Consider the following 51,866-nt stretch of genomic DNA (forward strand, 5'->3'; position numbering starts at 1 on the left):
GAAAAGCCCGATTCGAAAGAGTCGGGCTTTTTGTTGTTTAAAATAGTTCCATGAACTCCATATCTATTATCCTAGTAATCTTTTATTGCTGAAATAGCTTTCTAATATTGATATAGATCGATAAATAAAAAATTATTCGTTAATTTAGCTATTAATGTCTTTGTATATTAACCATATTTTTCTTAGGATAATGGCTAAGTTGTTGCAGAGTTATTTTGTTCAAAGTAGCAAATATTTCTTCTGATTAATAAATGAGAATAATAATGAATATAGATGGAAAATTAACAGCGAAGAACCTACGTGAAGAATTAACTGTTGAAGTATCGAAGCTAAAATCTAGTTACAGCATTCAGCCAAAACTTACCGTAATTCTTGTTGGAGAAGATCCTGCAAGCCAAGTTTACGTAAAAAATAAAGTTAAGCAGACGCAGGAAATAGGAATGATTTCAGATGAAATTAAGCTGCCTGCAGATACTGAACAAGCTGAATTATTAAAATATTTGGAACATTTAAATAACGACCGAAATATTCATGGAATATTGGTTCAACTACCATTACCAAAGCATATAGATGAAAGTGTCATTATTGCTGCAATTAACCCTGAAAAGGACGTTGATGGTTTCCATGCCATGAATTCTGGACGTTTATTTAATGGTGAGGCTGACGCATTAGTGCCTTGTACCCCGCAAGGTTGTATTATGTTAGCAAAGCAACATTTAGGGGGAGATCTATCAGGAAAGCATGCTGTTGTAATCGGTCGTTCCAATATAGTTGGCAAGCCAGTGGCAATGTTATTACTGCAAGAAAATTGTACAGTAACTATTGCACATTCTAGGACCAAGAATTTACCTGAAGTTTGTCAACAAGCTGATATATTAGTTGCGGCTGTTGGTATCGCAGAATTTGTTAAATCCGATTGGGTAAAAGAGGGGGCAACTGTAATTGATGTTGGCATTAACCGGATAACTACAAATGAAGGTAAAACCAAGCTTGTTGGCGATGTAGATTATGATGCGGTTGCTGATAAATGTGGTGCCATTACACCTGTACCTGGAGGTGTCGGGCCAATGACAATAGCCTGCTTATTGAAAAACACCATAACAGCGGCGAAACAGTCTGCGGGCATTAATTAATTTAGTTGAATTAATATTAAGGAGGTTGATTATAACCTTCTTAATGAACTATTACTCTCTCGATAATAATTTCATTCAAACTTACTTTGTTATTCAAAGAAATATTTCAAACTATGTCTGAGCATTGCAAACAATGTCGACTTCGTTGTTTGACTTGAATTACTTACCATTAATCGTATGCATACTTTCTAAATTGTTATCTACTGTTATTTTTTAGTTATGACATTCACTACCAATATATCGTTATTGGTTAATGATAAATAACTGGAAAATGCAATGAAGCTAACGTCAAACGCTCTTACTAGCCCAGCAGCAGTCTCTGTCGGAGTAGCGCTTATTCTACTTGTTGGTATGCTCAGTCTGTTTAAATTACCAGTACAGTTATTCCCAGATATTGAACGACCTCGTATAGCTATCCAAACTTTTTGGCGGGCAGCTTCACCACAAGAAGTCGAATCAGAGTTAATTGAGCCACAAGAACAAGTGTTACGTGGAATTCCTGGTCTAAGTTCAATGAATGCGTTTGCAAATAGAGGCAGCTCGTTTATAAATTTAGAGTTTGGTGTTGACACGAATATGGAACAAACTTTAATTGAAGTGATCAGTCGAATGACTCGTGTTCCTAATTTGCCACGTGATGCAAGGCCTCCGAGAATAATGTTAGGTGGATTTGGAGGCGGCACTCCGGCTTTAACATTCTTTTTCTTACAAGCCTTGCCGGGTAATGATAAGCCTATTTCAGATTACATCGATTTTGCCAACGATACGATAAGACCTCGAATCGAGTCAATAGAAGGGGTATCAAGTGTTCAAACCTTCACCCAGCAAAATAGAGAAGAGTTACAAATTCGTTTTGATCCTGTCAAAGCTGCAGAATATGGTATTCAAATCCCAGCATTAATAGCATTGGTATCTGAATCGAATGATGTATCTGGTGGTTTTGTTGATGTTGGACGCAGACAATATACGCTACGTTTTAATGGAAAATATCGAGTAGATGAGCTTTCAGACTTAATACTTGAATCTCGAAATGGCAGCAATATTAAACTGAGCGATGTTGCGACCGTAGAAGTTCGAAGAAACGATCGGCAAAACGTAGCGGTGCAAAATGGTAACCCTGCCTTCTCTATGCGAATCAACCGCGCTAATGGTGCCAATGTTTTAGAAACGCTAAATCGAGTTAAAAGTGAGGTTGAGTTAATTAACTCTGAAATCCTGGCTGAACGACAGCTTGTGATGGTGCAATCATTCGATGCTTCAGTATTTATTTACAGAGCGATAAACCTTGTTACAGGGAATTTATTTGCCGGTGTCATTCTCTCTCTGTCTGTGTTGTGGTTCTTCATTAGGCGAATGCGCGCAACCTTAATTATCGCTACAGCTATTCCTGTCAGTTTATTGAGTACCTTTATCGTTCTAGAAATTACGGGTCGTTCACTTAATGTTATTTCATTAGCCGGCTTAGCTTTTGCCGTAGGTATGGTGTTAGATGCCGCCATTGTTGTACTTGAAAATATACTACGAATGCGAGACAAAGGTCTTGATCATCACCAGAGTGCTGAAAAAGGTGCTGAGCAAGTGTGGGGGGCGTTATTAGCTTCTACAGCAACAACTGTAGCAATTTTTTTACCTGTTTTTTTCTTAAAAGATATCGAAGGGCAACTCTTTGGAGACTTAGCACTAACCATAGCTATCGCAGTCTCGGTTTCATTAATTGTTGCTGTAGTGCTATTGCCTGTACTAGCAAAATATTTTTTGAAGCAACAATCAGCAGAAGATCCTAATGAAAAACTTTGGCAACGCATTACCGCATTTGTTATGCGCATTACATCATCATCTAAAAAACGTTTGATGGTTTCAGGTGTGTTGCTAGCGGTGCCAATTGCAATTACCTATTTTGCTATGCCGACATTAGATTACTTACCGCCGGTGAAGCGTGATGCCGTTGATGCTAACCTGCGCTTCCCACCGGGCGCTAATGTCAATACCGTTGAAAAGGAAGTGGTTGATCCAATCGTCGCAAGATTAAAGCCTTATATGGATGGAACAAAAGAGCCAGCACTTAAAAATTACTATTTATTCTCTGGTCCGTTTGGTGGCAGTTTAGGTGTGCGCGCTAAGGACCAATCAAAAGTAAATGAATTACTTGATGTTGTTAGAAATGAAATTTTGGTTGATTTACCCGATACACAGGCATTTGCTTATCAAGGTAATTTGTTCGGTGGCTTTGGTGGTGGTCGTCAGGTCAGTGTTCATTTGCAATCAAAAGATACGAGAGCTCTGCAAAATACTGCAAGGCAAGGTATTGAGTGGATAAAAACGGCAATTCCTGATGCAAGGGTACAGGCTAATCCAGGAACTGAAATGGCTGAGCCAGAATTACGTCTAACACCTAATGATAGGAGTATCCTTGAGCAAGGCTGGAATAGACGAGATCTTGGTCGAGTGGTTAGAACCATGGGAGATGGCTTGTTTGTTGGTGAATACTTCAATGGTAGCAAACGCTTGAATATGATTTTACGTGCCGAAGGTTGGGATGATCCCGATAATTTAGGGGATGTACCCGTAGTAACTGGTACAGGCACTATTACTCAATTATCTGAACTTGTTGATATTCAGCGTACTGTTGGTCCAACTCGACTAACGCGTATTGATGGTAATAGGACTATCACTTTAAATGTTAATCCGCCGGAAGGTTGGTCGTTAGAGCAAACCATAGCAACATTAAAATCGGAAGTAGAACCTCAGTTAAAAGCGAGTTTGCCAAATGACGCTAATATTCTATATGGTGGCAGTGCTGATCAATTGGAAAAAGCGATTAGTGTTATGGCAGAGAATTTTGCCTTTGCTTTAGTCATTTTATTTTTGTTAATGGCGGCTTTATTTCGTTCGGTTAAAGATAGCGCTTTAGTATTGATAACGATTCCTCTAGCTACTGTTGGAGGGATCTTAGCTTTACAACTACTCAATACCTTTATCTTTCAGCCGTTAGACTTATTAACCATGATAGGTTTTGTTATTTTACTTGGTTTAGTGGTAAATAACGCCATTTTACTCGTTCACCAAACTCGCATTGCTCAACAAAGTGGTATGTCACGTGTTGATGCCGTACAACAAGCATTAACACTTAGGTTACGTCCTATCTTTATGAGTACAGCAACGAGTTTCTTCGGAATGTTGCCATTACTACTAATGCCCGGTGCTGGCAGTGTTATTTATCGCGGTTTATCCGCGGTAATTGTTGGTGGTCTTGCGGTTAGTACTCTATTTACTATTGTGCTACTACCTTGTTTATTAAGGTTACAACGTAGTGACTTCTTAATTGGTGTTACAGCCACCCCCCATCTTGAAAAGCCAGCTCACATTAAGTTAATTGCTGACAAGTAATCAATAATTTTTGGAGATTATAATGAATAAGTTTTGTAATTATTTAAGCATGATAACACTGACGTCTAGCTTAATTATTAGTAATCATGTGTTTGCCGAAGAGACAGAAAATCCAGGGCAATTAGTCAGTGTTGAAAAGGTTAAAAATGAGCAGGTTAACCCAACATTGTGGCTACCAGGCAATGTTATAAGCAGGATGAATGCACAATTATCAGCAGAGCAAACAGGGCAATTATTATGGATTGAAGATGTCGGTGCACAAGTGGAAAAAGGTCAAATAATTGCCAAAATTGATAATCGACATTTAATACTGCAACTTTCTAGTCAACAAGCACGAATTAAACGCTTTCAAGCTGATGTAGTGTACCTAACTAGTCAGAAAAAACGGATGTCGGCATTGAGTCAAAAAAATAATACCGCTATTAGTGAACTGGAACGTATTACCAAAGACTTAGCTGTCGCTAAAAGCGAGGTACTTGCGCTAACTATGCAGATTAAACAAACTGAACTGTCTATAGAAAAAACCACTATTGTTGCACCATTTTCAGGCAATATCAGTCAACGCTTTGCACATGTTGGAGAATTGATCACGATAGGGCGTTCATTAGTACAATTAGTTGATACCAATAATTTAGACATTATGGTGGCGGCACCGATTTCTATCGCACCTTTTTTAAAGAAAGACGCGAAAGTATTAGTGAAGTGGCAGAATAAATTAGTAGAACTTCCGGTCAGAACATGGAGTAAAGCAGGGGTTCAGTCTTCACGTACTTTCGATGTTAGGTTATCGGCTAAGAATTTAGCGCTACTAGCGGGGTCAGCTGTGACGGTTTCTTTGCCAAAAGAGCAAGTTCGTCAAGCAACACTGGTGCCAAGAGATGCCTTAGTACTTAGAGAAAAAGAGACTTTTGTATTGACAGTTGATGAAGATAATAATGCTAAGAAAGTCAATGTTCTTGTTGGTCAAGGCAGTGGCAGCTGGATATCAGTTTCCGGTGCAATTTGGGCTGGTGATGAAGTGATTATTCGAGGCGGTGAGCGCTTGCAGGAAGGTCAAAAAGTTAGAAGGGGGGTAAGCTTAGTCGCTCAGCGATAATATTCCCTCCAAGGTAAATTTGTGTTGCTAAGAATAATAGAATTTGAGGATGTTTATGAATTACTTTCGTATCGGACTAGTAACAATAAGTTTAATTTTAATGCTGGGTTTTTTAAGTAGTTGTTCTAGTAATCAGAAAGTAACTAGTGGCCTATTAGCACCGCAACCTAAGAATTATCAAGGTGGTGTTATTCAAGTTTACTCGGCGCGTACATGGGGCGCTAAGCAAGCTGTAGCTGTGCATACTTGGGTCAGCGTTAAACGCAGTGGTGATGATCATTATACTAGTTATGAAATTATTGGTTGGCGTTTACGCCGCAGTGATACTGCCCTCGTGGTTAGAAATAATAATCCAGATAGAGATTGGTGGGGACATCAACCTGAATTGTTACTTGATTATCGCGCTGCTGATGCCGATATGCTTATTCATCGTATTGAACAAGTGGTAGAAAGCTATCCTTATAAAAGTGAATATCAAGCCTACCCGGGACCCAATAGTAATACGTTTACTGCTAGTATTGGCCGAGCTATACCTGAATTGGGTTTAGATCTGCCTTCCACCGCAATCGGAAAGGATTATAAACCTTTGAATGAAATGTTTGGCCGCTCATCTTCAGGCAGTGGTGTGCAAGCTTCGCTATTTGGTTTGCTTGGAGTAACTCTTGGTATTGAAGAAGGGTTGGAAGTTAATATTCTAGGCTTAAATTTTGAGTTGGATTTATTTGACCTTGCCATAGAATTACCAGGCGTAGGGCGCATAGGCTCCGATGTTGTTGAAGACAAGGCACATTCAATTGAAACTTTGAAAAATTCGAAAACGTCAAAGTCTGTAATAACAGATAAGCCAGCAAAGGATGCGGCCAATTAGATCGCTAATTATTCTACTTGGTGATACTGATTAATCGTTTACAAAACGGCAGAAACAACTAAGTGTAGGCTGTTTCTTTTGATAACTTTCCAAGCGCTGTCGGAACTCTTCAGGTAGCGTGGCAATATCACTTTCTGAATTAAATATCTGGAATTGATTAGCAAGGTAAAATGAAGTTAATTCATCTTCGGCATAACAGATAAGCTTTTTGTATTTATTTGTATTATCTTGATTTTTCTCGGTTAAAATTAGCTGTAATATTTTACTAGCAAAACCTTTACCTTGAGAGTTCTTGTCGGTAACTAATGCATGTAATAACCAATACTCAGAAGGCTCTTTACCTGCTGAGACGATAGCACTGGCGATAATATGATTATTAATCTTTATTAAATATGTTTGGTCATAGCCAATAAAGGCAGCGGAATAATGTTGTGCTTTATAAAATCGTAAAATATCTTTTTTATCAGCTTTACTCGCTTTTACAACATTGACAGACGTAGAGGAGATTTCAGGACTCATCAAGGTAAGTATTAAATCAAAGTAAATGGTGTTGCGAGTTTATAACAGTGCTCTTATTTTAGTAAGTCGTTGCGTACCAAACCACGGCGAATATTTTTGCAAAGCTTTCCTAGTCGGCTAATATCACCAAGCAATGGTTGCTCGTTATTAGCCAAGCGAACTTCCCAGTCACTTAGTTCAGTATCTGCTAGTTCAAGCAACTTTTTCGGACAACCAACACATTTTCCTGCACATATTTGTGCTTCTGGTAATGTAAATGGAAACTCAAGTCGTACTTGCTCGATGAGCTGATGCATAGCTGCAGATGCTTTAGGTTTCATTTTATATCTTCACTAACTCTAATCAATTGTAGTTTAAGCAATTACTCGAAAGCTTGTTTTGCGTTAGCGCAAACTAAGCTTGAATTACAGTATTAAGTGGAGAATAGTGATTAGTAAATTGATAACACAAAAAGTATTTTAACTTTTTCACTAAATAGCATAGCTAAATGTCGGCATTTACAGGTTATAATAGCGTTATACATTTGTCGTTTAGTAACGATTAGCATTAAGTTTAATAAATAACTTAGCAATAGCAGTGGAGATTAAGTTTGCAGTTTAGTGATTTTGGATTAGATAGAAAGATAATGTCAACAGTGGAACATTTAGGTTTTACTGAGCCAACTGAAATTCAGCAACAGGCTATTCCTGCTGCCATGACAGGGCAGGACTTAATCGCGTCTTCTAAAACAGGCTCAGGTAAAACTCTTGCATTTCTTATTCCTGCAATGCAGCGTTTGTCAAAGAATCGAGCGTTGAGCAAACGAGATCCTCGTGTGGTTATTTTAACGCCGACTCGTGAACTAGCTAAGCAAGTATTTTCACAATTGCGTATGTTTACCTCTGGTTCAGCATTTAAAGCCGTGTTGATTCTTGGTGGTGAAAACTTTAATGATCAGGTTAAGGTTTTAGAAAAAGATCCACACTTTATTGTGGCAACACCTGGTCGTTTGGCGGATCACTTAAGCCAAGGTCATTTCTATTTGAATGGTCTAGAATTGCTTATTCTTGATGAAGCTGACCGTATGTTAGATTTAGGCTTTGCTGAGCAATTAGCGCAAATTAATAAAGCTGCAGATCACCGTAAGCGCCAAACCTTAATGTTTTCAGCAACGTTAGATCACGCACAAGTTAACGACTTTGCCTTAGCGTTATTAAAAAAACCTAAGCGTATTGCAATTGGTAGTGCCCATACCGAGCATAAAGACATTACTAAGCGTTTTTACCTTTGCGATAACTTAACGCACAAAGAAGCATTACTTCAGCACTTCATTGCAGCTGAAGAACATCAGCAAATGATTATATTTACGGCTACTCGTGCTGATACTGATAGGCTAGCAAAACTATTAACAGAACAAGGTTTAAGTACTGTTGCTTTGAGCGGCGAATTAAATCAAAGCCAACGTAATCAAATAATGGACGGTTTCAGTAAAGGCCAGCAAAAGATATTGATCACCACTGATTTAGCCTCGCGCGGTTTAGATTTAGTGAATGTATCACACGTTATTAACTTTGATATGCCGAAACATACTGAAGAGTTTGTTCATCGAATTGGTCGTACCGGCCGTGCCGGCAGCACCGGTGATGCTATTTCATTTGTTGGGCCCAAAGACTGGCTAAGTTTTAAAAATGTTGAAGGCTTTTTACAGCAAAAATTAACTTTTGATGTGGTTGATGGCCTAAAAGCTAAGTTTAAAGGGTTGAAACCAAAGAAAGCGAAAGCAACGAATAAAGTTAAAGCTAGTAAACAAGCAGAAGCGACAGTTAAAAAAACAAAAGCGAAGAAAATAGTTAAGAAGAGCTTTTTAGCGCAAGATGCCGGTGACTTACCCGTATTAAAGCGTAAGCAAACAGTTGCTCCAAAAGATATTGAAAATAGTGACTTAGAAGAGATAGATTAGCTCAACCTTGCTGCTTAGTAGTCTTCCCAATAGCAAGCACATCGCACGCAATAAGTATTTAAACAGCTTCAATTTAATGGTTAAATAATTGAAGCTGTTGGTTCACTTACAAACTTATTTACGTTTACCTTCTATGTGTAAGTCAAATTCAACGGCACCGTAATTATTATCAATACCAAAATCTGGCATTAATATTTGTGTCTTACCTGAAAAACCCGCACGGTAGCCGCCCCACGGATCTTTACCTTCACCAATTTTCTCGGCATCAATAGTGATAGATTTTGTTACGCCATGTAGGGTTAAATCACCAATAACAGTAAGTTTATTATCGCCGAGATCAATCACTTTGGTACTAACAAATTTAGCAGTAGTAAATTTATTGCTATCAAGATAATCATTGGTACGGATATGCTTATCACGACGTGCATGGTTGGTATTAACACTAGCAGCGTCAATTTCTAATGATATCTTGGCATTATTAATGTCATTTTCATCATAACTAAATTCGCCAGAGAACTTATCGAATCGTCCGGTTAACCAACTATAATTTAGGTGCTTAACTTTGAAGTTGATAGACGCATGAGCGCCATTGGTATCAATAACGTAGTCTGCAGCTTGCGTTGAAGATAATGTTGCAGCGCATAAAAGTGCTGTTGCTAAAAGGTGTTTTTTCATTTCGTTCCCTTACGATTCGTTAATTATATTTGCTGTTGTAACTTGTTCGTTGGTGCAGGCGCTTTCATTAAACTGACTAATAAAGCCGGTAAGAATGTTAGCGTTAATAAAGTTGAAAAAATAATGCCGGAAAGTACGATGATACCAACTCCGCGGTATAATTCTGTTCCATCACCAGGAATGAGCACTAGTGGAGCTAAACCAAACACGGTAGTTGATGTTGACATTAATATTGGCATTAAGCGTTTTTCAACGGCAAACTTTACTGCTGCTCTGACATCAATATTACCTTGCTGCATATTTTTTCTTGTTTGATCAACAATTAGTATTGGATTATTAACCACAGTACCTAGCAGTATTAAGAAACCCAGCATAGTGATCATATCTAATGGTTGATGAAAAGCCGTTAACCCTGTTGTTGCTAGTAATGAATTTATGCCATTCACACTAATAAGCCCTAATAAACCACCTGCCATACCCAATGGAATAGTGGTTAAAATAAACAATGGGTAGCGCCAATGGGTAAAAATTGCGACCAATAACAAATAACTTAATACGATAGAAATAATAAAGTTAGCCGATAACGAGGTTTTCGTTGCTTCAAGTTGATCTGCCGCACCGCTAATGGTTAAGTTGATACCTTGCGCTATTTTTCCTTGTTGGCGTAACTGAGTTATTAGCTCGCTTCTTACCATTCGCTCAGCATTTTCTAACGCAACGTTACGTGGCGGTATAATATAAACGGACACTGTTCTATTGCCGTCAACACGACGCAAACTGTCGCTACTATAGCTAGCCTGCATGTCGGCAAGTGCATTTAATGGCATTACTTGTCCTGCTGGCGTGATAATAGGAGAGTTTTCTAGCTGGGAGATATTTTGCTTATTCCCAGCATTGCTAAAGATAAAAATATCGACTTTATCGTCATCTAAAATGAACTCGTCAACATAAGCGCCGTCACTTAATGCTGAAATGGCGTAACCTAACTCACTGTTACTTAGCCCCAATTCAGCAAGCCGATGCCAACGCGGCATAACTTCTATTAATGGTTGGTTTAAGCTTAATGAGCTTGGTTGTGAGTTAATTTGTGGGTTGTCAAAAACCACTTTAGCTTGCTCGTAAACGGCTTCAGCTGCTTGATATAGTTCCACAAGATTTGGACCTGAAATGTCGACAGCAACAGCACGTGTACCGCCATCGTTACTTGAAATAATTGAACCGCGAGATGAAAATGCTCGCATATTATCGTAGCTACGAAACTTTTTAGTGATAGTGTCCATCATATTTTGGATATTTTCAGCATCAACAGGCCTACTTAGTACCCATATGCGACCTGCAGAAACGGACATTGAATAGTAGCTAAGTGGTGGCATTTCAGTTGCACCACTTTCAAATGCTTCGTTAGAAACATTAATATATTGATCAAAATAGCTGCGTAACTCTTCACCAATACGCTGCATTTCACTAAGGTTATAACTTGGCGGCGCAATCATCATTGAGAATGCTTTTGGCTCTTCACCTTCCGGTAAGTATTCTGCCGCAGGCATAAACAGGGTAGCTGAGCCTAAGGTTAATATTGAAAAAGTTAACACAGTAGTGATTGCACGTGCTTTGCTTTTAATAAATATATCGACAAAAGCTAACCATTTTTTAGAGAGTGTTAGTTGTTTTGTGCTACTCGTTGTATTTTTAGTTACATTAGCAATAGTAACTGGTACGACAAAAATTGCGACTAACATTGAAGCGATAATGGCACCTGAAATGGCAATAGCAATGTCAGAATAAAGCTGCCCAGCTTCTTGTTCAACAAACAGAATCGGTGCAAATACCAGTATTGTTGTTGCTGTAGAAGCCAGTACGGCAGGCCAAACATCCTTTACGCCTTCAATGGCAGCCTCAAAACTATTTTTTGTGCGTTTACGGGCCTGCATTATGCTTTCAAGAACAACGATGGTGTTGTCTACTGTCATGCCGATTGCAAATGCTACACCCGCTAGTGAAATAACATTTATGGTACGACCAAATAGCATTAAGCCAATAAAAGCGGCAATGGTACACATTGGAATACCAATAATACCGATAGTGGTAACTTTTACTGAGCGCAAGAAATAGAACATAACAATGGTGGCAAGTAAACCACCTAGAAATAAGTTAAACCAAACATTTCCAAGTGAGCTTTTAACGTATTCGACATCGTCACTGACCAGTAAAAGCTCAAGGCCGTTGTAGTGGAGTAAGTCGTTGTTGATACGCTCAACAACCGTTAGCATTTTATCTTTGATATCAAGCACATTTGAGCCGCTTTCACGACGCACCGACAAGCTAATGGTTCGCTCACCATCAAGGAAAGACAAACTACGGGTTTCGTAATGATCGAGAATAACTTCCGCGACATCTTTTAGATAAATATTCACCTGGTTATTACGTTGAATAATGATATTTTCAAGTTCAGTTATATTGCTAAAACGGCCAATAACACGAATTAAATAACGCTCTTTTTCAGTTTCAATATCACCTGCTGATGCATCTTTATTGCGATTACGTATCGCATTTCTGACCGAACTGATGCTAATTCCACGTTGAGCGAGACGAGCTGGGTCAACTTTTATTTGTATCTGTCTTGCTGCTCCGCCATTTACTCTCACTTCAGAAACACCGGCAACACTTTCCATGCGCGGCCGAATAAAGTCTTCAGCATAATCGCGAATTAAGTCCATATCTAAACCTAGCGGATTACCACGCTCAGGTTTTAATGAGAAATACATAAAGGCATTACTGGAAAATGAACTGGAAATTAAACGAGGTTGGTCAACATTTTCAGGATATGACGATACTTGACTTAAGGCATTATTGACATTGATCATGGCGTCATTAACTTCTACACCAAATGGGAATTCAAGCTCTATTGTTGCTCGGCCCATAGCAGCATAAGAGGTCATGCGTTTTAAGTTAGGTAAGCTTCTTAAATACCTTTCCTGTTCAATTAGAATTTCTTTCTCAACATCTTGTGGAGTCGCACCAGCCCAGCCTGTGCGTACGGTGATGGTTCTTACTTCTAAATCTGGGATCATTTGTACCGGTATATTGAGCGAGCCTACTATGCCGAGAATACAGGTAATGGCAACAATAACGGCAACTAACGTACCTTTGTTGATAACGGCCTTAAACACTACTTCGCTCCTTGAACTTTATTAATGCTAACCGTAGCGCCTTCAACGAGTAACTCGTTGCCAGAAGTAACTACAGCAATGTTATCGCCAATACCCTGTACAACAACATTATCAAGACCACTACGTAATAGTGTAATAGCAACTCTCTTTACTTGGTTATTAACAACAGAATAAACGCTGTAGCTTCCATCCGGATGACGTTTTAAAGCTGATTTTGGTAAGCTCACTTGAGTTTGATTTTCGTTAGGTAACAATAAATGAACTTTTGCTGACATTCCTGAAATTAACTGCTGGTTATTAGGTAAATCTATTCGAGCAGAAAATGTTCTGCTTAAAGGATCTGATACTGCGGTATATGTTGTTAATGGCAAATGCAAAGGTTGTTGCTTTTTAGCATCGGGACTCACAATTGTTTTTATCGCTTTACTTTCGGTGACGTCACTAAAATATTGCTGTGGAATATCAATAAATATGCGTAACTTATTGTCGGATACCAACTGAAAAACATGGCTTTGTGGGGTTACCCATTCACCAATATCGACTGAACGCTGGGCAATAGTTCCTGAGAATGGTGCAATAAGTGTATGGCGATTGACGACTTCTTGTGCGCGGGCAACCGTGGCTTCGGCTTGCGTACGCATAGCCTTACTATGTGCAACATTTGACTTTCGCTCTGCCAAAAGTGTTTTAGCTATGACTTTGTTTTTAGCTAGTTCAGTTATTTCATTGTATAAACGCAAATTTTCTTGGTATGTGACTTGTGCTGACGCTAATGCCGCTTGAGCTTGTGTTAACTCTATTTCAGCCAAAGAGCTGTCTAAAGTCATTAATGATTGGCCTTTAGTTACGTGGTCGCCAATATCAACTTTAATGGCCCTAACAACACCAGACTCTAAGCTTGCTAACTTTGCATCATTAAGCGCGGTGATGTTCCCTGTTAAAACAAGCTCTTGGCTATTTGCTTCTTGTTTACTATAAACAACTTGCACATTGGTTGTTTCAGCCCAAGTATTGAAATAGATACAAAGAGGCAATAAAGATATTGATTTGAAAAATAAGTGACGCATTGAGTTTTTTCCTTTTTATGCGATACCAAAATAACCGTAATAAATTTACTTTACAGATCTTTATGTGAACAGAACGTGACAAGAGTTCACGTTCTAATCACATACAGTTAGTTTATAATAAACTCGATATTTTTCTGGGAGCACATATGCGGATTTTACTTGTTGAAGACAATACCGATTTAGCGGCAAGTATTGCTGATTATCTTGAGATGAAAGGACATGTTTGCGATCTTGCTGATAATGGAAAGTCAGGGTTACAGGCGACGTTAAATAACACTTATGACATGTATGTTTTTGATATTGCGATGCCAAAAATGGACGGATTAAGTTTATGTCAGTTATTACGTGAACAATATCATGATGACACCCCTGTGCTATTTTTAACCGCTCGCGATACCTTAGCGGATAAACAAGCAGGCTTTTCCGCTGGCGCTGATGACTATTTAGTAAAACCTTTTGATCTTAGTGAGTTACTAATGCGTCTTCAGGCTATTTATAATCGTTATCTTGGCGTGAAGAAAACATTGCAGCTGGAAGATTTATGTATAGATTTAAAAACTGAATCGGTAAGCCGAGCAAACGACATTATATCGTTGTCTCCCAACACCTATAAGTTATTAGTAGTGTTAATGCAGCGTTCACCTGAAGTTGTGCTCAGGCAAGAGTTAGAGCATTTAGTTTGGGGGGACGATTTGCCTGATAGTGATTCTCTACGTAGTCATATTTACAAACTGCGCAATAAAATTGATAAACCATATGGGCAAGCATTAATTAAAACAGCTAAAGGGCGAGGGTTTAGTATTTCATGAGATTATTACAAAGTATTCGCTTTCGTATTGTTATCGCATGTGTCATTTTTTCAATTGTTGTAACCTTAGGTTATGGCTGGGTCACATTCTACGGTGTTAAGTATAATTCTGATGAAATATTTAATTGGTATATTTCCCAAGAAGCAGGGCAATTAATTGCAGAATACGAAAAAAATCCTACGCTTGTTTTTAACCAAGTAACTACAGCTAAGGTATTTGTAAGTGATGAAAAAAAGGCGCTTAAAACAGCAGCCAATTATTTTATTAGTGACAATACCCGAAACCAGTTTACACAAGTTAGCAATTTTGAAGAGGTGCGGGTTCCGGGACCAAAATTTTCTACAGAACAAGGTTACATTATTTATGAATTTATTGCTGATCATAAAACCATTCACATTTTAAAATCATCGCTAGCGCAGGAAAATAGTAAGTACTTTTACTATATGGTTGATGTAAGTGATTTTGTAAATTACGACAATCATTCAGAAGAATATATTGCAGAATTATTCTTAAAAATATTGGTCATTATTATGGTTCTTGCCTTAGTGATTGGTTTTGTTTTGGCAAGAATGGTTGTGTCGCCACTGACACGTTTAGCAAATTCTGTTGATGGTGTTGATCATCAACATTATCTAGAAAGTAACGAAAAATATTTTGATGATGAAATTGGTTTTCTTGCCAAGCGAATTGACTCATTCGTAATGAGAACACAAAATTTTGTTGAGCGAGAAAAAGTTTTTTCTCGTGATGTTAGCCATGAATTGCGAACTCCTGTGGCTAGCAGTCGAGCGGCAGTTGAGCTTGCATTGTCTACACCTGAAGGGCAATCAGGTAAATTAAACCAATTTCTATTAAGAATCAGTCGTGCAAACAAGGATATGACTCATCTTATCGAAACATTTTTAATTTTAGGGCGCGAACAACACCAAGAGCTTAAAAATGTTGGTTTCAGCTTGCATGCTCTCGTCGATAGTTGCTTTGCTAAGCATGATTACTTGAAACGAAACCAAGCTATATTGTGCTTAAATAAAATTGATACATCTTTGGAAATTTCATGTGCTAAAGAATCTCTAGCTATTGTTATTGATAACCTTGTTCGTAACGCCTTACAGCATACCAGTGAAGGTAGTGTATCTGTTTTAATTGAGAACAAATGCATAGTTGTTCGTGATACTGGAGATGGCATGAGTGAACATAATAAAGCACCAGAAAATACTAACGTATTAGAGAAATCAGGTGTTGGTTTAAATATTGTTCGCCGTTTAAGTGAAAAACAAGGTTGGCGAGTTCACGTTGAAAGTAAAGTGTGCCAAGGCACGAGTGTATTTATTGATATTTCTAACATCGAATAGTTATATAGTTAGTAAATTTAATAAAAAGAAACTTAAGTTATGACAAGTAATATCAAAATCAGGGCTGCAACCAGCTCAGATCGTGAGTTCATTTTCAGTTTATCAGCTAATTTGGCAGACGTTGCTGATTTAAATTGGCATAGTCGCGAAGCAGTACAAACCATGCAAGATGATTATATTGCCGATATGTTTGCAAGCATGTTTGACGGCTCGACCACACCAAAAACATTTTTGATTGCTGAGCGAACTGATGAACTCAATGAAGTCCACACTGCGCAACCTTTAGGTTATATCCATGCGTGCGAACGTAAAGATGATATTTCCAGTGAGAAGTGCGCTACGGTAACCTTATTGGCGGTTTCTGAAATTGCACAAGGAAACGGAATAGGGAAACTATTACTGCAAGCCGCAGAAGACTGGGCACAACGACAAGGTTATCGATTGTTGCATTTAGAGGTTTTTGCCAATAATAGTAAAGCCCAAGTCTTTTATAAAAACCTAGGTTTTAATCCAGAAATGATGACGATGATTAAAAAATTTTAAAGGCGAAAGAGCTTGAAGAGGCGATCAATTGAGTAATACTCCTGAGCAGAAAAATATAAATAAAGGCAGTTGCTTATGTGGCAAGGTAGCCTTTTCAGTTGAACAATTTGAACCATTAGTGGGGCATTGCCATTGTCAAATGTGTCGTAAGTTTCACGGTACGGCATTTTCTACTTTTGTTGAAGTGAAACTTAAGCACTTAACTTGGATACATGGTGAAAGTGAATTAAAAACCTATCAAGCTGAGAATGAGTTATTAAGAAAGTTTTGCCAGCATTGTGGTTCAAGCCTCATGTTCATTTCTAGCTTTAATCAACAAGCTAAAACCGTGGAATTAGCGTTAGCTTGTTTTGATACTGAGCCAAAAGTTAAGCCAGATGCTCATATTTATTTATCAAGCAAAGTGGGCTGGTATAGCCCACAAGATGATTTAGCTAAATTTCAGCATTACCGCAGCAATAAATGTGATGAAATTTAATTAAGCGGGTTTGAAGCTGCCATGTAATCCTAACGGTAAATGGTAGGGGAGCCAAGCACGACAAACGGGTCCAGCACTGAGTTGATTCGCTTTAAATATATTTAAACAACTACGTTTGCTCGGTATATGTAATGCGGTTCCTACTAAATAACCTGAGCCTTCTTTTGCGTTACGTGAAACAATAATGTGCTCTTCAGCAATAAAGTCTTCGCCATAAACAAATTTATCTTTGTTGCCGTTATCGGTATTTAGGCAGCAAACGGTATCGCGCCAGTAATTACTTTCAGTATGCGAAAGGGTATATAGCTTGCTGTAACGCTGCCCTACAACATGGTCATATACGCGAGGAAATTCACTGTCTCCTGCAATTACAGATTTAGATGCTGCGCCGTTTGGATGTAATGTAAATAATACTGTGTTGGGTGAGTTGTCTAGGCTACGTAATTTACCTGACATTAATTCAGATAGTTCATTCATAATATTGAAATTATCATTGATGCTGGCGTCAAAATGTATGGTGCCGTCGTTTTCCTCCCAAGCATTACCAAAGTGAAAGGCAAACCCTGCATCTAGTTCAAATTGCTTTTTCAGCGTTAAGGATTGCTTGTCGATAACTAATACTTGCATAGCTAAACCTTTGTCGTATTGGATGCTATTAAAAAGACCTGTAGCGCTAGGGTCGTTTGACGGTTTAGATGTTAACGATGGCAATATAAGTAAAATATGTTTGTGCGTGATCAGAAAGTCATGCAGCATTTTTCCCTGATAACGAGCGTTGATCATACCGACATTTTTAACTTGCCCCTTTGCGGATAGCTGATATAAAGCAATATGACCTGACAGGCTCAAACCAAAATTCCAAATATCACCGTTGGCTTCTATTTTCGGGTGTGCTGAAAATGCTAATCCTTTAAGTTTGTTACCGTACTGGCTTTTCTCACCCAAATTGACGCGGCGTTTAGTCGCGAGCGTTTTAGCATCTAACGCAGTCGCTGAGCCAGACTCCCACAATGCCCATACTTCATCATTAACCGGAATAACATTTATGTTGGCAGTGTTCACGGCGTCAGCATGTGACACACTTTGGCTATTTTCTAGCTGGCTCTGAGGGCCTGAATATAAAAACTTACCGCTGTTTTGCTCTTTAATAAATTTTGTTGTTTCTACAAACTTACCTTGATGATAAATATTACCGTCTGAAAATGTAAAACTATTGACCATACCGTCACCTTCAAACTGATGTAGGTAACGTTGTTCATTTCGCTCAAATTTTGCTGGGCCATTACGGTAAAGTACGCCACTAATATTTTTAGGTAGCTCTCCCTCAATCATCAGCTGCTGTTTAGGAAAGTTGCCTACAGTGTTCTTTAAACCGAGCAATGTCGGGCTAGTTTTTAACGCACAGTTAAAAGCTTGCTTAGCATTGATCAGTAAATCCGTTTTACTTTTTGCATTTTTGTTGGCATGGGCCAGCGCAGCGATAGGATTACTCATTACTAAGTTACTAGCGCCTATGCCAGCTATACCAACAAGATTTTTTAATAATTGACGACGTTGCATATCATTAGTCCTAATAAACAATAGTAGAAGTGTTCACTTGGGTTTCATTAGTTATATGAAATTTTATTTGTGAATAATCAACAGGACCATAGTTTGCTTTGGCATTATTTGAGTAACCATAACCTTCAAGCGGCATACCAAATAAATTAGTTTCCATGCTGGCGTTGTCATTTTCGTCGTGATAGTAACGAATACCATAGTCGTTTAAGGTATTTTCATCTAAGTTATCTAAGTCTAGGTCGTTGAACGTTATCGTTACTTGCCCTTGCTTAGCGTTGGTAATACTAGAAAGGTAGGCTTTGTTATTTTGATAGTTCTCAGACCCTTTAAACAGTTGTACGTATATTTTTCCTTTGCTAGATTTAACTCCGTCAATTTTAAACTCCAGAGTTTTTGCTGATATAAATGGCGTAGTAAATAACATTGCGATAGCACAAACGGTTGTTGTTATTGAATTCATTTTATTTTCCTTTCTATTATTTTATTGCGGTTTATATAAGTAGTTACCATTGCTTCGATGAGGAAAGAGGATAAAATGGCAAAATTAAAAAGAAAATTAACAGTTCGTGAAGTAGCACAAATTCTTCGTAAAAATAACCAAAAAGGCCGATGTACCGTTGACGAATCGTGAATTAACCATTGAAAATAAAGATAAAACTATAAAATGGGACCGCAATAAAATTAAAAATGATTCTGTACTAATTGTTGCCATTGCAAGTGTTTTGGCATTGTTAACGCCATTTGGCATGGACCAAGTAGGTATGTTACCCGGATGGTTTTTTTGGTTGGTACTTTGCTTTAGTGGCTATTTTATTTATTCACCACTTATCTATTTTGGTAACGAATACTTACAAAGGCGAGCAGCAGGTGTGTTCTCAAAATACTGGTTTCGCATTGCATTTTTAGCGGCAATTGCCAGTATTATTATGAGTTTTGTTGTACCGTTTGTCGTTATTCTGTTCTTTGATATTCCAGCACCTTACTTGTCTTTGGTACCGCAAATGATGTTGAGAACTTTTATCATGGGTGGGCTAATTTCATTTATTCATACTTTAAAAAATCATTTTCAGCTACAAAAGCAGCAATTATTACAACAAGAAAAGCAGCTAGTAAAGCAAGAACAAAGTAGCGAAGAACGCTCGAATAAAAAATTTAACGACTTTATGGCAAAGCTGCCGATAGATAAACGTGGTCAGCTATTGTGTTTAGAAATGGATGACCACTATTTGAAGGTTCATACCGATAAAGGGCATCATTTATTACTCATGCGTTTTAAAGATGCTTTGGCATGTTTAGAAGAATATCCGGGCGTGCAAACACATAGATCGTGGTGGGTTGCAAAAGAAGCAATAGTGGCGGAAGAAAAAGATGGGCGAAAGTTGCTGCTTAAACTTGTTAACCAACAACTTGTACCTGTTTCTCGAAGTTTTTTAGCGCAAGTTAAGTCAGTGCTATAAAAAAGTTTTATCTCGTATTTTAGGCGCTAAGTATTTTCGTTAAATTGTTATTTTTCGGTAACTTTTCACCAATATTTTCCCCAGTATCACTATGATATGCCAAACCAGTCATGAGCTTTTTAAATACAGACTTCATGAAAGGTTTCATGATAAATTGCCCCAATAGCCAACCTAATGGACCGGCTTTAACCACAAAATCAGCTGACATATAAATCTCACAGCTATTCTCATCAATGGCTGTTACTTTCATAGTGGCATACATTTCTTTTAATGGTAATGAAAATTCGGACAATACCATTTTATAGCCTTTACCTGGATAGTATTCGATGATCTCTTCAACTAGGCTAGAACCATCATTAAAAGTACATAACCTTTTAGCACCTAAACCTGAATTTATATCACTGATTATTGGTGATGATTTGATTGTGATTGCAAATTTTTCTACGCTACTAAAGTCTTCTAATATTTGCCAAACCTTTTCAGATGGCACGTTAACTTTGATGGTATTTTCGCTGTGATGAGACATTGTTTATTCCTAATGTAATTAATGAGTCGCTTGTAAGCCACGAATGATGATTTCTATGGCAGTCGTTAAATCTTTTTCAAAATTGGGTTTTAACGCTTGAAATTCTTCTAGTTGATAAATGTTTTTCAGTGCCTCACTTTGGGTATTTGCAGCCCAATAGTTCGCAGTTGCTGCATAACTTAAGGTTAATAACCTAAATGCATTTTCGCCGACAATATCAGGATAAATTCTGCTGATATCAACAGTGAGTTGAAATAGTAAGTTCATTGATAAGCGTTTAAATTCAAGCAACTGTTCAAATGAACTGTTTCTTTCCAATGAAATAAATAGCAACGGCATCAAATCGAGAAACTTGGGCTGAGCTAACAGTGTATTTACCCAAGCGTCAGCAAAATCAACTGCTGCAACGTTTTGTGGTAAATCTTGTAATTGCTTTGCAAAGTCATCAACCCACTTTTCAAATAAGTCAGCAAAAACATTTAAAAAAATATCGTCTTTTGAGCTGAAATAGCGATACATATTGGATTTAGTGAAACCTGCTTCCGCTGCAATACCGTTAAAACTAACCTTGTCGTAACCATTTTTTATAAATAATGTCAGTGCAGCTTGGTAAATGGCGACTTTACGCTCATTTTTCTTTTCGTCTGTTCGTGCTCGTTGCCAATTCATACTTAAGTGTCCGATGGTCTCTTAATGATAATGATAAGTGACCGATAGTCTCTTGTCAATAATTTAAACAACTACATTTTAAAATAGGGGCAAACGTAGCGTGCACAATGAAGGCTAAAACAAATTCATAATGATGAAGTTAAATTGGCTGTTATCGATTGTGTCGGAAGCTTTATATTAATAAAAATGCATTTAACTCTTTGATATATTGATTTATATCTGCGCTAGATTAACTAGAACGATGGTGTTTTAATGATTGAATAAAATAGATCGCGTAATCGGTAGTCAGTTATAGAGGAAGTTTTGACTAGATTGAAAAGCCGTTTTGGCTGGCGTGGTTTTGTTTTTTATCAGGCTTTTAACTGACAAATTAAAGTGAGTTGTTAGAGATGAATGGTAAATAGTTGAACGGTTAAGTTTATTTAAAATAATGACTTACTACAGTACCTATTCGGTTGACTAGGTACTGTGTCGTTTTATGAACTTATTCTGCAATTAACTGCTTTAAACTAAAGGTAGTTTCGTTGTTACCGAGTTTTGCAGTAATGTAAGGCAATATCTCTTCTAATTGCTTGCCTAACTGCCATGGCGGGTTAACAATAAACAACCCAGTGCCTGTCATGCCATATTCTTGAGTATCTGCACTTTGGCAATATTCAACTTGCACTAAGTTTCGCACATCGCTTTTAGTAAAAGCATCTTGCATTTGTTCTACAAGTTCACGCTTTACCACTGGGTACCATAAAATATAAGTACCTGTTGCGAACTTCTTATAAGCGTTAACTATGGTACGCACCGCTTTTAAGTAATCTTCTTTTAACTCGTATGGTGGATCTATCAACACCACGCCACGTCGACTGGGTGGTGGTACTAAACCTAGTACTCCTTGATAACCGTCAGATTGTTTAACGTGAGATTTATTCCAGCGTTGGCTATACGCTTTTAAATGCTCTATATCAGTTGGGTGTAATTCAAATAAATGAGCACTGTCTTGGCGGCGGGTAAATTGTCGGGCAATACCAGGTGAGCCGGGGTAGAGTGACAATTCTTCGCCTTGGTTGATATCACTGACTAAGTCGATATAAGGCTGTAATGCTTCAGGAATATCATTATTATTGATTAGCTTAGCAATACCGTCTTTATATTCTCCGGTTTTTTGCGCATATTCATCTTCAAGTTGATACATGCCTGCGCCAGAATGGCTATCAATGTAATAAAAGCCCTTATCTTTACGGGTCATATATTCTAGTACTAAGGTCAATACAGAGTGTTTTAATACATCGGCAAAGTTGCCGGCGTGAAATGCGTGACGATAACTAAGCACGATTTATCCTTAACGGGTGAGGTAGATGTTGCAAGGTACTACTGCTCTACTTTGGTGAAAGTTATTACAGTAATACCTTATACGGTGTCGCTAGTGTAGTTTATTCTTGAGAGGCAAGGTACTCGTCATAAGTACCGGCAAAATCGTTATAGCCGCTATCTTTTAATTCAACAATGCGCGTTGCTAAACTTGAGACAAATTCACGGTCATGACTGACGAATAAAATAGTGCCTTCAAACTTCTCCATCGCCATGTTTAACGACTCAATAGACTCCATATCCATGTGGTTAGTCGGCTCATCCATAACAAGAATATTTGGTTTTTGCATCATGATTTTACCGAACAACATACGACCTTGTTCACCACCCGATAATACTTTTACAGACTTGTTAATATCGTCAGCTGAAAATAATAAACGGCCTAAGTAACCACGAACCGCTTGTTCGTCATCAGTTGGTTGACGCCATTGGCTCATCCACTCGAATAAGGTCATGTCGTTTTCAAATTCGTGTGCGTGGTCTTGTGCATAGTAACCAATGTTGACGTTTTCTGACCAAGTATATAAGCCTGACGTTGGTTTGTATTCGCATTCACCCATAATAGTGCGTAAGAAGGTAGTTTTACCGATACCATTTTCACCGATAACCGCGATACGTTCACCTACTTCTACCATTAAGTCCATGTTGTGCAAAACATGATTATCATCGAAGCTTTTGTTCATGTTTTCTAACACAAGGGCGTTACGGAATAATTTCTTGTCTTGCTCAAAACGAATAAATGGGTTTACGCGGCTTGACGCTTTTACTTCCGCTAATTGAATTTTATCAATTTGCTTAGCACGAGAAGTGGCTTGTTTCGCTTTTGATGCGTTAGCAGAGAAACGGGCAACGAAGGCTTGTAACTCACCAATTTGTGCTTTTTTCTTGGCGTTGTCAGCCATTAACTGGGCACGTGCTTGCGTAGAAGCCAACATGTATTCGTCATAATTACCTGGGAATACACGAAGTTCACCGTAATCTAAATCGGCCATATGAGTACAAACACTGTTTAAGAAGTGACGGTCATGCGAGATGATGATCATGGTTGAGTCACGCTCGTTCAAGGTTTCTTCTAACCACTGAATGGTGTGAATGTCCAAGTTGTTGGTTGGCTCATCGAGTAATAAAATATCCGGATCTGAAAATAGTGCTTGTGCTAGTAACACACGTAATTTCCAACCTGGCGCTACTTCGCTCATTAATCCATAGTGTTGTTCAACCGGAATACCAACACCCATTAATAATTCGCCAGCACGGCTTTCTGCACTGTATCCGTCCATTTCAGCGTATTCAGACTCTAAATCACCAACGCGCATCCCTTCTTCTTCACTCATTTCAGGTAATGCGTAAATACGGTCACGTTCTTCTTTTACTGCCCATAACTCGGTGTGACCCATAATGACGGTATCGACAACAGAATATTCTTCAAAACCAAACTGGTCTTGACGAAGCTTACCGATTCGTTCGTTAGGATCTAAGTTAACGTTGCCAGATGTTTGCTCTAAATCGCCACCTAAAATTTTCATAAAGGTAGACTTACCACAACCGTTGGCACCGATTAAACCGTAGCGGTTACCACCACCAAATTTTTGTGAAATGTTTTCAAATAACGGCTTAGCGCCGAATTGTTGGGTAATATTGTTTGCAGCTAACATATAAGTTCCGTAGCGAATAATTTAACGAGCTAATGAAGTGCTAACTCGAAGTCAAAATAATGCGCGCGATTATACAGTTTATAGCGACGATATAAAAATTTCTTTTAGTAACATAAAAAAGGCCACTATAAAGTGGCCTCATAAGTAGCAGTGCGGATTGCCCCCGTAATACCTATGTTGGTATCATTAATATTTATAAGCTTTAGAAAAACCTAGTATGGTCACTAAGTTTCACCTCGTTACTGTGTGGCCCCATTACTTTTAAGTATTGCCTTTTCTTCCGTTTGCCACTTGCTTGACATATAAGCTTGTGAGGGCATTTTTATTTCTGCTAAGTTGTTGTGGCTAAGCTCTTTTTTGTCATCAATTATATTGTTCATCGCTAATATATATGCTGTTAAGGCATATACTTCGTCTGCTGATAATGATTTAACATTGCTTGGTGGCATGGCCCGGCGAATATAGTCAAATATCGAGGTAGCATAGGGCCAAGAAGCCCCAGTTGACCAAAAAGGCGCTTGGTTTTTCCCTCCTGTGAGCTTAGGAGCAGTTCCGCCACTCCCTTGCTGTCCGTGACAAGCTAAGCATTTTGCTTGATAAAGTATTTTTCCTTGAATTGCATTTCCCGTTCCTTTTGACAGGCCGACTCCATTTGGTAATACAGTAATGCTGATGCTATCAACTTGCTCGTTTGTTAAAGGTTTTCCTAGGTCAGGGCTTTTTTTATGTTCAGCACTAGTGTTTGTTAAACTTGCTTTGTTACCTATATTATTGGCGTTGGCATTAGTTGATAATAATATCAACAAGCTGGTTAACGTTATTAACGAGTGATTAAAAGACATTGCTTACGTCTCCTTTTTCAGATATTGCCCAACTTTGAATAGCGTTGTAGTGGTTATAAGAGCCAGCAAAGTATTGTGCTTTCCAAGCAGTATGTGTAGGTTGCACATTGCCAAATTCGTCAGTGGCACGGCTTTGTAGTTTTGCTGCTTTCCCTCGCCAATGCCAAGGCAAACTAAATTTAGTTAATGATTTACTGAGAATGGGGGGGTGAAGTTCAGCATTAAGCCAAGTGATACCGCCGTTATCAGAAACTTCAACTTTGGTAATTTTTCCTTTCCCCGACCAGGCTAAGCCTGAAATTTCATAAAAGCCACGTTCCTGTAGTTTTTGTTGACCAGAAGGGTGGGTGATTACAGATTTAACATCCATATAAAAGCTAAATTGTTCAATAGTGCCATCGGGCAGAGTTTCAGTGTAAGCACGTGATTCATCTTTGGTATAGGCGGGTTGGTCGACAACTTCTAAACGCCTGAGCCATTTTACATTCATATTACCTTCCCAACCCGGTAAAAATAGTCGCATAGGATAACCTTGGGCTGGTCTTAACCGTTCTCCATTTTGATAAAGGGCAATAATAGCGTCGTCCATCAGCTTTTCTAATGGAATGCTTCTCGCGTGGGTGCCAGCGTCACTGCCTTCAGCTATTACCCATTTTCCTTCGGGTTTAATGCCCGCTTCTTCTAGTAATAGTTTTACGGGAACGCCTAACCATTCTGAGCCTGACACTAATCCATATAAATCTTGCGCTGATTTATTCGCTGCCTTATCACTCAATGCTTGCGACCAAGTATTACCGCTACACTCCAAAAACATGATGCCACCTTGTAAAGGATAGCGCTCTAAGTCGTTAAGGTTAAAGCGTAATGCTCTTTCTGTTAGTCCATGAATATAAAGCTCATGTTGCTGAGGATTAATTTGTGGAATACCCGAATGATGCGCACCAAAATGTAAGCCCGGCGCAGTGATTATACCGCGCTGGTTAGCGATAGGCGTAAATGCTGCATTGCCGTGTGGAGGAATGACTCGTGTTATGTCTTTCTCAAATGTCGATGGTGAGCCATAAGGGCTATCAAACTCGCCTGGTATTAACATTGACTGAGGTATTTTTATGCTTTCGGCTAAAACTGATGGAACTGCTATGGCCGTCAGTAAAGAAGCGCCGGTTTTTAGAAATTCACGCCTAGGTACAAAGCCTGTTGTTTTATCGGGTTCTGACATTTGATACTCCTTAATCATGAATATTGTAAACACCTACTTTGGGTTAGGTATTTTTAGGCTGATTAAGGTTAAGACGAGCGGAGAATGATAAAGACGAAAAAGCCTAGCGAGAATACTAGGCTTTTTTACATTTTATCAATGTCTGATTACCGTTAACGCTGATTGTTACCACGCTTTTTCTTAGTCGGGCTTTTCGGTTTTCTATCATTAAATTGGTTGTCAGAAAAACGTGTTAAGCCTTGTTTGGCTTTTTCGCCTGGCTTAGTGCGTTTACCTGCTACCGGCTTTTTCCCATAGCGTTTCACTTGCCCCGGAGAGGTTTTATTGCCTTGGGCGTTATTTTTACCTTTACCATTATTTTTATAATGTTGTTGATTTAGTTCACCACGGGTTTCATGCGGTACCAAACAACCAGGCTTACTGCCTATTAACTTTCTTGCTAGGCCCATTTTAGTAATCGCTTCACGAATAATTGGCCAGTTCGCTGGATCGTGATAACGCAATATAGCCTTATGCAAACGACGTTGAATAGTACCTTTAGGTACTGGTACAGAAGCACTGTCTTTTTTGATGTTTCGCAGTGAATCCAACTCTGTATGATAAAGCGTGGTTGCATTGGCTAAAGGCGATGGATAAAAGTTTTGTACTTGATCAAGTTTAAAATCGTGCTCTTTTAACCATAGTGCAAGGTTAATCATATCGCTGTCGGTTGTACCCGGGTGAGCCGATATAAAGTAGGGGATCAAATATTGCTTTTTACCGGCAAGTTTTGAGTAATGATCAAACATTTCTTTAAACTTGTCGTAACTGCCCATACCAGGCTTCATCATTTTGTTTAATGGGCCTTCTTCGGTATGCTCTGGTGCTATTTTTAAATAACCACCTACATGATGACTTGCTAATTCTTTAACATACTCGGGATCTTGAATTGCTAAATCGTATCTTACGCCAGATGCAATGAGTATTTTCTTAATACCTTTAATTTTACGTGCACGACGATATAAATTGATAGTTGGCGTATGGTCGGTGTCTAAATGACCACAAATGGTTGGCCAAACACATGACGGCTTACGACACGTTGCTTCGGCTTTTTCACTTTTACAATTGAGTTTGTACATATTGGCGGTTGGGCCGCCTAAGTCAGAAATAACGCCGGTAAAACCAGGCACTTTTTCCTTAATATCTTCAATTTCTGCGATAATTGAATCTTCACTGCGACTTTGAATAATACGGCCTTCGTGCTCTGTTATCGAACAGAAAGTACAACCGCCAAAACAACCGCGCATAATATTGATAGAGGTTTTGATCATGTCATAAGCAGGGATTTTTGCTTTGCCATATGCAGGATGAGGTACGCGCTGATATGGCAAACCAAAGACACCATCCATTTCATCTTCGGATAATGGCTTAGCGGGTGGGTTTAACCAAATAAGTCGATTACCGTGTTTTTGTACTAAAGGCTTTGCTGACGTTGGATTAACTTCTTGATGAAAAATACGTGAAGCGTGGGCATATAGCACTTTGTTATCTTTAACTTGTTCAAAAGTTGGTAAGTTAATGTATGTAGTTTCCCATGGCTTTTTCTTTTCTGACCATGATTTATTTTTATGTGCAGCAGCGCGAAATTCACTTAACTGAATAGGTTGGGCGGTTTTAGTTACATCTTTTGCTAATGACTCTTGTGCGGCATTTACTGCTTGTTCGGCTGATGTAGTAGCACAATCAGGGGATGTCATATCCTGATATGGGCTGTGTATTGGGTCTATTTTTCCGGGCTTGTCGATACTACGTGAATCAATACCTTTCCAACCGGGTAATGCTTGATTGGTTAAAAATGCGCTACCACGTACGTCGGTAATGGTTTTAACATCTTCACCATTGGCAATACGATGTGCAATTTCAATTAACGGGCGCTCAGCATTACCATAAATGAGTAAATCAGCTTTTGAGTCGAATAATACTGACTGACGCACTTTATCTGACCAATAATCATAATGTGCAATTCGGCGTAAACTGGCTTCAATACCGCCAATTACAATAGGTACGCCTTTGTAAGCTTCTTTACATTTTTGTGTATAGGCGGTTACAGCGCGGTCAGGACGTTTACCACCTTCATCATTTGGTGTGTAGGCATCGTCATGGCGCATACGACGCTCGGCGGTATATCGGTTGATCATTGAGTCCATATTGCCGGCGGTAACACCAAAAAATAAATTAGGCTTACCTAATTGCATAAAGGCGTCTTTAGTTTTCCAATCAGGCTGCGCAATAATGCCAACACGAAAACCTTGTGACTCTAGCATTCGGCCTATAACAGCCATACCAAAGCTAGGATGATCGACATAAGCGTCACCAGTCACCAGAATAATGTCACAACTATCCCAACCGAGCTGGTCCATTTCTTTTCTAGACATAGGTAGAAAAGGCGCGGTTCCGTAACATTCTGCCCAATATTTGGGGTAATCGAATAGTTTTGGAGTTACTTTTTGTGTTGACGCTAAATTCATACCATACCTAAATTTAAATTGACTTGTGATATCGCGCACATATACCTACATACATTGCAGGTGTGCCTTTACCATATAATTATTTAAATGATAAATGTCACATTTGTGCGGCGCGCGATTATAGCAAAATTTATCACTAAGCCCAACTTCGACATCATTTGCTTTGAAAAATAAAACGATTACTTTGTTTACAAAATGAAATTTCATCTTATAAAAGCAGTTATTGGTCTTGTTGCACTGCACATACGTTGAAAATTAACTCATAGCTTAGTATAACTAGGCGCCAGAAATATGAATTATAAAAATTAACTCTGTTAATGATTTATTAACACTTATTCAACGGTTTAGATAAATAAACCTATTACCCAACTTAAAATAAGTAAATATCTTATGAAAATACAATTAATTGCCGCTGCTATTAGTTTTTCTTTAGTGGCGTGTGCTTCAACGGAACAAAAAAAAGTTGCATTAGAAAATAATACGCTAGTTGCTAGTAACGTTGTTGCTAATGCTGCTGCCGGTCAAGCAAGCAAAACGACCATCACTTTAGAAAAAATTATGTCTGATCCTGATTGGCTAGGTCGTTCGCCTGAGTCTTGGTATTGGGGGGATGACAGCGAAACCATTTTTTATAAGCAAAAGAGAGTTGGCAATCCGTTACGTGATTTATTGCAAAAAAACTTGGCGACACAAGGTAATGGTGACTTGGTTAAACTTGCACAAATGCATGTGGTTGCTGATAGCAACGCGGTATTAAATAGTGCCGGCACGCATGAAGCATATACTTTTGAAGGCAATGTTTTTGTTAAAGAACTAGCGACACAAAAAGTTCAGCAACTAACCTATACTTCGGCAGTTGAATCATCGGTGATGTTTTTAACTAATGGCAATGTTGCTTACCGCGTTGGTAATATTTTTTATGCTCAAGACTTGAGTAGTCAAAAACTCATAGAATTAGCCAATTTAAAGATGACTGGTGGCGAAAAAGCCAAAAAAGCCAGTACTAGCTACATTGGTAATGAGCAAAATGAGCTAATTGAATACGTAGCTCTTCAACAACGTAATAAAGAATTACGTGAAGAACAAAAGCGTCAATTACGTGTTAAAAATAGCACAGTAACTCAAACCAATTTTTATTTTGGCAAAGGTAACGGTGTAGCTCATGCGAGTTTATCACCAGCTGGTGACAAAATGATTGTTAGCATTGCTCCGGCGAAACCATCACGTAAAGACAGTGATATTATGCCTAACTATATTGCCAGTGATGGCCATATTAAAGCTGAAAAAGTACGTGCACGCGTTGCTGAGAATCGTCAATATGCTGAACAGTTGTATATTTTAGATTTAAGCCAAGGTACAAAAACGCTATTAAGTTACGATAGTTTACCGGGGTTTGATGAAGATGTTTTAGCCGCCGTACGTGAAGAAAACTACGCACGTGAAGGTAAAGAGTATAAGTCTGAAAAGTCGCCGCGTAATATTCATGTTATGCAAGCTTGGGACCCAATTCAGTGGCAAGAAAATGGTGCTCAAGTAGCCATAATGCTAGAAGCTTGGGATAACAAAGATCGTTGGATATCTACTGTTGATTTTGCAGAAAAACAATTAGTTTCTCAGCACCGTTTACATGATGATGCTTGGGTTAACTACACTTTTAATGAAATGGGCTGGTTAGATAATAGCGACAGCTTGTATTACCTTTCTGAAGAAAGTGGTTATGCGCACTTATACGTTAAGCCGGTAAATGGTAAAGCAATGGCATTAACGTCGGGCAGTTATGAAGTTAATGATTTAACACTTTCTGCTGATGAGCAAAGTATTTACTTTAAAGCTAATAAAAAACATCCTGGCATTTACGAGATTTACAAAGTTGATGTAAGTTCTGCGAAAATGACGGCGTTAACTGATTTAGGTGGCATGAATGACTATGCCTTAAGTCCTGATGAGTCAAAATTATTGGTTGAACATTCTGAAATCACTATGCCTCCTGAGCTATACGTTAAAGATATTGCCAATAACACCGACGCTATTCGTTTAACGCACACAGTATCTGAAGAATTTCTTGCTATGCCTTGGGCAGCGCCAAATGTGGTTGCTATTGAGTCATCGCACCAAGAACAGCCAGTATATTCAAAAGTTTACTTGCCAAAAGGCTATGACCAAACCACAGCTAAAAATAAAGCGGTTATGTTCAGTCATGGTGCTGGTTACTTGCAAAACTCACATTTAGGTTGGTCAGGATACTTTCGTGAGTACATGTTCCATAGCATGTTAGTACAGCAAGGTTATGTGGTTATAGATATGGATTACCGTGCATCGAAAGGTTACGGCCGTGATTGGCGTACAGCAATTTATCGCCATATGGGTAAACCTGAAGTTCAAGATATGCGCGATGGCGTAGAGTGGTTAGTAGAAAATGCAAATGTAGATGCCAAACGTGTCGGTACTTATGGTGGCTCATATGGTGGTTTCTTAACATTAATGTCAATGTTTACTGACCCTGATTTATTTCAATCTGGCTCGGCATTACGCTTAGTCTCTGATTGGGCATATTATAATCATGGCTATACCTCTAATATTTTAAACATGCCGGGTGATGATGCTATTGCTTATGAGCGTAGCTCGCCAATTTACTTTGCTGAAGGTTTAGAAAAACCATTGTTAATTAATGCGCCAATGGTTGATGATAATGTTTTCTTCCAAGATACCGTACGTTTAGTTCAGCGTTTAATTGAGTTGGAAAAGCAAGACTTTGAAACCGCAATTTACCCAGTAGAGCCGCATGGATTTGTGCAACCAAGCTCTTGGTTGAATGAATATCGTCGTATTTATAAGTTGTTTGAAAGTACGCTATAACTTACTTATAGCTCATGACATTAAAAAGGCCTCAATAGAGGCCTTTTATGTACAGGATGTACGGTATGTCGCGATCACATGGAAGTGAAAGAGCGTGTATGTACAGGATGTAGGGTATATGGTGGTTGCAAAGATGCAAAGATGCAAAGATGCAAAGATGCAAATATGTACAGACCTCTCTCAGGCCTGCAGTCTTTAGATGTATTAATACACTTACATTTCGAAGTACTGTACTAGCTACAGTTTAGATAGAAACGAGCATTATTATTTTGCGCTAATTAATTTATCCCGCCATTTTTTCCATATGGTTTCGTATGTACCGTCTTGATGAATGCTTTGTAATTGCTTTGCTAAATGAGTAACGGTTTCATCAGCAGTATTTTTGCTACAAGCGAAATAAAAGTTTAATGGTAAGTCCGTGATCTCAAACACCCGCTGTAAGTCATTAATATTTGCACCTACTAATTCTGCACGAAAGCTAATGGTAGTATCGTCAGCAACAATTAAGTCGATTTCAGGTCGTGTTAATAGTACATTCACTAGAGACTTTGCATCATCTAATACATATAAATGTTTATTTTCGAGAAAGCCTCGTTCAACTAAGCCAGTATGACCGATATCATCACGATTAACCGCAATTGTATAATTTTTGGCATCTTCAAGGTTATTGACAGTTACTTCTTTTCCATGTTGTGCCCATATCGCAGTGTTATTGATTTGAGAAATAGGGCCTACCCATTTAAAAAGATTTTCTCTAGATTTTAAGCGAGCAATAGAGAAAATACAGTGGTTGGCTTTCATTTGTGCCAATTTATAGGAACGTACCCATGGGTAACTTTTTAGTGAATAAGCGTAATGGCTTCGCGCCATTGTCTGTTTTATTATATCTACTGCAAAGCCAACAATAGGGGTATTCTCTTTGACAATTTGATATGGCGGGAGGTGTTCTGTGACGATATGAATAACTGGGCTGTTAACTGTATCACTTGCCAATGTTTTTAGTGGCATTGTAAGTAACGCCGCACTCATTAGGGTAGATGTTGCGATGTTTTTCATTCCACTAGAGAAATAGCTGACAACAGAAAAGTTAGTGATGTTACTTTGTCGCAATTTATATACTCCTTATATAACCCAGTACTCTAAACCCTTATACCCATAGTATCATCAAACTTATATTACAAAGTAAAGAGTTTAAAATAGCATGAAGGTTTATACTTTTGCCTTATAAGCTGGTTATGGTTCATTTTTTACTTGGACTATTTAATTTATCTTGCCTTTTATGCCAAATATCTTGATATGTACCATCTAGATAAAGACTTTCTAAACTTTCTGTTAAATCAGCGATAATGGAGTCGTCGGTATGGTTGCTGCAAGCACAGAAAAAGTTTAATGGTAAATCTTTGATTTCAAATACACGTTTAAGCTTTTTCATAGGCACACCAGCAATTTTTGCTCGATAAGTTATTGTTATATCGTCAGCTACGATCAAATCAATTTCAGGGCGGCTCATGAGTAGTTTTACTAATGATTTGACATCATTTAAGACATATAAATGTTTATCGTCGATGAAGCCTCGTTCGGTCAATCCAGTGTGAGTAATATCATTTCGGTTAACCGCAATCATGTAAGCTTTAGCATCATTTAAGGTGTTGATAACAATATCATCAGCTTCAAGCCCCCAAATCACAGCATTGTTGACTTCAGATAATGGCCCAACCCATTTAAATAGTTTTTCTCTTGTTGCCAGGCGCGCAATGGAGAAAATATAATGATTGGTTTTATTTAATGCCAAATTATAACTACGCAACCAGGGGTAACTTTTCAGTGTAAAAGGATACTCGCTGCGTATTAGTGTTTGGGTAATTACATCAACAGAAAAACCGGATAATGATTTGTTATCTGATAATATTTGATAGGGCGGTAAATGCTCGGTAACTAAGTAGATGATTGGCTTTGGCTTATCCTCAGCTTTGATAAACATACTGAATAACATAAAAGTGAAAAATACAATTAAGCTAAGCGATTTTATCACTTTGTTAGAACATACTGATATTTCAAACCCATTTAAACTCAACTATCGTCTCCAATTCTGTACTCGCATAAAGTTAAAAAATTCATACCGTTAATGTAGTTGCAACAGGTATTGATAACGACGTTTTCAATCAATTAAGCTGATTTTTATTTGTGCGATGATGAAATTATAGCCAATATATAAGGTCATCTAACAATAATCAGATATAAACATGCTTATGTTGTTATTAAGTTTTTTGACATAAGAAAAATAATTACTGGGGTAAAAATGGATAATGTTATTGGAATGCTTGGCTACTTAGAAACGGTTTCTGCACTTTTTATTTTTTTACTGGGGTTAACCGTATTAGCGATAATTTACATGTATATCGTTGATAAAACTCAAACTAAGCAGGCCATTCGACGTAATTATCCGGTAATCGGGCGTTTTCGATATTTGTTTGAAAAACAAGGTGAGTTTTTTCGCCAATACTTTTTTGCAATGGACAGAGAAGAGCTACCATTTAACCGTGCGGAAAGAAGTTGGGTCTATCGTGCTGCGAAAAATGTTGATAGAACCATTGCCTTTGGCTCTACTCGAAATTTAGAGCCTACTGGCACAATTATGTTTATGAATTGTGCGTTTCCAACATTAGAAGAAGACGCAGTGCCGCCAAGTACCATTACATTTGGTAAAGGTTGCAAAGTGCCGTATAGCACAAACTCTATATTTAATATTTCAGCAATGAGTTTTGGTGCCTTATCGGCACCTGCAGTTAAAGCTTTATCAAATGGAGCAGCAAAAGCAGGCTGCTGGATGAATACTGGTGAAGGCGGAGTAAGTGAGCATCACCTAGCTAGCGGTGCTGATATTATTTATCAAATAGGTACCGCTAAATATGGCGTTAGAGATGAGCACGGTCAACTATGCGATAAAATGCTAACCCAGGTCGCGTCGAAACCGCAAATTAAGATGTTTGAAATAAAAATGAGCCAAGGAGCCAAACCCGGTAAAGGTGGTATTCTTCCAGGTAAAAAAGTTACTGCAGAAATTGCAGGAATACGTGGTATTGAACAAGGGCAAGATTCAATTAGTCCAAATGCTCATCCTGAAATTAAATCAGTAGAAGATATTTTGACTATGGTTAATCGGGTACGAAATGTAACCGGCAAACCGGTCGGTTTTAAAGCGGTTATAGGTGAATCATTGTGGTTAAAAGCACTACTCGAAGAGATTAATAGGCAAGGTGCGGAGTTTGCTCCTGACTTTATCACCATTGATAGCGCTGATGGCGGCACTGGCGCCGCGCCGCAACCGTTAATGGATTATGTTGGACTACCGCTAAAAGAAAGCCTACCTTTGGTGGTTAATTTATTGATTGAGCACGGTTTAAGAGAACGCATTCGTGTTATTTGTTCTGGCAAATTAATTACACCTTCGAAAGTTGCTTGGGCGATAGCCGTGGGGGCTGATGCAGTAAACTCTGCGAGGGGCTTTATGTTTTCGTTAGGGTGTATTCAAGCATTACAATGTAACAAGGATACTTGTCCAACGGGCATTACCACACACAATGCCAAACTTCAGCAGGGGTTAGACCCTACAGATAAAGCGGAGCGTGTTGCAAACTATCATAAATATATCCAATATGGCATTGGTTTATTAGCGCATTCTTGTGGCGTGAAACATGCGCGAAAGCTTGAACGAAGCCATGTACGTATTATCCAAGATAATGGTTTATCAGTTGCGCTGGATAAACTATATCCTTATCAAAAAGGTAGTGATTAAGCCACAGAGTATTTAATCTTTGGCGTTTTTGGTTAATGTGCAGCAAATTACAAATGCGAGTAGGCCACCGATAGCGCCAAACATGTGAGCGTCGGTAGCAACGCTAGAGTTGATAAGTGCCTCAACATCTGCACTAGCGCCATAGAGTTGCTCATGAACTATTTTGAAGCACACACCAATTAATAATAAGTAACCCGTTTTTTCTTGGTGTTTGATATCCATTAATGCACCCCAAACAAAAAAGCCGTGTAACACCCCAGATAAACCGACATATAAACTAATATCGAGAGAAAACCAGTGAATACCTAAGCCACAAACAAGTGCGCTAACTAGAAATATTAGCCAATAATTTATCTGATTATAATACTGGCCATGTAACGCCCATAACAATGCCACTGCGGCGGCATTAAGCATGAAATGATTAGCGTTAGTGTGAAAGAAATGGCCAGAAACTAGGCGCCAAAACTCATGCTGTGATATTAACTCACGGTTATAGATAAATAAATCGGAATATTGTTGGTCGAAAATAAAAGCACTAAATGCTAAAACAAGAACAATAAGTGGACCAAGAAAATGCTGGCGCTGAGTGGGTAATGATTTAAGTTGTAGCATGTAAATTTATTTTTATTAGGAAGACTGCTAATGATTGACCGCACTTTATCAGCTAGCGATTGTTTAAGAAAGCGCTAGCTGATGAATATTGTTGCATACAAGTAATACATAAGGTTGAGTATTAGTACATTAGCAATAAATATTAATTAATCATTTTATAAAGCCGTTAAAATCGTTATTGGTGGGTGAAAGTAAAAAATGTCTTAAGCTCATTATTAAAGTTTTGTAAACTAACAACACTTTTTGTTTATATAGAATTTTAATGTCTAGAATATTTTGTCAGCAATGCCAGCGCCCCGAAAAAGCGTGTATTTGTGCTTTTGCAGCACCAATAAAAAATAATATCCATGTCGTTGTATTGCAACATCCAAGTGAAGTAAAACAAAGCAAAGGCTCGGTGAGTTTATTGCAATTGTCGTTAGCCCAATGTGAAGTGATTGTTGGTGAATCTTTTGCTGATCATCAACGCCTCGCAGAGATATTCAAACAACATGGCGATAATATAGCGTTAGTGTATCCAAGTGAAAACGCTCAACAGGTAAATTTTCTTGAGCTAGAAAAGCCCAAAACATCTGCGGAATATGATGTGAAAACAATGGTGAAGTGTATTGTTATACTCGATGGTACTTGGAAAAAGGCTTATCGCATGTTTATGCTTAATCCTAGCTTACATAAACTACATCACTTAACGTTACCAAGTGGCATTGAAAGCCTTTACAATATTCGTAAAACAAAGAAAAACAACGCTTTATCTTCACTAGAAGCTTGCTGTCATATTTTAGCTCGCTTAGAAAATAATAGTGCTAAATATCAACCGTTGTTAGAAAATTTTAAAGACTTTAACTTTTTTCAACAATCATTTAGCCAATAACATTTTGTTAAATTAGTTGAGTAGTAAAATTATAGTGTTAATGTATATTAGTAAGTGCTAATGTATGGTTGTTGAACAATGTAACCAAGGGAACCCATGTCAAATTCAGCTACAAAAGGGCTATTATCAATATTATTGCTATCGACGAGTTTGATGGTATTTGCAGTACCAGATAAAAAACGTGAAGACCGAGAGCCAGAAGCAGCGACGGGTATTAATGTAAAACAAACAGTTTACGCTGATCAAGCCATGGTTGCTGCAGCAAACCCATATGCTAGTAAAGCAGGCCTTAATATTTTAAAGCAAGGTGGTAGTGCAGTTGATGCAGCAATAGCTGTGCAGTTGGTATTAACATTAGTTGAACCTCAATCGTCCGGTATTGGTGGTGGCGCTTTTATGTTGCATTGGGACAACAATGAAAAAAATTTAACAACATTTGATGGTCGCGAAACAGCACCTGCGTTAGCAACAACCGATATGTTTTTAGATAAAAATGGTCGCACTATGCCGTGGATAAAAGCAGTCGTTGGCGGCCACTCGGTTGGCGTGCCAGGGGTGTTGGCGGGGCTGAAAAAGGCGCATGATAAATATGGAAAACTACCTTGGAAAGCCTTATTTAACGATGCAATTACGCTGGCAGAGCAGGGATTTATTGTTTCGCCTCGCTTAGAAAAGCTTGTTGCTATGGAGTTTAACCCTGGTATCACTAAACTTACTAACATTAAGAACTATTTCTTTCCCAATGGTAATGCCATTAAAGCAGGACAAACACTTAAGAATCCGAAGCTAGCGGCTGTGTATCGTAGCTTAGCAAAAGAAGGTGTTAATGCGTTTTATCAAGGGTGGATAGCGAAAAAAATAGTCGACGCAGTACAAAACTCTGAAATAGCGCCTGGGCGTTTAACCCTTGAAGATATGAAAAACTATCAGGCACAAGAGTTGCCTGCTGTATGTGGTCCGTATCGTCAATATAAAATTTGTGGCATGGCGCCGCCTAGCTCTGGTGGCATTGCTGTTATTCAAATATTAGGGCAGCTTGAAAAGTTTGATATTGCCAAGTTAGCAATGGCTGATGCTCAATTTTCACATTTGTTTACCCAAAGTTCACGTTTAGCATTTGCTGACCGTGATCGTTATATTGCTGACGGTAATTTTGTTAACGTGCCAACTAACGGCTTAATTGCGCAACCTTATATGGCAACGCGAGGTGAACTTATTAATGCTGATAAAGATATGGGCGCTGCGATTGCTGGCTCACCAAAAGGGGCACTTGCACAAGCGGATGATAACGCCTTTGAACTACCATCAACCAGTCATATCTCGATTGTTGACCAAGCAGGTAATGCTATTTCTATGACCACCAGCGTAGAGATGGGCTTTGGCTCAGCGGTAATGGTTGAAGGCTTTATTTTAAATAATCAGCTGACTGATTTTTCGTTGTCACCAAAAAGAAATGGGCAATGGGTAGCAAACCGATTAGAGCCAGGTAAAAGACCACGTAGCTCTATGGCCCCAATGATGGCGTTTAATCAAGATGGCTCTTTGAAACTTGTTGTTGGTTCGCCTGGCGGCAGTCGCATTATTAATTATGTTGCGCAAACCATGATTGCGGTACTTGATTGGCAACTTGAACCACAAGCTGCAATTAATTTACCAAAAGTCACTAATCGTAATAAAGTCACCACCTTGGAAAAAGGTACGGGTTTAGTGTCGATCAGACCTGCATTGGAAGCTAAAGGGCACAAAGTTGTTGTACGAGATTTAAATAGCGGTATTCAAGCGATAGAAGTCACTAAACAAGGCTTACGTGGTGGTGCTGATCCGCGAAGAGAAGGGCTAGCTATCGGCTTTTAATGTGCAGATCTAAGCATTAAAAAAGGCGCTTAATAGCGCCTTTTTTGTTTTCTGCAATGCAAAGGGGCCTTAACAGCCCACCTTGCCTGGCATACTAAAACGGGTCTTTTAATATTTTATCAATTACCCATTTATCGTCTATTTGCACTAATGATAAACGTTTAACGTCTTTTAAGTGTTCGTCATTGTAATGACCATCAAAAAATACTGTGATCACTGCTTTGTCTTTAAATTGTTCTCGCACTTTAACGCCGCTGTCGTCTGGCTTAATTTCAACTTTGTCATACGACATATTAAATAGATGGCGAGCAACGGCTTTGGTTGATTTGTAATGCATAATAATACGAGATAATTGTGGACTACACACTGAGGCCGCTTTTTTAATGTTCTTTTCGTTATATAGCGCATTAAAGAACTCAATGGCGACAATTTCAGGGTTACCAACGTCACTGATTTTATCTTTATCAGGTTCACCACAACCCGTTAAAGCAATCACGAAAGTTAAAATGATAAATTTTATATAATTCATAAGGTAATGAGGATTTGTAAAAAATTAACCTCATACTAACGTAATTTCGACAATGAAGCCTAATTATTTTCATAAAAGAAAAGACGTGTTCCTTTACGAAACACGTCTTTAAATTTTTACACTACTGATAGTTAGCGATTAACTAACCATTTTTGTTAAGTACCGACTATTGCACAAGCTCTTCATCAGTAAATGACTCAGAGAATAGCGCGCTTGATAAGTAACGCTCAGCAGAGCTTGGTAATATTACCACGATATTCTTACCAGCATTTTCCGGCTTTTCAGCAATGCGCTTAGCTGCAACTACCGCTGCACCCGATGAAATACCGGCAAGAATTCCTTCTTCTTTCATTAAGCGATGCGCCATTGCCATAGCATCATCATTCGATACTTGTTCAACCACATCGACAATATCAAGGTCTAGGTTACCTGGAATAAAGCCAGCACCGATACCTTGAATTTTATGAGGGCCCGGTGTTAATGCTTCACCAGCCATTGCTTGGGTAATAACAGGGGAGTCTGTTGGTTCAACTGCTACTGAAGTAATTGTATGCTCAGCAACTCGCTTCAAATAACGGCTTGTGCCAGTAATTGTGCCACCTGTACCTACACCAGCAACGAAGAAATCAACATTACCTTTAGTATCTTGCCAAATTTCAGGACCAGTGGTTTTTTCGTGAATTTCTGGGTTAGCAGGGTTGTCGAATTGCCCTAAAAGCACAACATTATCTGGATCGGCGTCTTTAATTTCTTGCGCCTTGGCAATAGCACCACCCATACCTTTTGCACCATCGGTTAATACCAACTTAGCACCCAAGGCAATTAATAATTTCCTACGCTCTAAACTCATGGTATTAGGCATAGTTAGGGTGATTTCGTAGCCACGAGCAGCCGCAACAAATGCTAGGGCAATACCTGTATTACCACTGGTTGGCTCTACAATTGATTTTCCTTGTGCTAATAAACCTTTCTTTTCAGCGTCCCAAATCATATTGGCACCAATACGACATTTAACACTGAAGCTAGGGTTGCGTGCTTCTATTTTTGCATAGATGTTAGCACCATTTTCACCATCAATAATGCGGTTTAGCTTAACTAATGGCGTGTTGCCGATTGCGGTAGAGTTATCTTCGAATATTGTCGACATGTTTCGATCCTGTTGTTTCAGTGTTGTGGTTATTACCCCACTGAATAATGAATTATTTTTTGTACTAAAAAAACGCTAGTTAATTGAGTTTAGTCAATACTTTGTAATTAGGTTAACGCTTTGTAGCAGAAAAAGAAGTGATATTTAGATATCTTATATGCAAAAAAGGAATAGATACCTTGTTGTTTAGTCTTAGTAATATAGTTGATAAATTATTATGTCAAGAAATCTTGCGGGTAAAAGCCATTGAATAAATAGCATATGATTGATATCTTTGGCTTTATTATAATACTGGTTGATTGTTTATATGCGAAGGGATGGTAATGACTAACGAACTCAACAATGGCACTGATGATGAAAGCCGCCAGGTTAGCCAGCAAAATATGTCCTTTTTGGCCAAGATGAAGGCGAAAGCACGTAACTTATCACCTGAAGAAACTCGAGAAATATTAACGCCATTTGCGTTTAAAATTGAACAATCATTATTCGGTATTTCACTTGCTTTACCTTGGCGACGAGGTGGAGCATTATTAATTGATTTACTTTTAGTCGCAATATTAAGTGACGCGCCAGGTGAGTTATTAGCGATACTTGTTGCTATTACGTTGTTTCGCCTTGGTAGCAGTAAACGAGCAGCGAAATTTGGTAAAAAACCTGGATTACGGAAGTCAGCGTTAAGAGTTATTGGCGCGTTTGTTGTGTTTGTTGTACTTGTGGATACCTTGCCTGAGATGTTTTCTAAAGTTGATGAATTCAATAAAAATATTGAACAGGCTGAAATAAATCAACCTTTAGATAGCAGTGGCACCGAAGATAATGGTATTAGCAAAGGAGCACTAACAATTGCATCAGCGTTAGCCATTTCACAAAGTGATTGCTCTGGCGAGGCATGTTGGCTGAATTTAAGTACTGATTTAGTCAGTGGTTATGCAGAGCTAGCACCGACTGATGAAGAGTCGCGAGAATTTATCGAATATTTAGTGCAAAAGACATCGGAGCAAACAGAACTTACTCAAGCACAAACGGTGATGTTTATTGCTGCGTTAGAAGAAGTGGCGAAAACGACAAAGGCAGATATTAAAAGTCGTGACGCGTTAGATAGCGTTCCAGATTCAATAAATACAGATGCTATTGAAGATAATACGTTACTTAGTACTAATGATGAAAAAGAGAGCAAACCAGACAATACTCCCGTTTACAAAGGTTTTGCTTGGTTAAAAGGACTAATCGAAGACTTAGGGATTGGCTTTGGTTGGGCAGCGTTTTATTTTACTATGTTTACCGCTATTTGGCATGGTCAAACACCTGGCAAAAAGATGTTTCGCATTCGGGTTATTCAGCTTGATGGCACGCCGTTGTCAGTGTGGGATAGCTTTGGTCGATATGGCGGTTATGGTGCAGGTATAGCCACGGGATTATTAGGTTTCGCACAGATTTATTGGGATCCAAACCGCCAAGCAATACATGATAAAATATCAGCAACAATTGTGATTAACGATACCGAAGAAACGCGAGCACAAGTGGCTAAGCAACTCGGTGAGAAAGCGCCTGAAAAAACTTAACTTACTTTTTTAAAGATAGAGTTTAAAGCGAAGATACGACTGCTAATTGTGCCGATATATTTCTCGATAATTTTATTATGGCGGTTATCGGCAATAAATTTCTCTAGTTGTAGATTAAATTGATTTCTTAATTGTTCGTCGTTAAAGCCAACATAAGCATTAACTTGTGGAATTATGTCATGTCGTTTAATTAATGAAGAATAATTATCAATCAGTGGAAATAACTCTTTACCGGCAAGTGAGCTTTGCTCTTGGTACATTTTTAAAAAGTAGTAAAAAATATAATAATCTAATACTACAATGTCGAAACGCTCCATCAATAATAATTCAGGCAACTTCGACATATTATGTAACTCGGTATAGCTTGTTTGCTCTGTAACTTGCTTAAACTCTTCACCAAAGTAACCTGTCGCGCCCTGAAAACTAATAATCGATAAGCCCTTTAAATCTGCAAAATCATTTATCACTACAGCTGATTTTTTTAATGAAAAAATCATAGGCCGGTATTGAATAAATGCATCGGAAATAAAAATGTTGTTTTCATCGTCTTGAAAAAAGGTAGGTAGAAAAACATCAGCTTCTTTCTTTTTTACCTGCTCCATGGCTCTTTTTAATGGCGAAAACTCTACTGTGACCTTATGTCCCATTTCTCTTAAGATAGTTTTTACAATGTCGATATCGATGCCACCTTTAGTGGCGGCAATCATATGTGGCGGTGCATCCGAGCTAAACATGATTAGGTCACGGTTATTAGCGCTTGAACTTGTTGAAGCAAGTATGGTCATTAACCAAACTGTTTTTACCAATAATCCTTTAAAGGCGAGCATTAAATGATTTTCCCGAGTCGCTATTTAAAACCGTGTTATCAACACTAGCATTTAAAAAGTTCTGCAGTAAGTAGTTAAGCAAATTGCTTAACTACTTCAACATTTCTAAACATTGGTTCTATTGCCTGCTATAGGCAATTACGGTAACCAAGCATAGCTAATTTTGCTATAAACGGTACGTTGATTTCGCTCTAAACTTTTTAAACTATCATCTTGATAACTGCTGTCTGAATAACCTAGGTAAAATACCGTTTGTGGATTAAGTTTGTAGGCATAAATTAGCTGTGTTGACAATCTATTGTCTTTTGCTGAACGGGCAGCAGGATTATTTTCTAAGTTAAAATCAATATCCGTATAAACGACATTAAATTTAAGATAACTGTTGATATTAAATTGATATGAAACACGTAACTCAGTTAGATTTTCAGTATAAACATTAGCGTTTTGAGCTTCTAAGTCACTGTAGGTATGTGAAAACTCAAACTCTAGGTGTTTGTTAACGTTGTAGCTAATGTTGCCGTAAAGTACGGTAATATCACCCAACCTGTCGTTATCATAGTCAATTTTATCACCTATGGTTAACTCCAACTCCGTCGATAGTTGTGCGGTTGGCTGAATAGAGCCGTATATAATTGCTTGGTTCTCTTGAAAGCGTTTGGTATTGCCGTCAATACTAGTATCAATGGGTAAGGTTGAATCTAATTCGTGACGACGTAAGCCAATTTTATCCGCAGCGATGATGGCAATATCGAATATAGAAAGCATAGGGCCGTCAATATTAAAACTACCTTGTAGCGAGCGTTCTAATAATTCGCCGTCTTCATTGTGTAGTATTTGCCATTGGCTACCAAATTTCATTTCTTGCCAAGCACTTTCAGGCTCTCCATAAAAGGTTCGCTTAGCTGAAACTTTGCTTTTTTGATAATCTGCACGAGGCATAAAGCCTAAATCAGCTCGGAACTGTTTGCCGATTTTTTGGTGTTCTGCGTCAAGATTCCAATATTCTGAGTCATGTTCATATTCAAGTTTAAATGCTTGATCGCTAAACTTTTCTTCGTTACCGCTAACAGTCATGCTTGCAGAATCTTGAGTATCGGCAAAAAGCACTTGTACTTGGAATGAGTTTGAATCATCTAGACGAAATTTAGAGTCGATACCTGAAACATAGTTATGGTAATTATCTGTTTGGCGCAGGGTGCTTATTACACCGAAAGATAAATCTTCATTAACGTCATATCGGTATTTTATCGCTCCTGATTCACTTTCTTCTGATAATGAAATGAGCCGAGAACCAGTATTACCTGGCATAATAATATTCGTTTGGGTGTCATTAGTAATGAAAGCACCGTAACTATGATCACCTTGTGTACCAGTGAGTTTTGCACCATATTCGGGATCAGCAATATTACGGGTGTAAACTAAGTCAAAATTACTGGAAAAGTATTCTGAATTTTCCACGAAAAATTGTCTTTTTTCATCATAAAACAGCGAAAATGTTTTATTAACACTTAATTGCCCCGCGTCTGATTCAACGTTAGAAAAATCAGGATTTACAGTAACATTCAGTAAGGTGTTGGCGTTAATGCCCCAGCGAAAATCTATACCAGCATCGACATCGTTATCACTTTGCCAGTCGTCATTACTACTGAAAATGTCGCGTTTTTCATTTCTATTGGCAACAAGTGTTGGCGTTAACATTAAGTTTTTACTAGCCTTAGCGTCTTTAAAACCAGTAATTTCTGGAATTTGACACAACCAGCAGGCGTCGTCACGGTCAAGCTCAATATGCGATATACGCAAGCGAGAATCACGTGGGTATAAACGAATAAGCTCCATGGCCCAAGTTTTAATATCGTTATTATCATCGAAATTTAAAATATGATACGGAATTGCCATTTCTACTTGATAACCATCGGCTGTGACTTTGCCAACTGACTCCCAAATACCATCCCAAGCTGAATCTGAATCGCCGGTCATTTCATTGGCGATACTGTCGTGTTGTACCCCGTAAGGGTTAACGAAGAACTCGTAATTTAAACGACGGTTATTATATGTATCGAGTTTAAAACCGACTAAATCATCACCCCAACGAGTATCTCGGTCACCTAAAAAGCCTTGAATTAATTCTGGGTTTGGGTCTTGTGATATAAAAGCAACGTAAAGGAATTCACCATTTTCTATTACTTTTGCGGTAGTTTTAACTGGGCTTGGCTTGTTATTCCATGGACTGTTAACTATATCTAGTGGCACATCGAGCGCTTGTTGCCAAATGTCGTCGTTTAACTCACCATCAACATTAACACTCTGCTGACTGTGAGGAATGTTGAGTTGCTCCAACTTAGCACTGTTTTCTTGTGCCATACTGGGTTGGACAGCGAACATTACGGTGGTAGCTAATACAGATAAGCTACATTTATTAAACGTCAATTTACCACTCCACTATTATTATTTTTGTTATCGTCGGCGCTAACTTATTATTAGGCAACGATAATTCCTTTCCTTAAATTGTTACAAATTTGCAATGAGTTAGCAATAATAAGTTAAAGCAGTGCATAAAAAAACCACCTTTATAGGTGGCTTTATAGCTGGATTTAAAACTAGGTTAAATGACTCGTTTTAATGAAATTTAGAAAAACTATTTTATCCAAGCATAGCTAAACTTCATAAAAAGACTTCGTTGTTCTTGTTCTAAGTCGTTAAACTCTTCTTCACTATAATGAAAGTCTGAATACCCCAAGTAAAATACCGTTTGCGGATTAATTTTATAAGCATAAAGCAGTTCAGTTGATAGTGTTTTAGAATGACGATCAATATCTTCAGGTTTGCTATATAAATAGTTATTAGGGTTTCTACTGGTATTATTATAAATAACACTTAAGCGGAGAAAACTCTGTACATTAAATTGATAGGTAGTACGTAAGTCGGTTAATCGGGCAATGAAAACATTTTCGCCGTCTGCATTAAGTTGGCTAAAGGTTTGTTTTAACTTTATTTCTAAGTGTTTATTAACATTCCAATTAAGGTTGTTACTCAGGCGTTTTATGTTGCCAAGGCGGTTATTTCTATAATCAATTTGATCGCCCAGTTTTAAGTTGGCATTAATATAAAAGCCTAATATTGGTTTTGTTTCGGCAAATAAGAAGTACTGATTCTCTGTAAATAGCGTGGTGTTGTCTTTGATGGCAATATTGCTCTTATCTAGGCGACTGCCAACACTTTCTCGCTTAGTATAAGCTAAACGAAAGTAAGAGCTGTAACTGGCATCTAGCTGAGCGTTAATATCAAATTCTTTTTCGATTAATTCATTGTCATCATTATGGGTAATGTCCCAATCAGAATATATTCTAAAATTTGTCCACCAGTTCCCCGGCTCTGCATACCACTTACGTTCACCACCTACAACAAACTTGTTATGATCAACACGCGACATAAAACCTAAGTCGCCGCGAAAACCAGCATTTTGACGATTATAAGCAACGCGATATTCCCACTCACTATCACTGTGATAGTAGCCAATCTTAAAAGCGTTACCAGTAAAGCTGTCGTCTTTTAATGTGCGTAATACGCTTTCACTGTATATACAGTCGCCAAATTCACATTTGCTGCTTTGTTCTGGTGTAGAACAATCGGTTGCCACCTGGCCTTCATCTTCATCAATATTACAAAATTGTTGATATAAGTCGTTCGGGTATTCTGTTTTTGAAAATAGTGACTGAAATTTAAATACGTCAAAAGTGTTTAGGCGAATGCGCGCATCTATGCCATTGACATTATTACTATAATCTTCACCTGTACGTAGTGTACTAATAAAGCCGAGTGTAATATCGTCATCATAACTAAAGCGGTATCTTAATGCGGCTGCTTGTGACTCATCGTCAATGGTCGCAATTGAAGATGAACGATTACCCGGAATTAAAATATTGGTGTTTTGATCGTCGGTAACAAATAAACCAAAAGCGTGTTTACCTTCTCGACCGGTTAACTTAGCGCCGTAATTAGGAGCATTGATGTTACGGGTATAAACTAGGTTATAGTCACTGTCAAAATAATCCTGATTATCGAGGAAAAATGGGCGCTTTTCACGATTGAAAAGCGCGAAGGTATTATTTATATTCAGTTGTGCGTTATCAGTTTCCACGGTGGAAAAGTCAGGATTAATCGTTGCGTTTAATAGCCAATCAGGGGTAATCCCCCAACGCACATCTAAACTCGCTTCAGTATTGTTTTCACGCTGCCAATCATCATCTTGTTTTTCTTCTTGTGCACCAAGCACTAACGATGGTGTTATTGTAAAGTTACTACCTTGTTTAGCGCCTTCAAAGCCTGTTGCTGTTGCTATTTGACAAATTTCACAATCGTTGCCACGGTCAAGGTGAATATTTGATAAACGTAACGATTCATTGCGTGGGTAATATCGTAAAAGCTCTAAGCCCCAAGTTTGTTTATCTTCACTTTCTTGGAAGTTTAACATACGTAAAGGGAGCGCCATTTCAACGACATAACCATCTTCAGTAATTTCGCCGGCACTTTCCCAAATACCGTCCCATGCGTCACTTTCATTACCAGTGACTTCACTTTCAATGCCGTCAATTTGTACGCCTAAAGGATTTACAAGAAAGCGATAAGCACTGCGTTGGTCATTGTAGGTATCTATTTTAATACCAACAAGGTCGTCTCCCCACGACTTATCGCGGTCCTTTAAAAATGCTCTAATTTCACTAGTCTCGGGGTCTTTAGCAATAAAAGCTAAATAAAAATAACCCTCAGACTCCATCAATAGTGCTTCAGTGTGAACTGGGCTAGGAATATTATCGTAAGGGCGGGTAACATTGTTGATCAATACTTTTTTTGCTGATTTCCACTGCGGTTCATTTAATTTGGCATCAATTACCATACTGCCAGATATTTTTGGAATATCGATAATGTCGTTATGAATGTTATTCGTTGATGCGGAAAGTGCTAAATAGGGCGTAAATAGCATAGCCAAAGTTAACAATATTGGCTTTTTGGGGAAAAACATTAAAGCTCCATCTATTTGAATTACAAAAAGTTACAAAGATGCCCATATGCTGAATAACCTTGTCTTAAGAGTCAAAATAAATTCGACAGTTAGACGTTTTAATAGGTTAAGTAACTTAGCATAGTATGTAATATACAATTTTAACTTAGCAATTTAATGCTGGGCATTCTATTTATTAACCGATAATAAAATATTCATTAACTTTCGCTCGAATCTTAAAAACTTCTAGAGCATAATAACTTACCTATAGATACCATTATAAGTAATCAAAACTAATGCCATTTTCCTTGCTCGACATCATTGCGTTAAGCTGCTTTTTTATATGTTGGATTGGTTATACGTGGTTTGCTCGTAAAAAAGCAAAAACGACTAATTGTGTTGCGCGTTGTTTGCATCAGCACCGAATCCACTGGATGTATGAAGTCATCGGTCGAGATATCAGGGTAGGTGAGGCGGCATTATTAGCAAACTTAGAGCGTAATATTGCCTTTTTTGCTTCTTCAACATTACTAATATTAGCGGGTGTTTTAACGTTATTTGCTCAGGTTGAGCGTTTAGAGGCGGTGATTGAATCTATTCCTTATGCTGAATTTCCAAACCATAGCATGATTCAATTAAAACTTAGCTTATTAGCGTTAATATTTGTCATGGCATTTTTTCAATTTACTTGGTCAATGCGCCAATATGGCTTTGTTAATGTTATGATAGGAGCATGCCCTTATGATGGCAGTGGCACCAATAAAAACTTGCAACAATATGCAGAGCAAATGGCTGTTGTACAAGACCAAGCGGCTCATTCATACAACTATGGCTTACGCTCTTATTATTTTTCTATCGCGGCATTATGTTGGTTTTTTCATCCTGTTATTTTTATATTTGCTAGCCTAATGGTTGTTCATACCTTGTATAATCGCGAATTTCACTCTAAGGCTGTGAAAGCGATAACTGCGGGACAGCAATTTTTAGAGCATGAAAGGGCGCAGCGCTATCAAGATGTAACCACGACTAAAAATTCGGATCAAATATAGTATTATGAGCGCTAAGTATTACGCTAATTTTTTGCCAAAAGACTTTGATAACTTTGATTGTTTAAAACTTGCGCCAGGTATTTATCTTATTCTACTGTTTGTTTTACGTGCTTATATTGTTTGGATAATGTCAGTAACTAATATGCGCGACCATGTTGGTATTATTCAGTGGATATTTCCACAAACAGCATTGTTTTATTTGAACTTAGCTTCTGGTGTTATTGGCTTATTTGTGGTTTTTGTTATTAGCTTGCGTCGCCCTAATGCTGCTAACTGGGTACGTAGCTGTTGGCAGCATTGTCATTTAATTCTAATTTTTGCACTCGGATTTGATTTCCTAATAACCCTATTAGGTTATTTTGTTTGGCATTTACAATCAATGTCATGGTTATTAGTGCAAGGTGGCGTCGTTATCGCTGCAATAACTTATATAATGTTTAGTAAGCGTTTTGCTATTAACTTAGCTGAATTCCCAGAAACACTCCCTGAAAAGTAACAAAAGTAATTCGTAAGGTATGTAACGTGATTGATGCAAATACACAAGATGAACGATTAATAATACTTGATACCGAAACAACAGGTATTAATTTTCGTGAGGGCCACCGCATTGTAGAAATTGGTTGTGTAGAAATGATCAACCGACAGCTAACCGGTCGCAATTATCATGTTTATGTTAAGCCTATGGCTTATGGCATGCAAATGGTGATGGAACAAGAAGTTATTAATGTTCATGGCTTAACAGACGAATTTTTACAAGACAAACCTGTATTTGAACAAGTAGGCCAACAGTTTGTTGATTTTATTAAAGGCGCTCGTTTAGTTATTCATAATGCCAAGTTCGATGTCGGCTTTATGGATCATGAGTTTTCTATGGTACCCGGCCTGCCAATGACGGCTGATATTTGTACCATTACCGATACCCTGAAAGTATCGAAAGATGAATTTGGTTCGCCAAAAACCTTAGACTATCTCGCCCGCTTTTATAAAGTTGATAAACTTATTGACCGTACTTATCACGGGGCATTAATTGATGCTCAGTTGTTGGCGTTTGTTTATATTGAAATGACGCGTAAGCAGGCAACCTTGAACCTCCAGTCAGGTGATGGTCAAGGAGCAGATGTTAACGCTATTCGTAGAATTGACAAAAACCGTCCTAAATTAAAGGTTTTACATGCAACGGCCGATGAACTAACTGAACATCAAGATCGGTTAGCAATAGTAAATGATAAAGGGGCCACGCCATTATGGCAGGAATAGCTTGGGGTAAAAAAAATTGGAACACAGCAACTAATATGGCAGTAGCTGCTTGCCGGTTGAAGATTCAAATAATATTTAAGCCTATTATTTTTGGTGTAGGATTATTAGGCGTTATTACAACGTCTAGTGTTGCTCAGCAGTTAGAGGGGGATATTGATTATATTAAAGGCGATAACGTTACCAATCAAATACCTTACTTTGATAATCGTTTCCGCATTGATGAACAATTAGAAGAAGTTACTTTTTTATTCTACCGAAAAAGTGGCACACCGCCGGTAATTCTGGTACGTCCTGATGGTTCTAAATTGAAAATTAATAGTGTGCCCAAAGATAAAGTTCAGTGGTTTGATGACCGTACTTTTGACATGATCAAAATTAAGTCACCTATGGTTGGGCCATGGCAAGTTATTGGTAACGTTGCGCCTAACAGTAAAATTATGGTGGTGTCTGAAATAAAGCTTGAGGTTATACCTTTGCCTGAAATTATTTTGCAGGGGGAAACCTTAAAAATGGAAGGGCGTTTATTTAATGGTGAAATGGCCATTGATAATCCGTCTTTTAATGATGTATTAGTACTTGATGTAGATTTTTTTAGCACCAACAATTCTGCCTACGATAACTTTGGTGCTGAGCCAGTTAAATTAACTTCATTTCGAGATGATGGACGAGATTTAGATGAACACGCTAATGACAGCTTATTTACGGGAGAATTTGAATTAGATTTTGCCCCGGGTGAATGGGAGCCAATTTATATAATTAAAATGCCGATGGCAACGCGGGAGTTAAGACAGACACCTGTTATAGTACAAAAAAATCCAATATCTATTAGCGTTGAAACAACACATGATGAAAGTGAAACTCATGTGGTTACTTTTGCTATCGATAATAGTTATATCAATGCTGACAGTGTTCTTATTCAAGGTAAGGTTACATTTCCTGATCGACAAGTTGAACCGTTTTCAGTAACCGAAGGTAAAGGATTAAGTCGTACGTATAATATTGCTTATACTGAGCCTGGCGTACACCGAGTTAAAATTGGCGTATTTGGTGAAACCACAAATGGACGAGAGTTTCGTGCCACAGTACCTGAATTTAGTTTCAATGTTGATCGTATCGGCGGGCCACTAGTACCTACGCTCAATGCAGATGGCAGTTCGCTGAGTTCTGAGCAACAAAATGCGCAAGCAATAGCTGAAGCTCAACTAGCAGCCGAGAAACTTGCACAAGAGCTAGCGCAAGCTAAAGCACAACAAGCAGCTGAAATTGCCGCTAAACAACAAGAAACACTTATCTATATTATTGGTGGTAACACCATTGTTGTTCTCATTGCTGGTATTTTGTTTTTAGTGATGCGCCGTAAAAAAACAAAAAAATAGATTTAAACGAGGTTTTTATTGCCTTATTTGCTGTTAAAAACGTCGGATTGCTTATCAATTAGTCATATAGGCAAATGAATGAAAAAAACTGGTTGACGGCGTCGAATCTTAACCGTATTATTCCCGCCGCATTCAACGAGTTGTGTTGAAAGCAGCGATTAATGTGTGGAGTGGTAGTTCAGTTGGTTAGAATACCGGCCTGTCACGCCGGGGGTCGCGGGTTCGAGTCCCGTCCACTCCGCCAATTAATCCAGAGGTTGTATATCCTTTTAAAATGTACAGAAGCGATTAGTTACGA

General features: G+C 38.3%; 41 protein-coding genes and 1 tRNA gene. 20 read left to right on the forward strand and 22 right to left on the reverse strand.

The genetic code is table 11. The annotated features are described in order from the left end of the window. The first annotated feature begins 263 nt into the window (after positions 1-263). From folD to AC27E9_RS18235, 4 genes are all read left to right on the forward strand, one after another. Positions 264-1,133 carry a bifunctional methylenetetrahydrofolate dehydrogenase/methenyltetrahydrofolate cyclohydrolase FolD gene (folD, locus tag AC27E9_RS18220; protein ID WP_487132678.1) on the forward strand — a complete coding sequence of 290 codons (870 nt, stop codon included), beginning with the start codon at positions 264-266 and terminating at the stop codon, positions 1,131-1,133. 276 nt (positions 1,134-1,409) lie between these two features. After that, on the forward strand, positions 1,410-4,520 hold the full coding sequence (locus AC27E9_RS18225; RefSeq protein ID WP_487132680.1) for an efflux RND transporter permease subunit: 3,111 nt from the start codon (positions 1,410-1,412) through the stop codon (positions 4,518-4,520). A gap of 22 nt (positions 4,521-4,542) precedes the next feature. After that, positions 4,543-5,616, forward strand: a complete 1,074-nt coding sequence (locus tag AC27E9_RS18230; protein ID WP_487132682.1) for an efflux RND transporter periplasmic adaptor subunit — start codon at positions 4,543-4,545, stop codon at positions 5,614-5,616. 55 nt (positions 5,617-5,671) lie between these two features. Next, on the forward strand, positions 5,672-6,484 hold the full coding sequence (locus tag AC27E9_RS18235) for a DUF3750 domain-containing protein (protein ID WP_487132684.1): 813 nt from the start codon (positions 5,672-5,674) through the stop codon (positions 6,482-6,484). Positions 6,485-6,514: 30 nt separating this feature from the next. On the opposite strand, the gene AC27E9_RS18240 is transcribed toward AC27E9_RS18235, so the two are convergent. Further along, positions 6,515-7,003, reverse strand: a complete 489-nt coding sequence (locus tag AC27E9_RS18240; protein WP_487132686.1) for a GNAT family N-acetyltransferase — start codon at positions 7,001-7,003, stop codon at positions 6,515-6,517. Positions 7,004-7,056: 53 nt separating this feature from the next. After that, entirely contained in the window at positions 7,057-7,323 is a 267-nt protein-coding gene (locus AC27E9_RS18245; RefSeq protein ID WP_487132688.1) for a hypothetical protein, read from the reverse strand. 269 nt (positions 7,324-7,592) lie between these two features. Between AC27E9_RS18245 and AC27E9_RS18250 the strand changes: the two genes are divergently transcribed. Beyond that, positions 7,593-8,942 (forward strand): DEAD/DEAH box helicase, encoded by a 1,350-nt coding sequence (locus AC27E9_RS18250; protein WP_487132690.1) that lies wholly within the window; start codon positions 7,593-7,595, stop codon positions 8,940-8,942. A 114-nt stretch (positions 8,943-9,056) separates the two neighbouring features. Here the strand turns inward: AC27E9_RS18250 and AC27E9_RS18255 are convergent, their stop codons facing one another. From AC27E9_RS18255 to AC27E9_RS18265, 3 genes are read right to left on the reverse strand one after another with little or no spacing between them, the layout of a single operon-like run. Then, on the reverse strand, positions 9,057-9,617 hold the full coding sequence (locus tag AC27E9_RS18255) for a YceI family protein (protein WP_487132692.1): 561 nt from the start codon (positions 9,615-9,617) through the stop codon (positions 9,057-9,059). Between the two features lie 23 nt (positions 9,618-9,640). Then, on the reverse strand, positions 9,641-12,787 hold the full coding sequence (locus AC27E9_RS18260; protein WP_487132694.1) for an efflux RND transporter permease subunit: 3,147 nt from the start codon (positions 12,785-12,787) through the stop codon (positions 9,641-9,643). Beyond that, entirely contained in the window at positions 12,787-13,854 is a 1,068-nt protein-coding gene (locus AC27E9_RS18265) for an efflux RND transporter periplasmic adaptor subunit (RefSeq protein WP_487132696.1), read from the reverse strand. The genes AC27E9_RS18260 and AC27E9_RS18265 overlap by 1 nt, the downstream gene beginning before the upstream one ends. A 146-nt stretch (positions 13,855-14,000) precedes the next feature. On the opposite strand from AC27E9_RS18265, the gene AC27E9_RS18270 reads away from it, so the two are divergent. From AC27E9_RS18270 to AC27E9_RS18285, 4 genes are read left to right on the forward strand one after another with little or no spacing between them, the layout of a single operon-like run. Further along, on the forward strand, positions 14,001-14,663 hold the full coding sequence (locus tag AC27E9_RS18270) for a response regulator transcription factor (RefSeq protein ID WP_487132698.1): 663 nt from the start codon (positions 14,001-14,003) through the stop codon (positions 14,661-14,663). Next, positions 14,660-16,015, forward strand: a complete 1,356-nt coding sequence (locus AC27E9_RS18275) for a sensor histidine kinase (protein ID WP_487132700.1) — start codon at positions 14,660-14,662, stop codon at positions 16,013-16,015. The genes AC27E9_RS18270 and AC27E9_RS18275 overlap by 4 nt, the downstream gene beginning before the upstream one ends. A 39-nt stretch (positions 16,016-16,054) precedes the next feature. Next, positions 16,055-16,558, forward strand: a complete 504-nt coding sequence (locus tag AC27E9_RS18280; RefSeq protein WP_487132702.1) for a GNAT family N-acetyltransferase — start codon at positions 16,055-16,057, stop codon at positions 16,556-16,558. A gap of 28 nt (positions 16,559-16,586) precedes the next feature. Continuing rightward, entirely contained in the window at positions 16,587-17,036 is a 450-nt protein-coding gene (locus AC27E9_RS18285; protein ID WP_487132704.1) for a GFA family protein, read from the forward strand. Here AC27E9_RS18285 and AC27E9_RS18290 read toward each other — a convergent pair whose 3' ends face one another. Next, positions 17,037-18,596, reverse strand: a complete 1,560-nt coding sequence (locus tag AC27E9_RS18290) for a carotenoid oxygenase family protein (protein ID WP_487132706.1) — start codon at positions 18,594-18,596, stop codon at positions 17,037-17,039. 10 nt (positions 18,597-18,606) lie between these two features. Continuing rightward, complete coding sequence (locus AC27E9_RS18295) at positions 18,607-19,056, reverse strand: DUF2141 domain-containing protein (RefSeq protein ID WP_487132708.1); 450 nt, start codon at positions 19,054-19,056, stop codon at positions 18,607-18,609. Between the two features lie 157 nt (positions 19,057-19,213). Between AC27E9_RS18295 and AC27E9_RS18300 the strand changes: the two genes are divergently transcribed. After that, positions 19,214-20,053: a LytTR family DNA-binding domain-containing protein gene (locus AC27E9_RS18300; protein ID WP_487132710.1), complete on the forward strand. Its 840-nt coding sequence runs from the start codon at positions 19,214-19,216 to the stop codon at positions 20,051-20,053. A 19-nt stretch (positions 20,054-20,072) separates the two neighbouring features. On the opposite strand, the gene AC27E9_RS18305 is transcribed toward AC27E9_RS18300, so the two are convergent. The 7 genes from AC27E9_RS18305 to AC27E9_RS18335 all read right to left on the reverse strand — a co-directional run bounded on the left by AC27E9_RS18305 (position 20,073) and on the right by AC27E9_RS18335 (position 28,833). Beyond that, positions 20,073-20,579 carry an SRPBCC family protein gene (locus tag AC27E9_RS18305; RefSeq protein WP_487132712.1) on the reverse strand — a complete coding sequence of 169 codons (507 nt, stop codon included), beginning with the start codon at positions 20,577-20,579 and terminating at the stop codon, positions 20,073-20,075. A gap of 18 nt (positions 20,580-20,597) precedes the next feature. After that, positions 20,598-21,248: a TetR/AcrR family transcriptional regulator gene (locus tag AC27E9_RS18310; protein WP_487132714.1), complete on the reverse strand. Its 651-nt coding sequence runs from the start codon at positions 21,246-21,248 to the stop codon at positions 20,598-20,600. A gap of 484 nt (positions 21,249-21,732) precedes the next feature. After that, positions 21,733-22,572, reverse strand: a complete 840-nt coding sequence (locus tag AC27E9_RS18315) for a 23S rRNA (adenine(2030)-N(6))-methyltransferase RlmJ (protein ID WP_487132715.1) — start codon at positions 22,570-22,572, stop codon at positions 21,733-21,735. Between the two features lie 100 nt (positions 22,573-22,672). After that, a complete protein-coding gene (locus tag AC27E9_RS18320) occupies positions 22,673-24,265 on the reverse strand; it encodes an ABC-F family ATPase (RefSeq protein ID WP_487132717.1) in 1,593 nt (530 codons plus the stop codon). Between the two features lie 239 nt (positions 24,266-24,504). Continuing rightward, complete coding sequence (locus tag AC27E9_RS18325) at positions 24,505-25,107, reverse strand: c-type cytochrome (RefSeq protein WP_487132719.1); 603 nt, start codon at positions 25,105-25,107, stop codon at positions 24,505-24,507. Continuing rightward, positions 25,097-26,326 (reverse strand): sulfite dehydrogenase, encoded by a 1,230-nt coding sequence (soxC, locus tag AC27E9_RS18330; RefSeq protein ID WP_487132721.1) that lies wholly within the window; start codon positions 26,324-26,326, stop codon positions 25,097-25,099. Before soxC ends, AC27E9_RS18325 begins: the two co-directional genes overlap by 11 nt. Positions 26,327-26,478: 152 nt before the next feature. Further along, positions 26,479-28,833: a YgiQ family radical SAM protein gene (locus AC27E9_RS18335; RefSeq protein ID WP_487132723.1), complete on the reverse strand. Its 2,355-nt coding sequence runs from the start codon at positions 28,831-28,833 to the stop codon at positions 26,479-26,481. A 390-nt stretch (positions 28,834-29,223) separates the two neighbouring features. Here AC27E9_RS18335 and AC27E9_RS18340 point away from each other — a divergent pair, with 390 nt between their 5' ends. Further along, a complete protein-coding gene (locus tag AC27E9_RS18340) occupies positions 29,224-31,689 on the forward strand; it encodes a S9 family peptidase (protein WP_487132725.1) in 2,466 nt (821 codons plus the stop codon). A gap of 264 nt (positions 31,690-31,953) precedes the next feature. Here the strand turns inward: AC27E9_RS18340 and AC27E9_RS18345 are convergent, their stop codons facing one another. Continuing rightward, positions 31,954-32,799 (reverse strand): substrate-binding periplasmic protein, encoded by an 846-nt coding sequence (locus tag AC27E9_RS18345; protein WP_487132727.1) that lies wholly within the window; start codon positions 32,797-32,799, stop codon positions 31,954-31,956. 130 nt (positions 32,800-32,929) lie between these two features. Then, positions 32,930-33,670 carry a substrate-binding periplasmic protein gene (locus AC27E9_RS18350; protein ID WP_487132729.1) on the reverse strand — a complete coding sequence of 247 codons (741 nt, stop codon included), beginning with the start codon at positions 33,668-33,670 and terminating at the stop codon, positions 32,930-32,932. Between the two features lie 318 nt (positions 33,671-33,988). Between AC27E9_RS18350 and AC27E9_RS18355 the strand changes: the two genes are divergently transcribed. Further along, positions 33,989-35,485 (forward strand): FMN-binding glutamate synthase family protein, encoded by a 1,497-nt coding sequence (locus AC27E9_RS18355; RefSeq protein ID WP_487132730.1) that lies wholly within the window; start codon positions 33,989-33,991, stop codon positions 35,483-35,485. 12 nt (positions 35,486-35,497) lie between these two features. Here AC27E9_RS18355 and rrtA read toward each other — a convergent pair whose 3' ends face one another. After that, complete coding sequence (rrtA, locus tag AC27E9_RS18360) at positions 35,498-36,097, reverse strand: rhombosortase (RefSeq protein ID WP_487132732.1); 600 nt, start codon at positions 36,095-36,097, stop codon at positions 35,498-35,500. 262 nt (positions 36,098-36,359) lie between these two features. On the opposite strand from rrtA, the gene AC27E9_RS18365 reads away from it, so the two are divergent. After that, positions 36,360-36,968 (forward strand): tRNA-uridine aminocarboxypropyltransferase, encoded by a 609-nt coding sequence (locus AC27E9_RS18365; protein WP_487132733.1) that lies wholly within the window; start codon positions 36,360-36,362, stop codon positions 36,966-36,968. Between the two features lie 153 nt (positions 36,969-37,121). After that, positions 37,122-38,822, forward strand: a complete 1,701-nt coding sequence (ggt, locus tag AC27E9_RS18370) for a gamma-glutamyltransferase (RefSeq protein ID WP_487132752.1) — start codon at positions 37,122-37,124, stop codon at positions 38,820-38,822. Between the two features lie 94 nt (positions 38,823-38,916). Here the strand turns inward: ggt and AC27E9_RS18375 are convergent, their stop codons facing one another. Both AC27E9_RS18375 and cysK read right to left on the reverse strand, forming a co-directional pair. After that, positions 38,917-39,351: a hypothetical protein gene (locus tag AC27E9_RS18375; RefSeq protein WP_487132735.1), complete on the reverse strand. Its 435-nt coding sequence runs from the start codon at positions 39,349-39,351 to the stop codon at positions 38,917-38,919. A gap of 166 nt (positions 39,352-39,517) precedes the next feature. After that, entirely contained in the window at positions 39,518-40,498 is a 981-nt protein-coding gene (gene cysK / locus AC27E9_RS18380; protein WP_487132737.1) for a cysteine synthase A, read from the reverse strand. 323 nt (positions 40,499-40,821) lie between these two features. Here cysK and AC27E9_RS18385 point away from each other — a divergent pair, with 323 nt between their 5' ends. Further along, on the forward strand, positions 40,822-42,060 hold the full coding sequence (locus AC27E9_RS18385) for an RDD family protein (protein WP_487132739.1): 1,239 nt from the start codon (positions 40,822-40,824) through the stop codon (positions 42,058-42,060). Here AC27E9_RS18385 and AC27E9_RS18390 read toward each other — a convergent pair. The 3 genes from AC27E9_RS18390 to AC27E9_RS18400 all read right to left on the reverse strand — a co-directional run bounded on the left by AC27E9_RS18390 (position 42,057) and on the right by AC27E9_RS18400 (position 47,907). Then, complete coding sequence (locus AC27E9_RS18390; RefSeq protein ID WP_487132740.1) at positions 42,057-42,887, reverse strand: substrate-binding periplasmic protein; 831 nt, start codon at positions 42,885-42,887, stop codon at positions 42,057-42,059. The genes AC27E9_RS18385 and AC27E9_RS18390 overlap by 4 nt on opposite strands. Positions 42,888-43,025: 138 nt before the next feature. Further along, positions 43,026-45,314 carry a carbohydrate binding family 9 domain-containing protein gene (locus AC27E9_RS18395; protein WP_487132742.1) on the reverse strand — a complete coding sequence of 763 codons (2,289 nt, stop codon included), beginning with the start codon at positions 45,312-45,314 and terminating at the stop codon, positions 43,026-43,028. A gap of 208 nt (positions 45,315-45,522) precedes the next feature. Next, positions 45,523-47,907, reverse strand: a complete 2,385-nt coding sequence (locus tag AC27E9_RS18400) for a carbohydrate binding family 9 domain-containing protein (RefSeq protein ID WP_487132743.1) — start codon at positions 47,905-47,907, stop codon at positions 45,523-45,525. Between the two features lie 275 nt (positions 47,908-48,182). Between AC27E9_RS18400 and AC27E9_RS18405 the strand changes: the two genes are divergently transcribed. From AC27E9_RS18405 to AC27E9_RS18425, 5 genes are all read left to right on the forward strand, one after another. Next, complete coding sequence (locus tag AC27E9_RS18405) at positions 48,183-48,935, forward strand: DUF599 domain-containing protein (protein WP_487132745.1); 753 nt, start codon at positions 48,183-48,185, stop codon at positions 48,933-48,935. Between the two features lie 4 nt (positions 48,936-48,939). Continuing rightward, a complete protein-coding gene (locus tag AC27E9_RS18410; protein ID WP_487132747.1) occupies positions 48,940-49,431 on the forward strand; it encodes a DUF2919 family protein in 492 nt (163 codons plus the stop codon). A gap of 26 nt (positions 49,432-49,457) precedes the next feature. Beyond that, the gene (gene dnaQ, locus AC27E9_RS18415) at positions 49,458-50,192 is read left to right on the forward strand and encodes a DNA polymerase III subunit epsilon (protein WP_487132748.1); all 735 of its coding nucleotides are present in this window, start codon (positions 49,458-49,460) and stop codon (positions 50,190-50,192) included. Continuing rightward, positions 50,180-51,568 carry a TIGR03503 family protein gene (locus tag AC27E9_RS18420; protein WP_487132750.1) on the forward strand — a complete coding sequence of 463 codons (1,389 nt, stop codon included), beginning with the start codon at positions 50,180-50,182 and terminating at the stop codon, positions 51,566-51,568. The genes dnaQ and AC27E9_RS18420 overlap by 13 nt, the downstream gene beginning before the upstream one ends. A gap of 167 nt (positions 51,569-51,735) precedes the next feature. Then, positions 51,736-51,812 (forward strand) — tRNA-Asp (locus tag AC27E9_RS18425). Positions 51,813-51,866: the final 54 nt, after the last annotated feature.

This window comes from Colwellia meonggei, from assembly GCF_057537295.1.

Bases quoted from the DNA above. Each gene is read 5' to 3' on its own strand.
- AC27E9_RS18275 (WP_487132700.1), top strand. From the start codon at position 14,660: ATGAGATTATTACAAAGTATTCGCTTTCGTATTGTTATCGCATGTGTC.
- AC27E9_RS18280 (WP_487132702.1), top strand. From the start codon at position 16,055: ATGACAAGTAATATCAAAATCAGGGCTGCAACCAGCTCAGATCGTGAG.
- AC27E9_RS18270 (WP_487132698.1), top strand. From the start codon at position 14,001: ATGCGGATTTTACTTGTTGAAGACAATACCGATTTAGCGGCAAGTATT.
- AC27E9_RS18375 (WP_487132735.1), bottom strand. From the start codon at position 39,351: ATGAATTATATAAAATTTATCATTTTAACTTTCGTGATTGCTTTAACG.
- AC27E9_RS18225 (WP_487132680.1), top strand. From the start codon at position 1,410: ATGAAGCTAACGTCAAACGCTCTTACTAGCCCAGCAGCAGTCTCTGTC.
- soxC (WP_487132721.1), bottom strand. From the start codon at position 26,326: ATGTCAGAACCCGATAAAACAACAGGCTTTGTACCTAGGCGTGAATTT.
- AC27E9_RS18385 (WP_487132739.1), top strand. From the start codon at position 40,822: ATGACTAACGAACTCAACAATGGCACTGATGATGAAAGCCGCCAGGTT.
- folD (WP_487132678.1), top strand. From the start codon at position 264: ATGAATATAGATGGAAAATTAACAGCGAAGAACCTACGTGAAGAATTA.
- AC27E9_RS18335 (WP_487132723.1), bottom strand. From the start codon at position 28,833: ATGAATTTAGCGTCAACACAAAAAGTAACTCCAAAACTATTCGATTAC.
- AC27E9_RS18310 (WP_487132714.1), bottom strand. From the start codon at position 21,248: ATGAATTGGCAACGAGCACGAACAGACGAAAAGAAAAATGAGCGTAAA.
- AC27E9_RS18295 (WP_487132708.1), bottom strand. From the start codon at position 19,056: ATGAATTCAATAACAACAACCGTTTGTGCTATCGCAATGTTATTTACT.
- AC27E9_RS18390 (WP_487132740.1), bottom strand. From the start codon at position 42,887: ATGCTCGCCTTTAAAGGATTATTGGTAAAAACAGTTTGGTTAATGACC.
- AC27E9_RS18290 (WP_487132706.1), bottom strand. From the start codon at position 18,596: ATGCAACGTCGTCAATTATTAAAAAATCTTGTTGGTATAGCTGGCATA.
- AC27E9_RS18320 (WP_487132717.1), bottom strand. From the start codon at position 24,265: ATGTTAGCTGCAAACAATATTACCCAACAATTCGGCGCTAAGCCGTTA.
- cysK (WP_487132737.1), bottom strand. From the start codon at position 40,498: ATGTCGACAATATTCGAAGATAACTCTACCGCAATCGGCAACACGCCA.
- AC27E9_RS18265 (WP_487132696.1), bottom strand. From the start codon at position 13,854: ATGCGTCACTTATTTTTCAAATCAATATCTTTATTGCCTCTTTGTATC.
- AC27E9_RS18340 (WP_487132725.1), top strand. From the start codon at position 29,224: ATGAAAATACAATTAATTGCCGCTGCTATTAGTTTTTCTTTAGTGGCG.
- AC27E9_RS18420 (WP_487132750.1), top strand. From the start codon at position 50,180: ATGGCAGGAATAGCTTGGGGTAAAAAAAATTGGAACACAGCAACTAAT.
- AC27E9_RS18230 (WP_487132682.1), top strand. From the start codon at position 4,543: ATGAATAAGTTTTGTAATTATTTAAGCATGATAACACTGACGTCTAGC.
- AC27E9_RS18355 (WP_487132730.1), top strand. From the start codon at position 33,989: ATGGATAATGTTATTGGAATGCTTGGCTACTTAGAAACGGTTTCTGCA.
- rrtA (WP_487132732.1), bottom strand. From the start codon at position 36,097: ATGCTACAACTTAAATCATTACCCACTCAGCGCCAGCATTTTCTTGGT.
- AC27E9_RS18245 (WP_487132688.1), bottom strand. From the start codon at position 7,323: ATGAAACCTAAAGCATCTGCAGCTATGCATCAGCTCATCGAGCAAGTA.
- AC27E9_RS18405 (WP_487132745.1), top strand. From the start codon at position 48,183: ATGCCATTTTCCTTGCTCGACATCATTGCGTTAAGCTGCTTTTTTATA.
- AC27E9_RS18235 (WP_487132684.1), top strand. From the start codon at position 5,672: ATGAATTACTTTCGTATCGGACTAGTAACAATAAGTTTAATTTTAATG.
- AC27E9_RS18255 (WP_487132692.1), bottom strand. From the start codon at position 9,617: ATGAAAAAACACCTTTTAGCAACAGCACTTTTATGCGCTGCAACATTA.
- AC27E9_RS18410 (WP_487132747.1), top strand. From the start codon at position 48,940: ATGAGCGCTAAGTATTACGCTAATTTTTTGCCAAAAGACTTTGATAAC.
- AC27E9_RS18400 (WP_487132743.1), bottom strand. From the start codon at position 47,907: ATGTTTTTCCCCAAAAAGCCAATATTGTTAACTTTGGCTATGCTATTT.
- AC27E9_RS18305 (WP_487132712.1), bottom strand. From the start codon at position 20,579: ATGTCTCATCACAGCGAAAATACCATCAAAGTTAACGTGCCATCTGAA.
- AC27E9_RS18325 (WP_487132719.1), bottom strand. From the start codon at position 25,107: ATGTCTTTTAATCACTCGTTAATAACGTTAACCAGCTTGTTGATATTA.
- AC27E9_RS18240 (WP_487132686.1), bottom strand. From the start codon at position 7,003: ATGAGTCCTGAAATCTCCTCTACGTCTGTCAATGTTGTAAAAGCGAGT.
- AC27E9_RS18365 (WP_487132733.1), top strand. From the start codon at position 36,360: ATGTCTAGAATATTTTGTCAGCAATGCCAGCGCCCCGAAAAAGCGTGT.
- ggt (WP_487132752.1), top strand. From the start codon at position 37,122: ATGGTATTTGCAGTACCAGATAAAAAACGTGAAGACCGAGAGCCAGAA.
- AC27E9_RS18350 (WP_487132729.1), bottom strand. From the start codon at position 33,670: ATGTTTATCAAAGCTGAGGATAAGCCAAAGCCAATCATCTACTTAGTT.